Source organism: Bradyrhizobium sp. NBAIM01, from assembly GCF_020194115.1.
Lineage (GTDB): Bacteria > Pseudomonadota > Alphaproteobacteria > Rhizobiales > Xanthobacteraceae > Bradyrhizobium > Bradyrhizobium yuanmingense.
Genome location: NZ_JADYVU010000003.1, coordinates 224,655 through 282,171, shown reverse-complemented (window position 1 = coordinate 282,171; position 57,517 = coordinate 224,655). Strand labels below are relative to the sequence as shown.

At 64.6% G+C, this 57,517-nt stretch carries 50 protein-coding genes (2 of these 50 only partly in view); 34 read left to right on the top strand and 16 right to left on the bottom strand.

Features of this window, described 5'->3' with window-relative positions; translation table 11 throughout:
• A protein-coding gene (locus I6F31_RS12125; protein ID WP_225148267.1) for an ABC transporter substrate-binding protein crosses the window boundary here: on the top strand, positions 1 to 1,184 show its 3' portion. It extends 100 nt beyond the left edge of the window; the window shows 1,184 of its 1,284 coding nt (coding positions 101–1,284); its start codon lies beyond the left edge, outside the window; the stop codon is at positions 1,182 to 1,184.
• Positions 1,185 to 1,345: 161 nt separating this feature from the next.
• A complete protein-coding gene (locus I6F31_RS12120; RefSeq protein WP_225185447.1) occupies positions 1,346 to 2,185 on the top strand; it encodes an ABC transporter ATP-binding protein in 840 nt (279 codons plus the stop codon).
• A 12-nt stretch (positions 2,186 to 2,197) separates the two neighbouring features.
• Here I6F31_RS12120 and I6F31_RS12115 read toward each other — a convergent pair whose 3' ends face one another.
• Positions 2,198 to 3,349 carry an AGE family epimerase/isomerase gene (locus I6F31_RS12115; protein ID WP_225148266.1) on the bottom strand — a complete coding sequence of 384 codons (1,152 nt, stop codon included), beginning with the start codon at positions 3,347 to 3,349 and terminating at the stop codon, positions 2,198 to 2,200.
• A gap of 86 nt (positions 3,350 to 3,435) precedes the next feature.
• On the opposite strand from I6F31_RS12115, the gene I6F31_RS12110 reads away from it, so the two are divergent.
• The 8 genes from I6F31_RS12110 (at position 3,436) to I6F31_RS12075 (ending at position 12,111) form a co-directional block, all read left to right on the top strand.
• The gene (locus I6F31_RS12110; protein ID WP_225148265.1) at positions 3,436 to 4,659 is read left to right on the top strand and encodes an AMP-binding protein; all 1,224 of its coding nucleotides are present in this window, start codon (positions 3,436 to 3,438) and stop codon (positions 4,657 to 4,659) included.
• A gap of 231 nt (positions 4,660 to 4,890) precedes the next feature.
• Positions 4,891 to 6,267, top strand: a complete 1,377-nt coding sequence (locus I6F31_RS12105; protein WP_225148264.1) for a CBS domain-containing protein — start codon at positions 4,891 to 4,893, stop codon at positions 6,265 to 6,267.
• A 22-nt stretch (positions 6,268 to 6,289) separates the two neighbouring features.
• Positions 6,290 to 8,209 (top strand): N-acetylneuraminate synthase family protein, encoded by a 1,920-nt coding sequence (locus I6F31_RS12100; protein WP_225111908.1) that lies wholly within the window; start codon positions 6,290 to 6,292, stop codon positions 8,207 to 8,209.
• Complete coding sequence (locus tag I6F31_RS12095) at positions 8,209 to 8,898, top strand: acylneuraminate cytidylyltransferase family protein (RefSeq protein WP_225148263.1); 690 nt, start codon at positions 8,209 to 8,211, stop codon at positions 8,896 to 8,898. Before I6F31_RS12100 ends, I6F31_RS12095 begins: the two co-directional genes overlap by 1 nt.
• Positions 8,891 to 9,655, top strand: a complete 765-nt coding sequence (locus I6F31_RS12090) for an SDR family oxidoreductase (protein ID WP_225148262.1) — start codon at positions 8,891 to 8,893, stop codon at positions 9,653 to 9,655. The genes I6F31_RS12095 and I6F31_RS12090 overlap by 8 nt, the downstream gene beginning before the upstream one ends.
• Complete coding sequence (locus tag I6F31_RS12085; protein WP_225148261.1) at positions 9,652 to 10,500, top strand: TIM barrel protein; 849 nt, start codon at positions 9,652 to 9,654, stop codon at positions 10,498 to 10,500. The genes I6F31_RS12090 and I6F31_RS12085 overlap by 4 nt, the downstream gene beginning before the upstream one ends.
• Positions 10,497 to 11,258 (top strand): SDR family NAD(P)-dependent oxidoreductase, encoded by a 762-nt coding sequence (locus I6F31_RS12080; protein ID WP_036007395.1) that lies wholly within the window; start codon positions 10,497 to 10,499, stop codon positions 11,256 to 11,258. Before I6F31_RS12085 ends, I6F31_RS12080 begins: the two co-directional genes overlap by 4 nt.
• A gap of 13 nt (positions 11,259 to 11,271) precedes the next feature.
• Positions 11,272 to 12,111, top strand: a complete 840-nt coding sequence (locus I6F31_RS12075) for an SDR family oxidoreductase (protein WP_036007397.1) — start codon at positions 11,272 to 11,274, stop codon at positions 12,109 to 12,111.
• 61 nt (positions 12,112 to 12,172) lie between these two features.
• Here I6F31_RS12075 and I6F31_RS12070 read toward each other — a convergent pair whose 3' ends face one another.
• Complete coding sequence (locus I6F31_RS12070; protein WP_225185446.1) at positions 12,173 to 13,588, bottom strand: DUF6418 domain-containing protein; 1,416 nt, start codon at positions 13,586 to 13,588, stop codon at positions 12,173 to 12,175.
• Between the two features lie 8 nt (positions 13,589 to 13,596).
• The gene (locus I6F31_RS12065; RefSeq protein WP_157784013.1) at positions 13,597 to 14,454 is read right to left on the bottom strand and encodes a hypothetical protein; all 858 of its coding nucleotides are present in this window, start codon (positions 14,452 to 14,454) and stop codon (positions 13,597 to 13,599) included.
• Positions 14,455 to 14,898: 444 nt separating this feature from the next.
• Between I6F31_RS12065 and I6F31_RS12060 the strand changes: the two genes are divergently transcribed.
• The 7 genes from I6F31_RS12060 (at position 14,899) to neuB (ending at position 21,962) form a co-directional block, all read left to right on the top strand.
• Positions 14,899 to 15,783, top strand: coding sequence for a class I SAM-dependent methyltransferase (locus tag I6F31_RS12060; RefSeq protein ID WP_057028706.1), 885 nt, complete (start codon positions 14,899 to 14,901; stop codon positions 15,781 to 15,783).
• A 51-nt stretch (positions 15,784 to 15,834) separates the two neighbouring features.
• Positions 15,835 to 16,155 carry a hypothetical protein gene (locus tag I6F31_RS12055; protein WP_036029851.1) on the top strand — a complete coding sequence of 107 codons (321 nt, stop codon included), beginning with the start codon at positions 15,835 to 15,837 and terminating at the stop codon, positions 16,153 to 16,155.
• Entirely contained in the window at positions 16,149 to 17,351 is a 1,203-nt protein-coding gene (locus I6F31_RS12050; RefSeq protein ID WP_225148258.1) for an HAD-IIIA family hydrolase, read from the top strand. The genes I6F31_RS12055 and I6F31_RS12050 overlap by 7 nt, the downstream gene beginning before the upstream one ends.
• Positions 17,352 to 17,485: 134 nt before the next feature.
• The gene (locus I6F31_RS12045; RefSeq protein ID WP_225148257.1) at positions 17,486 to 18,505 is read left to right on the top strand and encodes an NAD-dependent 4,6-dehydratase LegB; all 1,020 of its coding nucleotides are present in this window, start codon (positions 17,486 to 17,488) and stop codon (positions 18,503 to 18,505) included.
• On the top strand, positions 18,498 to 19,724 hold the full coding sequence (locus tag I6F31_RS12040; protein WP_225185445.1) for a LegC family aminotransferase: 1,227 nt from the start codon (positions 18,498 to 18,500) through the stop codon (positions 19,722 to 19,724). The genes I6F31_RS12045 and I6F31_RS12040 overlap by 8 nt, the downstream gene beginning before the upstream one ends.
• A complete protein-coding gene (gene neuC / locus I6F31_RS12035) occupies positions 19,717 to 20,895 on the top strand; it encodes a UDP-N-acetylglucosamine 2-epimerase (protein ID WP_225148256.1) in 1,179 nt (392 codons plus the stop codon). Before I6F31_RS12040 ends, neuC begins: the two co-directional genes overlap by 8 nt.
• Positions 20,892 to 21,962: an N-acetylneuraminate synthase gene (gene neuB / locus I6F31_RS12030; protein WP_036007413.1), complete on the top strand. Its 1,071-nt coding sequence runs from the start codon at positions 20,892 to 20,894 to the stop codon at positions 21,960 to 21,962. Before neuC ends, neuB begins: the two co-directional genes overlap by 4 nt.
• On the opposite strand, the gene I6F31_RS12025 is transcribed toward neuB, so the two are convergent.
• Complete coding sequence (locus tag I6F31_RS12025; RefSeq protein WP_036029839.1) at positions 21,959 to 22,570, bottom strand: acetyltransferase; 612 nt, start codon at positions 22,568 to 22,570, stop codon at positions 21,959 to 21,961. The two genes, neuB and I6F31_RS12025, sit on opposite strands and share 4 nt — an antisense overlap.
• A gap of 198 nt (positions 22,571 to 22,768) precedes the next feature.
• Between I6F31_RS12025 and I6F31_RS12020 the strand changes: the two genes are divergently transcribed.
• The 11 genes from I6F31_RS12020 (at position 22,769) to I6F31_RS11970 (ending at position 34,311) form a co-directional block, all read left to right on the top strand.
• Complete coding sequence (locus I6F31_RS12020; RefSeq protein WP_036007417.1) at positions 22,769 to 23,818, top strand: nucleotidyltransferase family protein; 1,050 nt, start codon at positions 22,769 to 22,771, stop codon at positions 23,816 to 23,818.
• Positions 23,815 to 24,723, top strand: coding sequence for a Gfo/Idh/MocA family oxidoreductase (locus tag I6F31_RS12015; RefSeq protein WP_225152453.1), 909 nt, complete (start codon positions 23,815 to 23,817; stop codon positions 24,721 to 24,723). The genes I6F31_RS12020 and I6F31_RS12015 overlap by 4 nt, the downstream gene beginning before the upstream one ends.
• Complete coding sequence (locus tag I6F31_RS12010) at positions 24,720 to 25,421, top strand: acylneuraminate cytidylyltransferase family protein (protein WP_225148254.1); 702 nt, start codon at positions 24,720 to 24,722, stop codon at positions 25,419 to 25,421. The genes I6F31_RS12015 and I6F31_RS12010 overlap by 4 nt, the downstream gene beginning before the upstream one ends.
• A gap of 13 nt (positions 25,422 to 25,434) precedes the next feature.
• Positions 25,435 to 26,256 carry an SDR family oxidoreductase gene (locus tag I6F31_RS12005; RefSeq protein WP_225148253.1) on the top strand — a complete coding sequence of 274 codons (822 nt, stop codon included), beginning with the start codon at positions 25,435 to 25,437 and terminating at the stop codon, positions 26,254 to 26,256.
• A 10-nt stretch (positions 26,257 to 26,266) separates the two neighbouring features.
• On the top strand, positions 26,267 to 27,790 hold the full coding sequence (locus I6F31_RS12000) for a hypothetical protein (RefSeq protein ID WP_225185444.1): 1,524 nt from the start codon (positions 26,267 to 26,269) through the stop codon (positions 27,788 to 27,790).
• Entirely contained in the window at positions 27,791 to 28,681 is an 891-nt protein-coding gene (locus I6F31_RS11995; protein WP_057028697.1) for a class I SAM-dependent methyltransferase, read from the top strand.
• Positions 28,678 to 29,610, top strand: a complete 933-nt coding sequence (locus I6F31_RS11990; protein WP_050996163.1) for a hypothetical protein — start codon at positions 28,678 to 28,680, stop codon at positions 29,608 to 29,610. The genes I6F31_RS11995 and I6F31_RS11990 overlap by 4 nt, the downstream gene beginning before the upstream one ends.
• 25 nt (positions 29,611 to 29,635) lie before the next feature.
• A complete protein-coding gene (locus I6F31_RS11985) occupies positions 29,636 to 31,024 on the top strand; it encodes a surface carbohydrate biosynthesis protein (protein ID WP_225185443.1) in 1,389 nt (462 codons plus the stop codon).
• Between the two features lie 4 nt (positions 31,025 to 31,028).
• Positions 31,029 to 32,432: a capsule biosynthesis protein gene (locus I6F31_RS11980; protein ID WP_225185442.1), complete on the top strand. Its 1,404-nt coding sequence runs from the start codon at positions 31,029 to 31,031 to the stop codon at positions 32,430 to 32,432.
• 11 nt (positions 32,433 to 32,443) lie between these two features.
• Complete coding sequence (locus tag I6F31_RS11975; protein WP_036007432.1) at positions 32,444 to 33,193, top strand: glycosyltransferase family 2 protein; 750 nt, start codon at positions 32,444 to 32,446, stop codon at positions 33,191 to 33,193.
• Between the two features lie 155 nt (positions 33,194 to 33,348).
• Positions 33,349 to 34,311 (top strand): UDP-glucuronic acid decarboxylase family protein, encoded by a 963-nt coding sequence (locus tag I6F31_RS11970; RefSeq protein WP_036007439.1) that lies wholly within the window; start codon positions 33,349 to 33,351, stop codon positions 34,309 to 34,311.
• A 119-nt stretch (positions 34,312 to 34,430) separates the two neighbouring features.
• On the opposite strand, the gene I6F31_RS11965 is transcribed toward I6F31_RS11970, so the two are convergent.
• A complete protein-coding gene (locus tag I6F31_RS11965; RefSeq protein ID WP_225185441.1) occupies positions 34,431 to 37,376 on the bottom strand; it encodes a M10 family metallopeptidase C-terminal domain-containing protein in 2,946 nt (981 codons plus the stop codon).
• A gap of 196 nt (positions 37,377 to 37,572) precedes the next feature.
• Here I6F31_RS11965 and I6F31_RS11960 point away from each other — a divergent pair, with 196 nt between their 5' ends.
• Together I6F31_RS11960 and I6F31_RS11955 are read left to right on the top strand one after the other, a co-directional pair.
• Positions 37,573 to 37,875, top strand: a complete 303-nt coding sequence (locus I6F31_RS11960; protein ID WP_225185647.1) for a hypothetical protein — start codon at positions 37,573 to 37,575, stop codon at positions 37,873 to 37,875.
• A gap of 118 nt (positions 37,876 to 37,993) precedes the next feature.
• Positions 37,994 to 39,187, top strand: a complete 1,194-nt coding sequence (locus I6F31_RS11955; protein WP_225152443.1) for a CoA transferase — start codon at positions 37,994 to 37,996, stop codon at positions 39,185 to 39,187.
• A gap of 87 nt (positions 39,188 to 39,274) precedes the next feature.
• Here I6F31_RS11955 and I6F31_RS11950 read toward each other — a convergent pair whose 3' ends face one another.
• The 7 genes from I6F31_RS11950 to I6F31_RS11920 all read right to left on the bottom strand — a co-directional run bounded on the left by I6F31_RS11950 (position 39,275) and on the right by I6F31_RS11920 (position 47,131).
• Entirely contained in the window at positions 39,275 to 40,141 is an 867-nt protein-coding gene (locus I6F31_RS11950) for an outer membrane protein (RefSeq protein ID WP_036007452.1), read from the bottom strand.
• A 169-nt stretch (positions 40,142 to 40,310) separates the two neighbouring features.
• Positions 40,311 to 41,828 (bottom strand): tripartite tricarboxylate transporter permease, encoded by a 1,518-nt coding sequence (locus tag I6F31_RS11945; protein WP_225185440.1) that lies wholly within the window; start codon positions 41,826 to 41,828, stop codon positions 40,311 to 40,313.
• A 15-nt stretch (positions 41,829 to 41,843) separates the two neighbouring features.
• Positions 41,844 to 42,386: a tripartite tricarboxylate transporter TctB family protein gene (locus tag I6F31_RS11940; RefSeq protein WP_225152441.1), complete on the bottom strand. Its 543-nt coding sequence runs from the start codon at positions 42,384 to 42,386 to the stop codon at positions 41,844 to 41,846.
• A 213-nt stretch (positions 42,387 to 42,599) separates the two neighbouring features.
• Positions 42,600 to 43,574: a tripartite tricarboxylate transporter substrate-binding protein gene (locus I6F31_RS11935; RefSeq protein ID WP_225152439.1), complete on the bottom strand. Its 975-nt coding sequence runs from the start codon at positions 43,572 to 43,574 to the stop codon at positions 42,600 to 42,602.
• Between the two features lie 154 nt (positions 43,575 to 43,728).
• Positions 43,729 to 44,526 carry an enoyl-CoA hydratase/isomerase family protein gene (locus I6F31_RS11930; RefSeq protein WP_225152437.1) on the bottom strand — a complete coding sequence of 266 codons (798 nt, stop codon included), beginning with the start codon at positions 44,524 to 44,526 and terminating at the stop codon, positions 43,729 to 43,731.
• Positions 44,527 to 44,581: 55 nt separating this feature from the next.
• Complete coding sequence (locus tag I6F31_RS11925) at positions 44,582 to 45,781, bottom strand: aminotransferase class V-fold PLP-dependent enzyme (RefSeq protein WP_225185439.1); 1,200 nt, start codon at positions 45,779 to 45,781, stop codon at positions 44,582 to 44,584.
• Between the two features lie 147 nt (positions 45,782 to 45,928).
• The gene (locus I6F31_RS11920) at positions 45,929 to 47,131 is read right to left on the bottom strand and encodes an alanine--glyoxylate aminotransferase family protein (RefSeq protein ID WP_225185438.1); all 1,203 of its coding nucleotides are present in this window, start codon (positions 47,129 to 47,131) and stop codon (positions 45,929 to 45,931) included.
• Between the two features lie 133 nt (positions 47,132 to 47,264).
• Here I6F31_RS11920 and I6F31_RS11915 point away from each other — a divergent pair, with 133 nt between their 5' ends.
• From I6F31_RS11915 to I6F31_RS11905, 3 genes are all read left to right on the top strand, one after another.
• Positions 47,265 to 48,011, top strand: a complete 747-nt coding sequence (locus I6F31_RS11915; protein WP_036007520.1) for a GntR family transcriptional regulator — start codon at positions 47,265 to 47,267, stop codon at positions 48,009 to 48,011.
• Between the two features lie 103 nt (positions 48,012 to 48,114).
• Positions 48,115 to 51,090, top strand: coding sequence for an FAD-binding and (Fe-S)-binding domain-containing protein (locus I6F31_RS11910; protein WP_225148171.1), 2,976 nt, complete (start codon positions 48,115 to 48,117; stop codon positions 51,088 to 51,090).
• Positions 51,083 to 51,511, top strand: coding sequence for a heme-binding protein (locus I6F31_RS11905; RefSeq protein ID WP_109143030.1), 429 nt, complete (start codon positions 51,083 to 51,085; stop codon positions 51,509 to 51,511). Before I6F31_RS11910 ends, I6F31_RS11905 begins: the two co-directional genes overlap by 8 nt.
• Before the next feature lie 212 nt (positions 51,512 to 51,723).
• Here the strand turns inward: I6F31_RS11905 and I6F31_RS11900 are convergent, their stop codons facing one another.
• Entirely contained in the window at positions 51,724 to 52,506 is a 783-nt protein-coding gene (locus I6F31_RS11900; RefSeq protein ID WP_036007523.1) for an enoyl-CoA hydratase/isomerase family protein, read from the bottom strand.
• Positions 52,507 to 52,672: 166 nt separating this feature from the next.
• Between I6F31_RS11900 and I6F31_RS11895 the strand changes: the two genes are divergently transcribed.
• On the top strand, positions 52,673 to 54,052 hold the full coding sequence (locus I6F31_RS11895) for a caspase family protein (protein ID WP_225148170.1): 1,380 nt from the start codon (positions 52,673 to 52,675) through the stop codon (positions 54,050 to 54,052).
• Here the strand turns inward: I6F31_RS11895 and I6F31_RS11890 are convergent.
• From I6F31_RS11890 to I6F31_RS11880, 3 genes are all read right to left on the bottom strand, one after another.
• Entirely contained in the window at positions 54,025 to 56,151 is a 2,127-nt protein-coding gene (locus I6F31_RS11890) for a molybdopterin oxidoreductase family protein (protein WP_225175198.1), read from the bottom strand. The genes I6F31_RS11895 and I6F31_RS11890 overlap by 28 nt on opposite strands.
• A gap of 165 nt (positions 56,152 to 56,316) precedes the next feature.
• A complete protein-coding gene (locus I6F31_RS11885; RefSeq protein ID WP_225148168.1) occupies positions 56,317 to 57,123 on the bottom strand; it encodes an SDR family oxidoreductase in 807 nt (268 codons plus the stop codon).
• Between the two features lie 22 nt (positions 57,124 to 57,145).
• Positions 57,146 to 57,517, bottom strand: the 3' end of a protein-coding gene (locus I6F31_RS11880) for a TRAP transporter large permease (protein WP_036043893.1). 921 nt of this gene lie beyond the right edge of the window; only the last 372 of its 1,293 coding nucleotides appear in the window; its start codon lies beyond the right edge, outside the window; it ends in the stop codon at positions 57,146 to 57,148.

Here is a 57,517-nt window from a genome sequence, read left to right as displayed (position 1 = left end):
ACTACTCCGGTGCGACGTCGGACGTTGGCACGCCCTACGGCCAGGCCGTCGCCGACACCTTTGCCTGGATCAACAAGAACGGCGGTATCAGCGGCAAGCAGGTCAACCTCGATACCAACGACTACGGCTATCAGGTGCCGCGCGCGATCGCGCTCTACAAGAAGTGGTCGGCGCCGGATGGCAAGGTTGCAACGATCATGGGCTGGGGTACCGCAGATACCGAAGCGCTGACCGGCTTTGTTGCGCAGGACAAGATTCCCTATATCTCCGCCTCCTACGCGGCGGCGCTGACCGATCCGGAAGGCGTGAGCGGCAAGGCCAAACCCGCGCCCTACAACTTCTTCTACGGCCCGAGCTATTCGGACGCGATGCGGGCATTGGTGACCTGGGCGGCGGAAGACTGGAAGGCCAAGGGCAAGAGCGGTAAGCCGAAATTCGTCCATATGGGCGGCAATCATCCGTACCCGAACGCGCCGAAGGCCGCCGGCGAGGCGATCGCCAATGAGCTCGGCTTCGAAGTGCTGCCGCCGATCGTGTTCGCGCTGACGCCCGGCGATTACTCCGCGCAATGCCTCAGCCTGAAGAGCTCCGGCGCCAACTACGCCTATCTCGGCAACACCGCAGCCTCGAACATCTCCGTGCTCAAGGCCTGCAAGACCGCCGGCGTGGACGTGCAGTTCCTCGGCAATGTCTGGGGCATGGACGAGAACGCCGCCAAGACCGCGGCTGACGCCGCCGACGGCGTCGTCTTCCCGCTACGCACGGCCGTAACCTGGGGCGGCAACGCGCCAGGCATGAAGACGGTGATGGAAATCTCGAAAATATCGGATGCAAGCGGCAAGGCCTATCGACCGGTGCACTATATCGCAGGCGTCTGTAGCGCTCTCTACGCCAGGGAAGCGCTCGACTGGGCCGCCAAGAACGGAGGTGCCACCGGTGAGAACGTCGCCAAGGGCTTCTACCAGAAGAAGGACTGGGTGCCGGCCGGCATGGACGGCGTCTGCAATCCCTCGACCTGGACCAACAAGGACCATCGCGGCACCCTCAAGGTCGATCTCTATCGCACCAAGGTCTCCGGTTCGACCAATGCCGACCTGAACGACCTGATGGCCAACGGCACGATCAAGCTCGAGAAGGTCAAGACCGTCGAGCTGCCGCGCAAGCCGGAATGGCTGGGGTGGTGAGCCCGGCTTTCACCACGCGAACACTGTCATCCCTCGCGTTGTGCGCAATTGCGCACCCGGGCGGGGGATCCAGTACGCTGCGGCTTCTCGATGAATCTCAGGCGCCTCTGGAATACTGGGTCGCCCGGTCAAGCCGGGCGATGACAGCGGAGTTTTGAAGCATGACCGACACCCTCGAAGCATCCCGCGCCAAGCCAACCGCCGTGGAGTCCGCTCCCCTCCTCGCCGTGCGCAACATCGAGGTCGTCTATGACGATGTGATCCTGGTGCTGCGCGGCCTCAGCCTCGACGTGCCCAAGGGCGCGATCGTAGCGCTGCTCGGGGCCAACGGCGCCGGCAAGTCGACGACGCTCAAGGCAATCTCGGGGCTGCTCAAGACCGAGAACGGCGAGGTGACGCGCGGCGAGATCCTGTTCGAGGGCGAGCGGATCAACGGCATCGATCCCGACAAGATCGTCCGCCGCGGCATCTTCCAGGTGATGGAGGGCCGGCGCATCGTCGCCGACATGACCTCGCTCGAGAATCTCAAGCTCGGCGCCTTCACGCGCCGGGACCGCGAGGTCGACGCCGACCTCGACATGGTCTTCAGCTATTTCCCGCGCTTGAAGGAGCGCACCGGCCTTGCCGGTTATCTCTCCGGCGGAGAGCAGCAGATGCTCGCAATCGGCCGCGCGCTGATGGCGCGCCCGAAGATGATCCTGATGGACGAGCCTTCGATGGGCCTCTCGCCGCTGCTGGTGAAAGAGGTGTTCTCGATCATCCAGAAGATCAACCGCGATCTCGGCGTCACCATCCTGCTGGTCGAGCAGAATGCACGCGCTGCGCTCTCCGTGGCGAGCCACGGCTACATCATGGAGCAGGGCAAGGTCGTGCTCGACGGCAGCGCCGACGCATTGCGTGACAATGAGGACGTCAAGGAATTCTACCTCGGCGGCGCCGGCGACCAGCGCAAGAGCTTCAAGAACCTCAAGAGCTTCAAGCGGCGCAAGCGCTGGCTGTGATCCACAAGGAGCCTAGCCGAGCACCTGCTCGGCTTCCGTGACCGCGCAGAGAACATGATAGAACGACGACGCAGGAATGGTGTCGATCAGCGATTTGCCGTCGCGATCGAACTGGTCGTACCAGCCGCCCTTGACGGGATGGCTGAGATAATGCCGTTCGAGCCGCACCAGCGCCGCGCGCGCCTCGTCCGCCGCACCCGCCTCGCCGGATTCGGCCTGCGCGATCCACGCCTTCGCGATCTCGGTTTGCGGCCACAGCCGGCGCGTGCTGCGGCGGATGCTGCCGCTTGCATCGCCCTCGTCGACGAGGCAGCCCGTCGCCTCGTCACGATAGCGCAGCGAGGTCTCCAGCAATTCCGCACGCCGCTGGCTGGTCGGGCATCCCGTGATGCGTTCAAAACTCTTCAGCAGCCAGACCCATTCCGCCTGGTGACCCGGCTCGACGCTGACCGGCTCGATCTTCGACCAGTCCTCCTCGAAATATTCCGACAATACGTGCCTCTGCTTGTCGTAGAGGTTGGCGAGGAACAATGCGAAGAATTCTCCGGCACGGTTCTGGAACGACAGATCGTGGGTCGCCTCGAAGCACGCGATCATCGCCTCGAACAGATGCATATGCGGGTTCTGCCGGCGCGGCAGCGAGACCGGAAGGCCTTCGTGAACGCCGCCATGCGGCGAGCGCAGGTGGCCGTCGAGGAAGGCAAGCAGCGCATCGATCTCGGCGCGGACCTGCGCATCCTGGTCGAGCGCATAGACGCTGGCGAGCGCAAACAGGATGAAGGCGTGGTCATAGGCATCACGCCGGGCATCCAGCACCGAACCGTCCGGCGTCAGCCGGTGCACATAGCCGGGCCGGCCATCGGGCGCCTTCGCTTTGGCCAGCAGGTGCTCCAGCCCCTTCAGCGCAATCGCGCGCCCCTCGGGATACCAGCCCATCTGTGCCGCCTTGGCGTAGCACCAGATCTGGCGGGCCTGCACGAACACGCGCCGGGGCGCGGCGGCATCCGCCGCACCGTCGCGGTGCAGCCGGTCGATGAAGCCGCCCGCAGCGTGATCCCAGCCGACCGTCGACCACAGCGGCAGCGCCTCGTCGATCATACGGCGCTTCAGGCGTGCGACGACGTTCGACGCCTCGTCCGCCGCAATGATTCCTTCGTCCGCCATCGGGTCCCTTTCAAGCCTCGCCACTGGCGGTCTGATAGCCATGCCGGTGGCGGCGCGCAACGGATGCCAACACGGAAAGAACAGCCATGACCGCCCATTACGACGCCCGCGAGACGCGTGAGCAAGCCGCGCGCGAGGCCGACCTGTTCGCCCGCCTGCCGGAGGTGCTGCGAGCCGCGATGGCCGCCCCGGCCTATGCCGAGCGGCTGAAAGGCTTCGATCCCGCCGCCGTGACCTCCAGGGCGGCTCTGGCGGATTTGCCGGTGTTGCGCAAGTCGGAACTGCCCGCCCTGCACAAGGCCTCCGCGCCCTTCGGAGGCTTCGTGGCGGCGGCGCCTGGCTCGTTCGCCCGCCTGTTCACCTCCCCCGGTCCGATCTTCGAGCCGGAAGGGCGACAAGCCGATCCCTGGCGCGGCGCAAGGGCGCTGTTCGCAGCCGGGTTCCGCCCCGACGACATCGTCCTCAATACCTTCAGCTACCATCTCACCCCCGGGGGATTCATCTTCGATGCGTCGGCGCGGGCGCTAGGGTGCGCGGTGATCCCCGCCGGCCCCGGCAACACAGAGCAGCAGTTCGAGCTGATCGAGGCCTACCGGCCGGTCGGCTACAGCGGCACGCCGGACTTCTTGAAGATCCTGCTCGATGCCGCCGCAAGCTCGGGGCGTGACGTTTCCTCGATCAAGCGCGCGCTGGTCTCGGGCGCAGCGTTTCCGCCCTCGCTCCAGGCCGAGATCAAGGGGCGCGGCATCGATGCCTACCAGGCCTTCGGCACCGCCGATCTCGGCCTCATCGCCTTCGAGACCGAGGCCCGCGAAGGCATGGTCGTGAACGAGGACCTGATCCTGGAGATCGTCAAGCCCGGCACTGGCGATCCGGTCGCACCAGGTGACGTCGGCGAGATTGTCGTGACTTCGCTCGACCCGCACCATCCCTGGATCCGGCTCGCGCTCGGCGACCTCACCGCGGCCCTGCCCGGCACGAGCCCGTGCGGGCGCACCAACATGCGCATCAAGGGCTGGATGGGCCGCGCCGACCAGACCACCAAGATCAAGGGCATGTTCGTCCGTCCCGAGCAGATCGCCGAGATCGGCAAGCGCCACGCGGGGCTCGGAAGACTTCGCCTCATCGTCACGCGCCAAGGCGAGACCGACGCCATGACGTTGAGAGCGGAAGCTGCGCCCCCTAGCGACTCGCTACGCGACGACATCGCGGCCAGCTTGCGCGCGATAACGAAGCTCGGAGGAGCCGTCGAGCTGGTCGGTCCCGGCACGCTGCCGAATGACGGCAAGATCATCGTGGACGAGCGCTAACCTCAGCTCGATTTCGACAGCAGGTCATTGCCGGGGCTGAGCACATCCCTCCGCGAATGCGGGAGCGCGGAACGAACTCGCGGCACGACGAAGATGACGAGCGTAGAGCCCGACCTTCGGGCCATGGCTGCGATGCCGCCGGGCGCAGGAACCTTGCATCGTCCGGGCTGCTCCCGTATTACCAGACCACGCTGCGATATGGCCGGAATCGGCCCTTTCTGGACCCCAAACGTGCTTGACCGAACCCTCGTCACGATCGCCGAGACGGAGACCATTGAGGAAGCCTTCCGGCGCCTGAACGCGAACATGCTCGGCATCCTGTTCGCGCAAGACGCGAGTGGGCGAATCGTCGGCGCCGTAACGGACGGCGACATCCGCAGGCGCATGCTCACCGGTATCACGATCCAAGACCGGGTTGTGTCCTGCATCAACCGCAAATTCGTCTGGGCACCGACCGGCGGGCCACGCGAGCAGATCCTCAAGCTGCTCGACCAGCGCGTCCACGTCGTGCCGATCCTCGATGGCGAGGGACGGCTGGTCGACGTGTTCAGCCGCGAACTGTTCAACCTGTCGGAAGAGAGCGAGGTGTTCGCGCGCGCCCGCTCGCCGGTGCGGATCAGCTTCTCCGGCGGCGGCACCGACCTGACGCACTACTTCGTGGCGAATGACGGCGGCGCGGTCATCAGCGCCACGATCAAGATGTACGCTCACGCGACGTTGCGGCGCCGGAGCGATCCCAGCATCCGTATCTACTCGCACGACTTCCGCCGCACGGTCGCGGCCGACAATCTCACCGAGCTCGGAACGGGCGGAGATCTCGCACTGATCAAGTCGGTCGTGCGCCTGATCAAGCCGACTTACGGCTTCGAGCTCGAAGTGTCCGCCGACTTCCCGGTCGGTTCCGGCCTCGGCGGCTCCGCGGTGGTTTCGTCGGCGATCATCGGCTGCTTCAACGAATTTCGCAGCGACCAGTGGGACCGCCACGAGATCGCGGAGATGGCCTTCCAGGCCGAGCGGCTGATGCTCAACATCCCCGGCGGCTGGCAGGATCAGTACGCCACCGTGTTCGGCGGATTCAATCACATGGAATTCTTCTCCGACCAGAACACCATCGTGCCGCTTCGCCTCGATCCCAACATCATCGCCGAGCTCGAGGAGAGCCTGGTGCTCTGCTACGTCGGCTCGGGGCGCGATTCCGGCGCCATTCATCGCGACCAGAAGGCTCAGCACGAGACCAGCGACGCGGTGGCCGCAGCTGCCAAGCAGAAGGAAGTGACGCGCGACATCAGGCGGCATCTGCTGCGCGGTCAACTGCTGGAATGCGGCCGGCTGATCGACGAGGCCTGGCACGCCAAGCGGAAGCTGAGCTCCAAGATCTCGTCGGACGCGATCGACGCGATCTATGATTTTGCCAAGCAGCATGGCGCGGTCGGCGGCAAGTTGCTTGGCGCGGGCGGCGGCGGTTACTTCATGTTCTTCGTCCGCCCGTTCGAGCGCTATCAGCTGATCGCGGCGCTGGAACAGCAGGGGCACAGCTGTTCGCGCATCATGTTCGAGGAGAACGGGCTGCGGACGTGGAAGTCCCGTGTTCCCGCCCAGCTAGCATGACGCATATGAGACGAGAATGTTGATGACATCGCCCAAACAGCCTGCTCCGGTCCGCATCGGCAACCGTCTTCTGGGCGATGGCGAACCCTGCTACGTCATCGCCGAGATCGGCAACAACCATAATGGCGACTTCGACCGCGCCATTGCGCTGGTCGATGCCGCGGTCGCCGCCGGAGCTGATTGCGCCAAATTCCAGATGCGCAAGCTCGACGAGGTCTATCGCGCCTCGAGCCTGTCCGGGAAAGACGACGACCTCGCCGTCGAATATACGCTCGATCTTCTGCGCCGCTTCGAGCTGCCGACCGCACAGCAGAAGAAGATCGCCGAATATTGCGCAGCCAAGGGCATCGAGTACCTCTGCACGCCCTGGGACGCCAAGAGCGTCGCCGTGCTCGAAGGCTTCGGCGTGGAGGCCTACAAGGTCGCGTCCGCCGACCTCACCAATCTGCCGCTGCTCGCCCGCCTCACCGCCACCGGCAAGACGTTGATCGTCTCGACCGGCATGAGCACGACGGACGAGATCAAGGCCGCGGCGAAGTTCCTCGACGACCGGAATGCCAGCTACGTGCTGCTGCATTGCCAGAGCACCTACCCGGCCGCGCTCCACAACATTCATTTGCGTTTCATGGAAACGCTGCGCGAGATCCATCCGGTCGTCGGCTATTCCGGCCACGAGCGCGGCATTGCCGTTTCGACGGCCGCCGTCGCGCTCGGCGCCGTCGTCATCGAACGCCACATCACGCTCGATCGCGAGATGGAAGGTCCCGACCATGCCGCAAGTCTCGAGCCGGAGGAATTCAAGGCACTCGTCTCCGGCATTCGCGAGGTGGAAGCGGCCCGCGGCGAGAAGCTCGCCGAGCGCGCGCTGAGCCAGGGTGAGCTGATCAACCGCGAAAACCTCGCCAAGAGCCTGGTGGCCGCGCGCGACCTGTCGGCCGGCACCGTGATCTCCGAAAGCGACATCGCCGTGAAGAGCCCGGGACAGGGCCTGTCGCCGCTGAAGATGCCGGCGCTGCTCGGCCGCAAGCTGACGCGAACGATGGCGGCCGACGACTATTTCTTCCAGAGCGACCTCAATGAAGGCGCCGCGAAGGCGCGGCGCTACCGCTTCGACCGCCCCTGGGGCGTGCCGGTACGCTATCACGATACCGAACGCTTCTTGGAAATCTGCGAGCCCGACATCATCGAATTCCATCTCAGCTACAGCGACATGGAGCGCGATCCGGCGGCCTATCTGTCGGGCACCTATGATCTCGGTTTCGTGGTGCATGCGCCGGAGCTGTTTGCCGGCTCCAAGCTGATGGACCTCGCAACGCCCGACGAGGCGCTGCGGCGCTACTCGCTGGAGCAGACCCAGGCGGTGATCGACATCACCCGCGGCCTGAAGAAATTCTTCCCCAAGACCAAGCGTCCGCCCATCGTCGCCAATATCGGCGGCTTCACCATGGACGAGCCGCTGCCGCCGGAGGAGAAAGCCGAGCGCTACCGCATCTTTGCGCAGAGCTTGACCGAGCTCGACATGGAGGGTGTCGAGCTGACGCCGCAGACCATGGCGCCGTTTCCCTGGCATTTCGGCGGCCAGCGCCACCAGAACATCTTCATCTTCCCGGAGGAATCGGCCGCGTTCTGCGCCAAGCATGATTTGCGCATGTGCGTCGATATCTCCCACACCAAGCTCGCCGCCAATCATTTCGGCTTCGACTTCGCGCAGGGCCTCGCCCAGCTCGGGCCGCACACCGCGCATCTGCATTTCGGCGACGCCAAGGGCCTCGACGGCGAAGGTCTTCAGATCGGCGAAGGCGAGATCGATTTCGACGAGATCGGACAGGTGTTGCGCAAGCATGCACCGACGGCCTCGTTCATTCCCGAAATATGGCAGGGTCACAAGAACATGGGCGAAGGCTTCTGGACCGCGCTCGAGCGTCTGGAGGGACACATCTGATGGCGCGCAAGACGCTGGCCGTGATCGCCGCGCGCGGCGGCTCCAAGGGCATCCCGCACAAGAACCTGCTCGATCTCTGCGGCAAGCCCCTGATCGCCTGGACGGTCGAACAGGCCCGCGCGGCGCGCGGCGTCGACGTGGTAGCCGTCTCGTCGGACAGCGAGGCGATCCTCGCCGCGGCCGAGACCGCCGGCGCGGTCGGCGTGCGGCGCCCGGACGACATTTCGGGCGACCTCGCCTCCTCCGAATCCGCCTGGCTGCATGCCCTCGATGCGACCGAGGCGCGACTGGGCCGGTTCGAGCGCGTGGTCGCGCTTCAGGCCACATCGCCGATCCGCGAGCCCGGCGACATCGAGAACGCACTTGAGACCTTCGATCGCGACCATCTCGACAGCCTGCTGTCGGTCTGCGAGGTCGAGGACTACTTCAACTGGCGGATCGGCGCGAACGGCCCGGAGCCGATCAATTACGACTATCGCAACCGCCGCATGCGCCAGCAGATCGAGAAGCGCTACCTCGAGAACGGCTCGTTCTACGTCCTGATCCCATCCCTCCTGCGCGAGCAGAACAATCGTCTCGGCGGCAAGATCGGCTTCCACGTCATGGATCGTCACAAGATGTTCCAGATCGACCGCCCCGAGGACGTCAAGCTTTGCGCCGCCATCATGCGCAGTTACGGCTATGCCTGATCTCAGCGCCTTCTCGCTCGCAGGCAAGATCGCGGTTGTCACCGGCGCCTCGCGCGGCATTGGCGCGGCGATCGCGAGCGGCCTCAAGGATGCCGGAGCCACCGTGTTCGGCCTCAGCCGGTCCGGAACCGCGCCGCAGGGCGTCACCGCCATTGCCTGCGACCTCTCCGATGACGGCGCGATCGAAGGCGCATTCCGCAGCATCGCGGCAAAAGGCAATCGGATCGACGCACTCGTGAACGCCGCCGGCATCAGTCTTCCAGCCGAAGGCGGCGAAAGCGAGCTCGCGCGCTTCCGCGCCACGGTCGCAACCGATCTCACCGGCGTCTACGCCACCATCCTCGCCGCCTATCCGCTCCTGAAGAACGCGGGCTCGGCGGCGATCGTCAACGTCACCAGCATCAATTCTGTGCGCGGCTTCCCCGGCAATCCCGGCTACGTCGCGGCAAAGGCGGGGCTTGCCGGGCTGACGCGCGCACTCGCCGCCGACTACGCACCGGACGGCATCCGCGTCAACGCACTTGCGCCGGGCTACGTCGCGACCGAGATGACCGCGAAGAGCTATGCCGACCCCGTCATGCACGAGGATCGGCGCCGCCACACCATGCTCGGCCGCTGGGGGCACCCCGCCGACATGGTGGGTGCCGCCGTCTTTCTCGCGTCGGAAGCCTCCGCCTATGTGACCGGCCAGGAGATCTTTGTCGACGGCGGCTGGATCGCCAAGGGCCTCGCCATCAGTTCGGATAGCACATCGTGACCGCAACGCTCGAACGCATCGGCTTCATGCAGGGACGCCTGTCGGCCCTGGTCGACGGCAAGATCCAGGCGTTCCCGTGGAACGAATGGCGCGAGGAATTTCCCCGCGCCAAGGCGCTCGGCCTGACGCGGATGGAATGGACCATCGACCAGGAGCGGCTGCGCGAGAACCCGCTGATGACCGAGCCGGGACAACAGGAGATTCTGACGCTGGCACGCGAAAATGGCGTGCGCATCCCGAGCCTGACCGGCGATTGCTTCATGCAAGCGCCGTTCTGGAAGGTCGATGCGGTCGTGCGCGATGCCCTCGTCAACGATTTCGATCTCCTGATTGCCGCCTGCAGCCGCATCGGCATCGCGTTCATCGTGGTCCCGCTGGTCGACAACGGCAAGATCGAGCGCGAGAGCGAGAGCGACACGCTCAAGCGGGTGCTGATCGCCCGCCGCGAGCAGCTCATAAGACAGAACGTCAAGATCGTCTTCGAGTCCGATCTGCCGCCGCGCGACCTCGCCCGCTTCATGGAGGCGTTTCCGGCGGAGGTCTTCGGCATCAACTACGACAGCGGCAACAGCGCCTCGCTGGGCTACGACAGCGCCGAGGAGATCGAGGCCTACGCGCCCCGCATTCTCAACGTTCATGTCAAGGACCGCGTGCGCGGCGGCACCACCGTGCCGCTCGGCACCGGCAACGCTGATCTCGCGAAGACGATCCGGCTGATCGAGCGCTCCGGCTATAGGGGACAATACATCCTGCAAACCGCGCGGGCCGGCGACGGCGATCACGCCGGCGCGCTGGCGACATATCGCGACATGACGGTTCGCTGGATCGAGGATGCCGCGCGATGAAGCTCGAGCTGGATGATCGCGTCGCGCTCGTCACCGGCGCCAGCCGCGGCATCGGGCTCGCGATCGCGACGACGCTCGCCGCAGAAGGCGCCAGAGTCGCGCTCGCGGCGCGCGGCGCAGATGCGCTCGATGCCGCGCGGGCTACGGTCGGCGGCAGCACATCGGTTCACGTGGCCGATGTCACCGATCCGGCTGCGGCAGCGAGGCTGCTGAACGAGGTCGAACGGCAGTGGGGGCGCCTCGACATCCTCGTCTGCAACGTCGGCAGCGGCGCTTCCGTGCCGCCCGGGCAGGAGAATGCGGCGGAATGGTCGCGGGTGATGGATCTCAATTTCTTCGCCACGACCAACATGATCGAGGCCGCACGGCCGCTGATGGCGCGCGGCAGCGGCGACCGGTCGATTGTCTGCATCTCCTCGATCGCCGGCATGGCGGCGCTGGGCGCGCCCGTCACCTACTATGCCGCGAAGGCGGCGCTGAACGCCACCGTGCGCGGGCTGGCGCGCCCGCTGGCGCTCGAGGGCATCCGCATCAATGCGGTCGCGCCCGGCAACATCCTCGCCGCCGACGGCACCTGGGCGCGCAAGCTCGCCGAGAACAGGGCCGCGGTCGAGGACATGCTTGTGCGCGAGGTGGCGCTGCGCCGGCTCGGCAAGCCGGAAGAGGTCGCCGACCTCGTCGCATTCCTCGCCTCGCCACGCGCGGCGTTCATTACCGGCAGCGTCATGGTCGCCGACGGCGGCCAATTGCGCGGCTGAACAGGAGCTCCCGATGGCAAGCCCGTCCTCACGCTATGACCTGACCGGCCGCACCGCTCTCGTGACCGGTGCAGGCGGCCTGCTCGGCCGGCAGCATGTCGCCGCGCTCTCCGAGGCCGGCGCGCGCGTCGTCGTCACCGACGTCGGACTTGCGCAGGCCGAAGCCGCCGTTGCCGCACTCAAGCAGAATGCGCCGTCCGCCGACCTGATCGCGCTTGCGATCGACGTCACCACACTCGATTCGGTGCGCGCTGCGCACGAGCAGCTTTCCGGCCGCGGCGTCTCCGTCGACATCCTCGTCAACAACGCGGCCATCGATCCCAAGGTGACCTCCGCACCCGGCGTGATGCATTCCTCCCGCTTCGAGGCGTTTCCGGTACCGCAATGGCAGACCGAGATCGCCGTGGGCCTCACCGGCGCGATGCTGTGCGCGCAGGTGTTCGGCGGCGCGATGGCATCGCGGGGCCGCGGTGTGATCCTCAACATCGCCTCCGATCTCGGCGTGATCGCGCCGGACCAGCGGCTCTATCGCCAACCGCAGGTGACGCGCGAGGAGGAGCAGCCGGTGAAGCCGGTGACCTACTCCGTGATCAAGCACGGCTTGATCGGGCTGACGAAATATCTGGCGACGTACTGGGCCGATCACGGCGTCCGCGTCAACGCGATCTCGCCGGGCGGGGTCTTCAACAACCAGGATCCGGCCTTCGTCGAGCGACTGACGCGCCTGATCCCGATGGGCCGCATGGCCGAGGTCGACGAGTACCGCGCCGCGGTGCAGTTCCTGTGCTCGGATGCCTCGAGCTACATGACCGGGCAGAACCTGGTGATGGATGGCGGTCGAAGCGTGTGGTAGCCGCGGCGCGCCGCTCACGACGAGAGCGACACCGCTCTGCGCTGCTCGCCGGACGTAGCTCCTAAACTTTGGAAACCGCAGAGCGGCGAAACAAGCGAGTTTTGTCGGCGAGCACCCACGGGAGAACGGGACGGCCCAACATCTGCCAACGCTCCTCCAGAATGATCGCGGCGAACAGCGCGGCAATTTTGATCCAATATGTCGGCGTCGCCGCAAAGTTCAGCATGCCCCCGATGTACATGACGTAGAAGCCATACAGCACATAGAACGACAGCATTGCCGTCAGATATCGCCCGGCAACGATTGAGCGGATCATGATCGCGGAAATGAGCGCCGTGAGCCAGCCGGCTCCCAGCAGAAAGAACCAGCTCAAATAGGGACCAAACAGCTCGAAAAAGATTTCAGGAAATCCACCTGCGAATTGAAACCCGCCCGTGATGTGCTCCGTCGTCCGTGGCTCACCGATCGTTTCGGACATCAGGAACTGCGGTGTCGTGTTTCGTCCCGCAACGATGGGACGCGCGAACAGGGCATCGAAGGCACGGCGTGCATCCCAATCTCCGTTGACCAGAACACGCTGATAGGACGCCCATCCTATCTCTGACGGCTGCACGAGAGCGCGCTCCACGAAAGCGCCCCGCGCGGCCTCTCCTTCGTATCCTCTGACCCTGGTCAGATTCCAGTAGAGCGCGAATGCAATCATCGCGACCGTCGCCGCTATGATGCCGGTGCCCGCCAGCACGATGCGGCGATCGGCGATCCGAGGCAGCAAGCTTAACGAACGTCCGCCTGCAAAGCCTCGCGCCTGAACGAGCAAAGCCGCCGAGAACGGTATGATAAAGAATCCACAATATCGGTAGAAGGGCGAGAAGCGCCCGCCTACGAGAAACATGTAGAAGATCATTGCAGCCAGCAAAACCAGAAAGCGATAATCGTATCGCCGCCGTCGCAACCACTCAGCGACGAACATGGTCCCCCACCAGAAGCAGACCATGTCGCCTCGCTCGATCACCAAGCGATGAAGAAAATTGGCCTGCTCGTTGAAGGTCCAACGCTCGATCTTGGCGAACAGTGGAATGACGCCCCCCTGGATCAGAGCGCCGAAAAGCAGGATCAAGAAAAGGACCGACACGTAGAATGTGACGTCCGACAGAGTCAGTTGAGATTGGCTCGGATGCGGCTCGGGAACTGGAGCCGACCGAGCCCAATCATCCAGCGCCTGCGCATTGAAAACCCAGAGGAATGGAAGAAGCGTCAGAAAATAGGCGATCGACTGGAACACAGTCATGACGCCGGGACCAATGAACATCTGAAGCTGGGACGAAAGGATTGGCCCCGAGAGATCGATGTAGAACGAGGAGATCGTCCGCCACACGAAGGTAAACAAAAGAAAGGCGAGGCACAGGAAAATTGTCGATCTGAAGCGCAACAACCAAACGATGAAGAGCAGTATCGAGACACCAGCCAAAAGGGTCATGGCCAGCTCTACCCGACGCGGACCGATCGCTTCAGAAGGAAAGTCAAAAGGCCAATGAAGAGGACGATGCCCAAGCCCGCCAGAATGGCTCTTTGCACGAGATTGACCTCCCTGGGGCCTTCCATCACAGGAGATGATCCATCCTGCAGGCCTGTCATCCTCACGGTGCGCTCGCTATAGGTCAGTAACGCAATGCGCGTTTCGACGTTGAGAATTCCATCAACTGAGCCCCCGGGGCTCGACATCAAGGCCGTGCCATCCGGCCGAGCCGGCGTAACGTATATGTCGCCCTTCTTGAGCGAATCGCTCAGGCGCACCTTTGCATCTTGAAGGCTGTCGCGCACGGAACGCAACAATTCCATTCTGGGTTCAAGCAATTTCTGATGAACGGCTTGGATTGCGGCAACGGCCTGTTGAAGCAGGATCAGCGCCTCCTCCTTCGAGGCGGAACTTGCCTCCAGACGGATGATGGAATCGTCTATGACGATCCCGCGCAACGAAGCTCCGGCGAACGCCCCCCGGCGGTCGTGAAGTGCCTTGCGAGCATCGGCAAGTACGCTGTCTTGGAACTGAATCCCTCCGATCCGTGTCACCAGCTCACGGGCACTCTCTACGCGTTCGACGGTCATCGCAGACCGGCCGAGAAGGCCGTCAAGGCTGGGCATTGTACCAAGTGCAATCGTCGCGCTTGCGGTCCAGGATTCCACCTTTCGGCCGACGTCCAGGGAACCGAGAGCAGCCAACAACATGGCTCCGATGGCGAGCGAAAGAACCCAATGCTTCCGTACTGTTCGGATAGCGACATCGGACCACCTCGCAAGCTGCGGACGAACTGAAGCTTGGGGCGCACGCTCGATCATGGGCATGTACTCTTGTCCCGGACACAATATGAACGGAAAGCTCAATACCGTGAATGGGGCGCCCGGTCGACATCATACTAAGCAATCTATGGTTGATTAATCGGCTCCTGTGCCAAATTCTCGAGGAACCATTGTGGCCCTGGCCGCCCTCGGTCCGTCCTGCCGTCTGATCCACCAAAGGTGACCCGCGACTTTCGTCAGGCTCAAGCCTTGGTCGCCCAAGCGGCCGCTGGACATGAGGGCGCTCTTGCTACCGGAACGAGTGCCGCCATCTCTGTGCTCCAGTCCTTGCATTGGGGCTGCGGCTCCCGTATGACCGAAACTAGCTATGTGAGTTGGTATCTGCATCAAACAGGCAGAACATCGGCCTTTCTTGGACCTACACCGTGCTTCAACCACCGCTCGTCAGCATCACTCCGATCGTGGCCATTCCGGCGAGGAAATGCTGACGTGCGCTGGCAAACAAAGGCGCGGGCGTTCTCCGTATTGTCGAACATTCCCTGGGGCGAAGACCTGCATTACGCCCTGCAGCGCTACGTCACACGACGGCTGCCGCGCCCCGAACGACAGGTCAGGTCCATCTATACGCTTGCGCAGCGGCTGCTGGGCGTCCACGACAGGTACAGCATCCGACCGTTACGGGATTCGACTTTTTACGAGTTCGGCGCCGGGCGGGATCTGATCATTCCTCTCGCCTTCAGTGCACATGGGGCGCGACGTTTCATCACCGTCGACATCGAGCGCTTGGCCAAGCTGGAACTGATCCGCGCCAACGCAGCCGTGATTTCTCGACTGAGCGGGACCGACCACCCCGACTTGAAGTCCGTAGAGGACCTCGAACGTTACTGGCACATCGACTACCGCGCACCGGCCGATGCCCGAACGACAGGCCTGCCAGCCGGTTCGATCGACTGCGCGGTCTCGGTCGAAACGCTCGAGCACATTCCCAAGAGCGACATCGCGGCGATCCTGAAGGAGTTGCGACGCATCATGCGCCCTGACGGGCTTATCCTCATGCAAATCGATTACGGCGATCACTTCAAAGGCTTCGATCCGTCCATCAGCTCATTCAATTTCCTGACCTATTCCGACGAGGATTGGGCGCCCTTCCAGTCTCGCTTCCAATACGTCAATCGTTTGCGCCATAGCGAATATCTGCAGCTGTTCAGAGAGGCCGGGTTTGAACTTCTCAGCGACCAACCAGACCGCCGGCCACCTGAGCAGCAGATCCTGGAACGGTTGGCACCGCGCTTTCGAAATTTCTCTCCGGAGGATCTGTTCACGCTAGGCTCCCTGATCGTTGGCCGCCCGACTGACCTGCCGAAAGGAAATTGAAGATCGCCAATTCTCGGCTGCTGCGACGGGCCCCATCCAAGAGATCTCGCGATGTGGACGATCACATTTGTCCTGACCTTGCTGTTCTTCCTGATCCAGCTCGGCACAGTTGGCTCCGCCAGAACCTACATCCTCTCGGACCCGTATACGATCGGCATCGTCCGGGCGACCAACGGCGCGCCGGCCGCCCATCTGTTCTCCAGTCTGGACACCGTGAACGAAATGATCGCAACAGGTGCAAAATCGGTCGTACGCACGACTCTGCAGCCGGCCGAAGGAGATCAGCGGCTTGCAGATACTTGCAGCCTGATCGCCCCTCTGATGCGCGTCGTGTTGCATCACTCATGCCATCGGAGGGACAAATCATGCTGAGACAAGCCGTCATCCTCGTCGGTGGGCTCGGCACCCGCCTTGGCGAACGCACCAAATCCGTGCCGAAGCCGATGCTCGAGATCGGCGGCCGGCCGTTTCTCGACACGCTGATCGATGAACTCGCCCGCTATCAGGCCTTCGATGAGATCCTGTTGCTTGCCGGCCACAAGGCCGACATCGTCGAGAGCCACTACGCCGGAGCGGCGCGGGGCCGGGCAAAGATCGTCGTGTCGCGCGAAACCGAGCCGCTCGGTACCGGCGGCGCGCTCGTGAACGCGCGCGATCTGCTGCACGACCGTTTCCTGCTGCTCAACGGCGACTCGCTGTTCGACTTCAACCTGCTTGATCTGATCGCGCGTGCGCGGGACGGTCGGATTCACATGGCATTGCGCGACGGCGTCGTCGGGGACCGCTACGGGCGCGTCGCGCTCGAGGGCAGCGTGGTGCGCGATTTCATCGCCCCGGGTGCGGGCGCCACGGGGCCGGTCAATGCCGGGATCTACGTCGTCAAGAAGTCCGTTCTCGCCGATATCGCGAAGCTTCCCGCCTCCCTCGAACAGGACGTGTTTCCCGGCCTTGCCGCGCGCGGCGAGCTGCGCGGCACCGCCTATCGCGGCTATTTCATCGACATCGGCATCCCCGACGATTTCGCGCGCGCCGACCGCGAGCTGCGCGAGAAGCTGCGGCGTCCCGCCGTGTTCTTCGACCGTGACGGCGTGCTCAACCATGATTCCGGCTACACATTCGAGACGCACAAGCTCGAATGGATCGACGGGGCACGCGAGGCCGTGAAGGCCGTCAACGACGCCGGCCATTTCGCCTTCGTCATCACCAATCAATCCGGCGTCGCGCGCGGCTATTACGAGGAGCATCACGTCGTCACTCTGCACCGCTGGATGGCGGACCAGATGGCACTCGTCGGCGCGCATATCGACGCCTTCGAATATTGCCCCGATCATCCCGAGGGAACCGTGGCCCGCTATTGCCGCGTCAGCGACCGTCGCAAGCCGGCGCCGGGCATGATCGCCGACCTGGCGCAGCGTTTCCCCATCGACATGGCGCGCAGCATGGTGATCGGCGACAAGCCGAGCGACCTCGAGGCCGCGCAGGCTGCCGGACTTCCCGGCCATTTGTTCCAGGGCGGCAATCTCGAGTCGTTCGTAAGAGCGCGCCTGAACGCGGCCGGCAACACTTAGATGGCGCGTCAAAAACTGCTGCATTCCCGGGCATTTGTCAGCTTTCGCACCGCTGCTATGTTGCGCGCGACCGCCAGTATGCTATAGCGCCATCTTGTTGCGAAGACTGGCTTAATCGCCTTTTGGGGTCCGGCATGGCAGATCTGAGGGACGCCCGCGTCCTCGTTACCGGCAGCGATGGCTTCATCGGTTCGCATGTCGTCGAGGAGCTGGTGAAAGCCGGGGCCTGCGTCAAGGCGATCGTCTATTACAACTCCTTCAACTCGTGGGGCTGGCTGGACACCGTTCCTGCCGACATCATGAAGTGCGTGGAGGTGGTCGCCGGCGACATCCGCGATCCGCATTTCATGATCGCAGCCGCAAGCGGCTGCACCGACGTGCTGCACCTGGCGGCGCTGATCGCGATTCCCTTCTCCTATGTCGCGCCCGATTCCTATGTCGAGACCAATGTGCGCGGCACCGTGAACGTGCTCCAGGCCGCGCGCATGGCCGGCGTGCGGCGCTTCGTGCAGACCTCGACCAGCGAGGTCTATGGCACGGCGCAGACCGTTCCGATCAAGGAGGGCCATCCGCTGGTCGGCCAGTCGCCCTACTCGGCCTCGAAGATCGCCTCCGATCAGATGGCGCTATCGTTCCACGCCTCGTTCGACCTGCCGGTCGTGGTGATCAGGCCGTTCAACACCTATGGACCGCGGCAATCGGCGCGCGCGGTGATCCCTACCATCATCAGCCAGATCGCGACCGGCAAGCGCAGGATCCGTCTCGGCGCCGTCAGCCCGACCCGTGACTTCTCCTTCGTCACCGACACCGCGCGCGGCCTGATCGCAGGACTCACCGCTCCGGCCGAGCAGACCGTCGGCCAGACCATCAATCTCGGCAGCGGCTTCGAGATCTCGGTCGGCGCCACCGCGCAGATGATCGCCGACGTGATGGGGACCACGATCGAGATCGAGACCGACGAGGCGCGGCTGCGCCCCGCCAATAGCGAGGTCGAGCGCCTCTGGGCCGACAATTCCAAGGCGCGCCAGCAGCTCGGCTGGGCCCCGGAATTCGGTGGGATCGAAGGCATGCGCCAGGGCATCGTGAAGACGGTGAACTGGTTCACCAATCCCGTAAATCTCGGCCGCTACAAGGCGGACGTCTACAATGTCTGAGGCAATTGTGGGAACGGCCGCGACCAGATCCGACCTCTCTACGCGCACCTTCGATCCGAAGGCCGTGGTCGATGCCGTCCGGCGCGCCGCAGGCACGCCCAACGGCATCCTCGGCCTGCACGAGCCGGTGTTTGCCGGCAACGAGGTCGCCTATCTCGAAGAATGCATCAAGAGCACTTTCGTCTCCTCGGTCGGCCCGTTCGTCGACCGCTTCGAGCGGATGCTGGAGGAGGTGACGGGCGCCAAACGCGCGGTCGCCGTCGTCAACGGCACGGCGGCATTGCACGCCTGCTTCCGCCTCGCCGGCGTCGAGCCTGGCGACGAGGTCATCTCGCCGGCGCTGACCTTCATCGCGACCACGAACGCGATCGCCTATTGCGGGGCGGTGCCGCATTTCGTCGACAGCTCCTTCGCCACGCTCGGCATGGACCCGCGCGCCCTCGCCGCGCGGCTCGAGAGGATTGCCGAGCGAACGCCAAAGGGCGCGGTCAATCGCGAGACCGGACACCGCATAGCTGCGATCTCGCCGATGCACACGTTCGGGCATCCCGTCGAGCTCGACGAGATCGCCGCGATCGCCCGCGACTGGGGCATCGCACTGGTGGAGGACGCCGCGGAATCCTTGGGCTCGACCTACAAGGGTCACACCGTCGGATCGCAGGCGCGGCTCGCGGCGCTGAGTTTCAACGGCAACAAGATCGTCACCACAGGCGGCGGCGGCGCCATCCTCACCAACGACGAGGAGCTCGGACGCCGCGCCAAGCATCTCACCACCACCGCGAAGCTGCCGCACAAATGGGCCTTCGTGCACGACGAGATCGGCTTCAACTACCGCCTGCCCAACCTGAATGCCGCGCTCGGCTGCGCCCAGCTCGAGCAGCTCGACGGTTTCCTGGCAAGCAAGCGCCGGCTGGCTGCGGCCTATGAGCGCGTCTTTGCGGACGTTCCTGGCGTGAGCTTCTCGCGCGAGCCCGAGGGCACCACGAGCAATTACTGGCTGAACGCGATCCTGCTCGACGAGGCCCATGCCGGACGGCGGGACGACCTGCTGACGGCGCTGAACGAAGCCGGCTTCGGCGCGCGACCGGCCTGGACCCTGATGCACCGCCTGCCGATGTTCTCGGACAGCCCGCGCGGCGATCTCGCCACCGCCGAGTCGATCGAGCGCCGCCTGATCAACCTGCCGAGCAGCGCCAGCATCAGAGCCCGCGATGAATAGCGGCACGCGAAAGATCTGCTTCGTCACCGGCAGCCGGGCCGATTTCGGGCTGCTGGTCTGGCCGATGCGCGCGATCCGCGAGACGTCAGGCTTGAGGCTCCAGCTCATCGCCACCGGTATGCATCTCGCGCCCGAGTTCGGCTACACCTTCAACGCCATCCGCGACGAGGGCTTCGAGGTCGACGAGCGCGTCGAGACGCTGCTTGCCAGCGACACCGGCGCGGGCGTTGCAAAATCGGTCGGGCTCGGCGTGATCGGCTTTGCCGACGCGTTCACGCGGCTGCAACCGGATCTCGTCGTCGTGCTCGGCGACCGCTTCGAGATGTTTGCGGCCGCCCAGGCCGCGATGTTCATGCGGCTGCCGATGGCGCATCTGTTCGGCGGCGACGTCACCGAAGGCGCGGTCGACGAATCCGTCCGCCACGCCATCAGCAAGATGTCGCATCTGCATTTCACCAGCAATCAGGACTCGACGCGGCGCTTGATGCAGCTTGGCGAGCACCCAACCCGTGTCCACACCATCGGCTCGGTCGGCATCGACGCCATCAAGCATCTCGATCTGATGAACCGCGACGACATCGGCAACGCGATCGGGATGCCGCTCGGCGAGCGCAATGCGCTCGTGACGTTCCATCCGGTGACGGTCGAGGCCGGACGCTCGGCGGCCGAGCTGGATGAGCTGTTCGCGGCGCTGTCGAGGCTCGATCCCGGCTTTCGCCTCATCTTCACGCTCGCCAATGCCGATGCCGAAGGGCGCGCGCTGAACGACCGGACCAAGGCCTTCGCGGCCGGCCGGCCGAACACGATCGCGGTCGCGTCGCTCGGGCAGCTCCGCTATCTCAGCCTGATGAGCCAGGTGGACGTCGTGATCGGCAATTCGTCGAGCGGCATCCTCGAAGCGCCGTCATTCGGTGTTCCGACGGTGGATATCGGCGACCGTCAGAAGGGGCGCGAGCGCGCCGACTCGGTATTTCACGCCACGCCCGAGCGCGGCGCGATCGCCGCGGCGATCTCGCAAGCGCTTGAGCGGGGCCGCAAGGACACCGTCAATCCCTATGGCGACGGCGATTCCAGCCGGCGCTTTGCCGACATCATCGCGGCCATCCCGGATTTCGGCCAGCTCCTGAAGAAGGGCTTCTACGAAGCTCCCGCAAACGGAGCGCGGCCATGACGAGACACACGCTGATCATCGCGGAGGCCGGCGTCAATCACGACGGCAGCCTGGACAAGGCACTGGCCCTCGTCGATGCTGCGGCCGATGCCGGTGCCGACATCGTCAAGTTCCAGACCTTCAATGCAAAGGCGCTGGCGGGCGGAGCGGCGAAGAAGGCCGGCTACCAGCAGCGCACGACGGACGCCGCCGAGAGCCAGCTCGCCATGCTGGAACGTCTCGAGCTGCCGCAGGCTGCACATCACACACTGATCGCGCGCGCCGAGGAGCGCGGTATCGAGTTCCTGTCGACACCCTTCGACGACGCTTCACTCGCCTTTCTGCTGTCGCTCGAACTGCCGCGCATCAAGATCGGATCGGGCGATCTCACCAATGCCCCGCTGCTGCACGCTGCAGCGAGGGCCGGTGCGACGCTGATCCTCTCGACCGGCATGGCGACGCTCAGCGAGATCGAGGAAGCCCTCGGCGTATTGGCGCACGGCTACGCGCAGCGCAACGATGCTGCGGGCCTCGCATCTTTCCGCGCGGCGTGGCGCGATCCGGCAGCGCGCGCCGCGCTGGCGCGGCACGTCAGCCTGCTCCATTGCACGACCGAATATCCCTGCCCCATCGCCGATGTGAACCTCGCTGCGATGGCGACGATGCGGTCGGCGTTCCAGCTTCCGGTCGGCTATTCCGATCACACTGACGGTTTCGAGGTTTCGGTCGCCGCGGTCGCGCTCGGCGCGGCGGTCATCGAGAAGCACCTGACGCTGGATCGCAGCGCGCCCGGTCCCGACCACGCGGCCTCGCTCGAACCTGATGATTTCAAGCGGATGGTCGGCGCCATCCGCAATGTTGAGGCCGCGCTCGGCGACGGCGTTAAGGCACCGAGGGAGTCCGAGGTCGGCAATGTGCCGGTCGCGCGCAAGAGCATCGTGGCGGCACGCGCACTGAAGGCCGGCGAGATCATCGGCCCGGCCGACATCACCGCCAAGCGGCCGGGCACGGGGCGGTCGCCGATCGAGTACTGGTCCCTGATCGGGACCGCGGCACCGCGGGCGCTCGAGCCGGATGATCCGGTCTAGCGGCGAGGCTTGGCAGGAACCCCGCGCAGCACCGAGCCGGACGGCCATGAGCCGGTGACGACAGAGCCCATCGCGACCAGCGTATCGTTGCCGATGGAAATGTGATCGCGGACACGGCTGCCGAGCCCGACGAAGCAATTGTCGCCGATCTCGGCGCCACCGCCGACCACCGTTCCCGGCGAGAGATGGGTGTAGTGTCCAATGCGCACGTCGTGCTCGACGACCGCGCCCGAATTGATGATGCAGTGATGGCCGATCATGCTTCGCGCATTGACGATCGCGCCCGGCATGATGACGCAGCCCAGACCGATCGTTGCCGACGGCGAGACGAACGCGCGCGGATGGATCACCGACGCCCAGCGCGTCAGCTGCAGCCGGCCGATCATCTGCCGGCGCGCGGGCCCCGCCTGCATCGTTCCGACCCCGACCACGAAGGCGGCATCGGGATAGTTCGGCGCAACATCATCGGTTCCGAGATAGCGCGCATCGCCCAACGTTCCCGGCTGGCGATCGAGGAAACCGATGACGTTGAACTGGCCCGACAGAAGCGCTGCCTCGTAGACCATGAAGGCATGTTCGCCGCCGCCGATGATGATCAGATCGTCCATCGCGATTCCCCTGAGCTGCACCGATCTTAGCGGCCGGGCCCGGGCGCTTCAAACCGACCGATTGCGCCTGAAAACGCTTGAATTAACAAGGACAAGCCCGGGTCCCCTGACGGGGTTGACGCCGCCTCTCGCAGCCGCGATATAGCAGGCTCAGCCGTGGGCTGCCCACAAATCCGGCGTGTACGAGGCAGAATTGCCATGAAATCCTGGCGCAAGGCCATCGTCGGTACCCAGGCCAGTGTGGGCGAGGCCATTGCCGCGATCGAGAGCGGAAGCATCCAGATTGCGCTGGTGCTCGACGACCAGAACCGGCTGCTCGGCGTGGTCACCGACGGCGACGTCAGACGCGGACTGCTGCGCGGCATCGCCCTCACCGGGCTTGCGACCGACATCATGAACCGGACGCCGGTGTCGGCCCCTGCGACCTTGCCCCGTGAGGATCGCCTGCATTTGATGCGGCAGAGGTCGATCAAGCAGCTCCCGCTCGTCGACGAGGGCGGCCATCTCGTCGTGGTCGAGACGCTCGATGAGCTGCTCGAGCCGCGCCAGTATCAGAATCCGGTGCTGATCATGGCCGGCGGCCTCGGCGAGCGCCTGGGTGCGCTGACGCGCGACGTTCCGAAGCCGATGCTCAATGTCGGCGGCCGCCCGCTGCTCGAGACGATCGTCCGCAACGTCGTCCAGCAAGGCTTCGGCAACATCTTCATTTCGGTGAACTACAAGGCCCAGACGATCAAGGATTACTTTGCCGATGGCGTCGCCTTTGGCGCCAACATCCAGTACGTGCACGAGACCGAGCGCCTCGGCACTGCCGGTGCGCTCGGGCTGTTTGCAACACCGCCGGATCTGCCGATGATCGTCACCAACGGCGACATCCTCACCACGATCAACTACGGAGCGCTTCTCGACTTCCACAACGGAGCGCCGGCAGAAGCGACGATGGCTGTCCGCGAGCACAAGGTGCACGTCCCCTATGGGGTGGTGTCCACCACGGACGGATTTCTCCAGACCATTCGCGAGAAGCCGACCGAGAGCTGGTTCGTCAGTGCGGGCATCTATGTGATCGGCAGGTCGGTCTTCCGCCACGTCACGCGGGGCGTCAGCATCGATATGCCGACCGTGCTCGAGCGCGTGATCGCCGACAAGGGACGCGTCGCGGTCTATCCAATTCGCGAGTACTGGCTCGACATCGGCCGGCTGGAGGATTTCGAGCAGGCGCATGCGGAGTTTCACGAGGTCTTCCCGTGATCTCGACAACAGCCGTCGTGGTTGGCCTCGGCTCGATCGGCACAAGGCATGCGCGCGTCCTGCGCGAGCTCGGCCTTCGGGTCGCAACGGTCAGCCGGCGCGAAGGTGGCGACTACGGTTCGATCGCGCAGGCCGTTGCGGCGGCGCATCCGGACTACGTGGTGATTGCCACCGAGACGGCGCGCCATGCGGACAATCTGCAAGAGCTGGCGCAAACCGGCTTCCGTGGCAATGTCCTCGTCGAAAAGCCGCTTTTCGCAACGCCGGCACCGGCCCCGAAATATCCGTTTGCCCATGTCAGCGTCGGATACAATCTGCGCTTTCACCCAGTGATGACGGCGCTGGCGGACATGCTGCGCGGACGCGACGTGATCACGGTCGGCGCCTATGTCGGCCAGGACATCAGGGACTGGCGACCGGACCGCGATCACCGCACAACCGCCTCCGCCACGGCTGATGCCGGGGGCGGCGTGCTGCGGGATCTCAGCCACGAGCTGGACTATCTGCTCTGGCTGTTCGGGCCATGGCATCGCGTCGCTGCGCTTGGCGGCGCCTCCGGTGCGCGCGACATCGACGTCGACGACCACCTTGACCTGCTGCTCGATATGCAGCGGGCGCCGTCCGTCCACGTCCACATGGACTATCTCGACCGTCAGGGCGTCCGCCGCATTCGCGTCAATGTCGAGGACGACACCATCGAGGCCGATCTCGTCGGCGGCCGCCTCGCCGTCAACGGCAAGGCAAGGGAGATTCCCAGCGAGCGCGACCAGACCTACCGCGACATGCATGTCGCCGCGATGCAAGGCGCCAGTCCGGCCTGCTCCCTGCCGGAGGCCCTCGGCGTCATGCATCTGATCGACGCCAGCGAGCGCGCGTTGCGCAGCAAGACCTGGGTGTCGCCATGAGCCTTGTCTGTACCATCTGCGCGCGAGGCGGCTCGAAAGGTGTCGTCGGCAAGAACGCGCGCGATCTCCTGGGTAGGCCCGTGCTCGCGTGGAGCATCGAGCAGGCGCGCGAGACCGGCCTGTTCGACGCGATCGCCTTCAGCAGCGATTCGGACGCCTTGCTCGATGCGGCGGTGAAGGCCGGCGCCGATATCGCGGTCAAACGCCCCGACGAGATGGCGACCGACACCGCGCCGAAGCTGCCGGCGATCCGGCACTGCCTCGAGCAGGCCATAGCGCAAATGGGTCGGACGCCGGAAATTTTCGTCGATCTCGACGTCACTTCCCCGCTCAGGCTGGCCTCGGACATCACCGGTGCAGTGGCGTTGCTGCGCGAGAGCGGCGCGCGCAATGTCATCACCGGTGCGCCGGCGCGGCGCTCGCCGTATTTCAACCTCGTCGAGCAGCGCACCGACGGCAGCGTCGGCCTCTCGAAATCCGCCAATCCGCCGATCACCCGACGGCAGGATGCCCCGCGCTGCTTCGACATGAACGCGTCGATCTATGTCTGGCGCGTCGCACCGTTCCTGGAGCACCCCGCGGTGTTCTATCCGGATACGCGCCTGTTCGAGATGCCGGAAGAGCGTTCGATCGACATCGATTCGGATCTCGATTTTGCGCTGGTGGAACTGTTGCTCCGCCAACGAGTGCCGGCCTGAGGAGGCGCAAGCGATGACCACGAGCTTCAAGGCTCTGTTCGATCTGACCGGGCGTACGGCCGTCGTCACCGGCGGCTGCGGCATTCTCGGACGTCGATTTGCCGAGGGGCTTGCCGAGTTCGGCGCCAATGTCGCGATCGTGGATCTCGATCAGGCCGCGACCGACGCCGCGGCGGCCGAGGTCGCCTCACGCCATGCCGTCCGGGCCAGGGGCTACGGTTGCGACATCACCAATCCCGATGCGGTGCGCAAGACGGCCGATGCGATCGAATCCGACCTTGGCGCGGTCTCGATCCTGCTCAACAACGCCGCCAGCAAGACCCGCGATGTGGACGCCTTCTTCGCTCCGGTCGAGGCGTTCTCGCAGGATACCTGGCGCGAGATCATGTCGGTCAATCTCGACGGCATGTTCACCGTCGCGCAAGTGTTCGGCGGCCGGATGGCGGAGCGCGGCTACGGCGCCATCGTGCAGACCGCCTCGATCTACGGCCTGATGGCGCCCGACCAGCGCATCTACGAGGGCTCCGAATATCTCGGCCGCGCCATCAACACGCCGGCCGTCTATACGGCGTCCAAAGCCGGGGTCATCGGCCTGACCAAGCACCTTGCGACTTATTGGGCGGCGAAGGGTGTTCGGGTCAACACGCTGACCCCGGGCGGGGTGGAGAGCGGCCAGAACGAGACCTTCAAGGCGCGCTACGGTGCTCGCGTCCCGCTTGGCCGCATGGCGCGGGCGGATGAGATGGTGGGGACCATGCTGTTCCTGGTGTCCGACGCGGCCTCCTACGTGACGGGGCAGAACATCGCCGTCGATGGCGGATTGAGCGCCTGGTAACGAAACACCAATGATCAAGCGCCTGATCCAGAACACGGTGATTTCGGCGTTTGCCTTCGGCGTGGCCGCCTTGCTGGGCCTCGCAGTCATTCCGCTGATCATCGGAACCTGGGGCGTGACAGAGTTCGGTCTCATCGTCATTTCGCGGCTTCTGCTTCCCAGCGGCATGATGGCGGTGCTGGACCTCGGCCTGTCCGAAGTCGCCACCCAGGTCGTCGCGCGCGCGCGCGAGCACCGTAACTGGACCCAGGCCAGCCGCCAGATCGCCTTCCTGGGCGCGGCCTCCATCGCTCTTGCCTTGATCCTCAGCGCCGCGATCTGGCTCGCGACGCCGCTGTTCGTCATCGCGATGAAAGTTGACGCCGCACACCTCGATACGTTCGCCCGCATCATGCATTACACGGCCCTCGCGAATCTGATCTTCGTTCCGGCGCTGGTGTGGGAAGGCATTGTCAAAGGCTTCGAGCGCTACAACCTGCTCCGCGCCGCCGAGGTCACGTCGACGGCGGCCTATGTCGGCCTGACATTCGCAGCATCGTGGGCGGCGGCAGGCTTCGAGGTGGTCGCCTACATCTATCTCGCCACCCTGGTGGCCCGCGCCGTCGTCATCGGTATTGCCGCCTTCGTCGCCCTGCGGCACAAGCACGTGCGATTGCTGCCCTGGACCCGGGACATCCGAAAGGACATTCTGCATCGTTGCCTGCTGCTGCTGCAAGGCAAGCTGATGGGCGGCATTTCCGGACCGTTTCAACCGTTCCTGATCGGATTGCTGTTCGGCCCCAGGGCCGTCGGCACCTACGACGCGCTGGTACGATTGTCGCGGCTCTCCAAGGTTGTGGTCAGTCTCCTGACTTCCGCTCTGCTTCCGGTTGCCAGTCGGCTCGACGAGCGCGGCAGCGCCGCGTCGTTCCAGCGCCTCGGCGACCTCGGCGTCGTCATGATGCCGATGTTCGTCGTACCGCCGCTCGCCAGCACCGCTATCCTTTCGCCTCAAATCATGGAGGTCTGGATCGGCCCGCTTCTTGCGCCCTACGCGTTCTGGATGGGCCTCAGCTTCCTGGTTCCGATCTGCGCGCAATATGTGGCAACCGGCAGCCTGATCTTCCTGACGCGGCCCGAGGTGCAGGCCAAGCTCAACCGGCTGGTGGCCGTTCAGCTTCTGATCTGGGCGGCGATCTCCGCCGCGACACTGCATTTGTTCGCGGAACGCGCCCTGATACTTGGCCAGGTCATCGGCAGTATCGCCGTGCTTCCCTTGCAGTTGAGAGAGTTGCGCAGTGCACTCGAGCTCGATCGCAATCAGTTCGCGAAGATCATCGGAACCCAGTTCGCAATCCTCCTCCTGGCAAGCGTTTTTCTAGCAACAATTGCAGGTTACATTCGGTTCGACAGCGTGCTAAAGCTCGCGCTCGGTTCCATGGTTTTCTGTCTGGTGACCTGGGTGCTCCAATACTTCCTGGTGCTGGAGAAGCGGCACCGGAGTGTATTTCCCGCCGTCGGGCAATTGATGGGACTGACATCCAAAAGCAGTTGAATGAACATCCACGCGACAGATACGAAAGCGGTCACTCCAGGGTTCGCTCCGGCGTCTTTGTCGGACAAGGCCATGAGCTATGCTATCGACGCAGCAAGGAGCATTGGCCGTCTTGCCTTGCGCCGCGTGAAGCGCACGGCCGACATCGTCGATTCCGAGTATAATCTGACGCATTGGCAGCGGATGCTGTCAGAAAAGAAATGGACCAAGGCTGCCAACGTCGACGAGTTCCTGATACAGAAGAACCCCGCGCTGGGTCTTCGCAAGGTGGACAATCAGATTTGCAGGACCGCGGCTGACGACTACTATCGCTATCGCGCCAGAGCCCTCGCCGACCTGCTGGCACGGCATACTGGTGGCGCCACGGAGGTCATCGAACTCGGCGCGGGCTGCGGCATCAATCTGCTGTCGCTTCACCTCAGTCATCCCGACTGGAGGCTCCGCGGGTTCGACATCGCGCCGAACGGCATTGCTGCGGGCCGGGAGATCGCAGCACATTTTGGCCTTTCGGACCGGATATCGCTCGACAAAATCGACCTGACCGACAGCAACGACCCGAACTATCCCGCCATCAAGGATCAGGTCGTCTTCACGTACTTCTGCATCGAGCAGATCCCTTATGACGTGCGCAAGGTGGTGGACAACATCATTGCTGCGAGGCCAAAGCGCGTCATCAACATCGAGCCGACGACGGAGCTACTGAATCTCTCGAGCCCCCGAGATATCGTCAGCTTCCTCTACATCCGTTCGGTCGACTACCAGACGCAGCTGTTCTCGACGCTCGACGATTACGAGCGGCAGGGCCGCCTCCGCGTCCTGGCGCGCGAACGAATGCCGTTCGCGCCGACGATCCACAATGATGGTTTTTTGTATTGCTGGGAGCCCACATGACAGCCATCGACACGACGACTGATCGGCCCGCCCCGAGCAAGCCAAAGGTCAGCCAATTCCGTCGCCTCCTGTGGCATGTCAATCGCACTGATCTTGGATGGGCGATAAAGGCAGCTCTGACCACCTTGCAGTTGCCAGCGCGCGCCAAACGCATCGAGCTCCTCAATCGGCTTCCCTCGAAGCCCGAATGGTCCGAGGCGAGCCGCAAGCTGGCGGCGGACGGGTATGTCGACGTGTCCGAGCTCGTGGACCGCAGCCTCGCTGAAGCGGTCGCTGCGGTGGGCGAGGCCAAGGTGAGCCGGCTGAACGAACTTACCGGCAAGCAGCAGCTCGGGCATAAGTCCTTCTGGGTCAGTCTGCTGGACGAAGACCTCGTCAACGGCGCATTCGCGACCGACCATCCTTTCGTGCGCTACGCCCTACAACCGGCTGCACTGCGCATCATCGGCGACTTCATGCACGATCTGCCACAATTGTCGGACGTATTGCTGACGCTGTCGCAACCCACTCCGAACCAAGCACTGAGTTACTCTCAGCTGTGGCATCTGGATCACGACGACAAGCGCGTGTGCAAGCTCTTCATCTATCTCACCGATGTAAGGGACACGGCCGACGGTCCGTTCACGTTCATCCCGGCCGGCCCGTCGAGGCCTTTCCGCAACACGCTGAAGAGCCACATGAGCGACGCACAGGTGTTCGCCAAGACCGGTCCTGACGCGGTCAAGGAAATGATCGCGCCGCGCCTGTCTTCCTTCATTGTGAACACGGCCCGCTGCCTGCATATGGGAAGCCGAATTCAGTCGGATCACAACCGCCTCCTCTACACGGCAACCTACATCCAACAGCCGCGCATCTTCCCCGAGCCGCCGCCGCGCTTCCGAGCGGCCGGCGCGCTGACGGAGCTCGAGCGCGCAGTAATGCGGCTCTGACGCGGATCTGCCGGGAGCTCACATCTTGCGCATAGGCCTGGTGGTCGATCACCCCAAGCGTGACCTGCCTGGGGCAGTCATGCTCGCTTATCAACTCGCGCGGCGCGGCGTCTCCGTCATGCTGGTGCCGATGTACGAGCAGGCCGTCGACGTTCCGCGGCTCGGGCTGGACGCACTGGTCGTCAACTACGCACGTGCCGTCAATCTCGACCTGATGCGCAGCTTCGCCAAGGCGGGCCTCGCGCTTTACGTGCTCGATACCGAGGGCGGCGTGCTCGCCGAGAAAGGCGGCAATTCGCCACCGGCGATGGCGGCCCACATCAAGGGCAGCGGCTACGCGGACATCCTGACGGGCTATTTCTTCTGGGGCAGCCAGCTGCACGACGCCTTTCTCGCCGCCGAAACGATGAAGCCGGAGCAGCTTCACCTTACCGGATGCCCGCGCTTCGACTTTGCAGCCCCACGCTGGCGCACGCTGCTCGACGGCGAGCCGCGCGGCTACCTGCTCGTCAACGCCAACTTTCCGCTGGTCAATTCACGCTTCACCGGCAGGCCGGGCGGCGAGCGCGAAGCGATGGTGCGGGCCGGCTGGGACGGCACCTATGTCGATCGCTTCATCGCGGACCTGAAGCAGGTCTTCGCGAGCTATCTCGGCGAGATCGACCGGCTTGCCGCAGCGCGCCCCGACCGCAACATTCTCGTGCGACCGCACCCCTTCGAGAGCGAAGACGTCTACCGCAGCGCGCTCTCGCGCCACGCCAACGTCCTGATCGACGGCACCGGCAGCGTGCTCGACCGCATCCGCAATGCGGCCGCCGTCATTCATCTCAATTGTGGAACGGCCGTGGAATCGGTCCTGCTCGGCAAGCTCCCGCTCCAGCTCGAATACCTGAACACGCCAACGACCGCCGGCCATGCCGCGCTGCCCGCACGCGTGAGCCGGCCGGTCGCCTCGTTCGACGAGCTGCTTAGCGCCATCGACCATATCGAGCGCGAGACCGAGGCCTTCGATTTCGCCCGCGTTCACGCCGCCGATATCGAGGCATTCTTTCACCTGAACGACGGGCAAGCCGCCGAACGCGTCGCCGACGTCCTGACGCGCGCGCTGAACGCGCGCCGGCCCTACGTATCGCTGCTTGCCACCATGAAGGGCACGCGCGACAAGCCGAGCATCGGCCAGATCATCAAGGGCGCCGCCAGCGCGGCGCTCGGCTCGGCCGTCACCGAGCGGCTGCGCAGCCAGTTCAATCCGGCCCGTCGCGACAAGCGGATCGCACCGTCCATCGTCCAGCCTCTGCTTCAGCGCATCGCCGCGCACGATCAGGCGAGCCCGTCGCAATATACGGCAAGGCGCGCACATTGCGCGATGACGGGCTTGCCGCTCGCGAGCATTGCGATCGAACACGCCCAATAGAGCCATGACAGCATCTGCGAAGACCATTCTCATCACCACGCTTGCCGAATACCAGACGCGGTTCTGGATTCCGGTGGCGCAACGCTTGCGCGCGACAGGCCATGACGTGGAGCTGCTTGCCTTCGACGATCGCAGTGCCGAGATGTCCGTAGCCGAGGGCGTGCCGGTCACAAACATGTATCGCGAAGGCCTCAAGGCCGGCCCCTCGCCCGACGATCGCGGCGCCTTCGATACGCGCGTCGCATCTTACGGGTTGGACGGAACGAACTTCCTGTTCAGCCATGAGCGCTTCACCTTCGGGATCCGCGATAGCGCCGCCTTGCGCCGCCGCTTCATGATCTACGCCAACGCGATGGAGACGGTGCTCGACCGGCTGGAGCGGCAAGGCAAGCACGCGGAGCTGGTGCAGGAGCTCGGCGGCTTTCTCTCGGTGATCGCGAGCTTCTACGCCGCAAGGCGCCGCAACATCCGCAACTGGTTCATCGAGCCGTCGTTCTTTCGCGGCCGCATGTATTTCACGCCCGACACGCTCGGCGCGCCCGACGTGATGCCGACGCCGGCGGACACGGTTTCATCCGAGGTCCGCGCCTATCTCGACGACACGCTGACGCAGCGCGCGATCGTCATTCCCAAGAAGGACCAGCATCATTATTCGGCGGCCTTCAAGAAGGTCGTCAATTTGCGCAACGCCAATCGTCTCGTCGAAAAGCTCTGGGACCAGTTCGCGCTCGGCAAGCACCAGGAATTCGGGCACAATCTGCGTCACGCTCAGGTGCATGCCGCGATGGCGCTTAACGCGACGCGGTTGCGCAAGCTCTACCAGCCGCTTCCCCAAACGCCCTTCGTCTACTATCCGTTCCACGTTCCGGCAGATATGGCGCTGACGCTTCGCTCGCCGGACTATCTCGACCAGGTCGCGACCGTCGACTTCCTGCTGCGCACGATCCCGGATTCGCATGTGCTGGTGGTGAAGGAGCATCCTGCCCAGATCGGGGCAATCTCGGCCGCCCGCCTGTTCGAGCTCGCGCACCGGTTCGACAATTTCGTGCTGTTGCCGCCGCAGACCAACAATTACACGGTGCTCGATCGCGCCGCTGCCGTCGTCTCCGTCAACAGCAAGTCGGGCGCCGAAGCGCTACTGCTCGGCAAGCCGGTGGTGGTGATGGGCGACGCATTCTACCGCTCCTGTCCGCTGGTCTATGCGGTCGATCGTCTGGCCGACGTACCCGCACGGTTGCGCGCGGCGCTCGCCGCCGGGCCGTTCGATCCCGCCAAGGGCGCGCCCTATTTCGAGTCGGCCTGGCGACGGTCTTATCCGGGCGAGCTCTATGTCAGCGACACCAAGCTGCTCGACACCTTTGCGGCCTCCTTGCGTACCGCAATCGCCGCGCCTGACCGCGCGAACTGAACGGACCCGTCATGCCGCTCGTTTCGATCATCACTCCATCCTGGAACGTCGAAGGCCTGATCGAGGAGACGATCCGCTCGGTGCAGAGCCAGACATTCACAGATTGGGAGCTCTTGATCGCCGACGACTGCTCGACGGACAAGACCCCGCAAATCATCGCCGGCATCGGCGAGCGCGATCCGCGCGTCAAGCTGATCCGGCAGGCGAAGAATGGCGGCCCGGCGCTGGCGCGACAGGCCGCGATCGACCAGGCGAAGGGCCGCTATCTCGCCTTCCTCGACAGCGACGATCTGTGGCTGCCCGAGAAGCTCGAGCGGCAGCTCGCCTTCGCAAAGGCAAAGCAGGCCGCACTCAGCTACACCGCCTTTCGCCGCATCAACGACACCAACACGGTGACTGGCCGGCTGATCGAGGTGCCGGCCTCGCTCGCCTATGGGCAGCTCCTGAAGAACACTGCGATCGCGACGCTGACCGCGATGGTCGACCGCGAGATCGCAGGTCCCGTCGCTATGAAGAACGAGGGCTACGACGATTTCTGCCTGTGGCTCTCGATCCTCAAGCGCGGCCATACCGCACACGGCCTCAACGAGGATCTGGCCCGTTACCGGGTCAGAGGCTCCTCGGTCTCCAGTCGTCCGCTGCGCTCGGCCAAATGGGTCTGGCAAATCTATCGCAACGTCGAGCAGCTCTCCTTGCCCCGGTCCGCCTGGTGCTTTGCCCATTGGGGGGCGCGGGCCTGGCTGAAACGGCGGGAATTCTAGAGGTATGGCGGGACCCGGCTGGAAAGAAATGCCAAAACAACCCATGCACAGTAGGGGTGCTATAACACCTCCATCCAAACCCATTTCGCTATTGGCGAGTCCGGCCGTTGCCGATACCACTCAGCCTGCTCCCCGCGGACAATCTGGAACCGATCATGCCGTTTGAAAACTACAGGAACAGCCGCATCCTCGTGACCGGGGGCGCCGGGTTCATCGGTTCGCACCTCTGCGAGCGGCTGCTGGATGCCGGCGCCGAGGTGGTGTCCGCGGACAATTATTTCACCGGCAGCCGACGCAACATCGCCCATCTGATCGCAAATCCGCTGTTCGAGGCGGTCCGGCACGACGTCACCTTCCCGCTCTACATCGAGGTCGATGCGATCTTCAACCTGGCCTGTCCGGCCTCACCGATCCACTACCAGCGCGATCCCGTGCAGACCACCAAGACCTCGGTGCACGGCGCCATCAACATGCTGGGACTCGCCAAGCGCCTCAAGGCGCGCATCTTCCAGGCTTCGACCAGCGAGGTCTATGGCGATCCGCTGATCCACCCGCAGACCGAGGATTACTGGGGCAACGTCAACCCGATCGGCATCCGTTCCTGCTACGACGAGGGCAAGCGCTGCGCCGAAACGCTGTTCTTCGACTACTGGCGCCAGCACAGCCTGCCGATCAAGGTCGCGCGCATCTTCAACACCTACGGCCCGCGCATGCAGCCAAATGACGGTCGCGTGGTCTCGTCCTTCATCGTCCAGGCGCTGAAGGGCGAGCCGATCAGCGTGTTCGGCGACGGCGGCCAGACCCGCTCGTTCTGCTATGTCGACGATCTCGTCGAGGCCATCATGCGGTTGATGGTGACTGGGGAAGACGTCACCGGCCCGATCAATCTCGGCAACAATTCCGAGTTCACGATTCGCGAGCTCGCCGAAAAGGTCATCGAGCTCACCGGCTCGCGCTCCAAGCTCGAGTTCAAGCCGCTGCCGCAGGACGACCCGCGTCAGCGCCAGCCCGACCTCGCCAAGGCGAAGGCCGTGCTGAACTGGGAGCCGAAGGTTGCGCTCGAAGACGGGCTGAAGGAGACGATCGCTTACTTCAAGCACTCGCTCGAAATCGCCTGATCCCGCTCGCGGGCCATTCCCGTCACTGCGGATAGCTGCAATTTAGTCGCCAGGATGGGACATCGGCGAACCAAGACAGAGATGTTTGCCGGAGAAGCCTCACGGAAACGACATCGCCTTCAGGTCAGCTGGAAATCGAAATCGTGACGGGCCTGGAGAAAGTCGGCCAGAATGTCGATTGCAGCCGTACCGTGACTGTCCGCCGGTGAAGTCCACTGATCCGACGCGGTCCACGGATCGGCTGGTGCCGGGATAAAGTCCGGCGGCTCGGATGGAGCAGTCAGCGACGCCCCGCTTTGGGTGAAATCGAACGCGAAACCATCGCCGGATGTCGGCGCAGCGCCCACCGTGCCGTCGCCGTTGAGGTCCTGCTGGAGCGTCGGCTCCAACGCTTTCAGAGACGGATCGGACCCGAGCACTTCCGGAGCCGCGGCAAGGGTGGTCAGGAAGTTGCCGTTCGCGTCCGTGCTCCAGACGGAATAATGGGCGTTCGCCGAGTTCTTCCAGACCACGTCGTAGCCACCGCCCGACACCTTCTCGGCGCCGATCACCGACCAGGTGCCCCAGTTCGCTGTGATCACCGCAGAGCCTGCATACTTCAAGGTCGGCCCGGTACCCGTCGCGATGCTCTCGAGATGGTAGTTGCCGGTAGATGAAACAACGCGCGTCGATCCAAACGCCTCGATCGTGGTGCTGACGGCAGCAGCGACGCCGATCGTCCCGTCACCGTTCAGATCTTGCTGCAGCGTCGGCTCCAGCGTCATCAGCGATGGATCGGTTCCCAGCATTTGGGGGGCCGAACCCAGCGTGGTCAGGAAGTTGCCGTTGCTGTCCGTGCTCCAGACGGAATATTGCCCGCCTGCCGAATCCTTCCAGACCACGTCATAGCTGCCGCCCGACACCTGCTCGGCGCCGATCACCGACCAGGTGCCCCAGTTCGCTGCGATTACCGCAGAGCCGGCATATTTCAAGGTCGGCCCCGTACCCGTGGCGATGCTCTCGAGATGGTAGTTGCCGCCGGATGAAACCAGACGCGTCGATCCAAGCGCCTCGATTGTGGCGGTGACGGCAGCAGGGACGCCGATCAGACCGTCACCATTCAGATCTTGCTGCAGCGACGGCTCGAGTGTCTTCAGGGACGGATCGGTTCCCGACATTTGGGGGGCCGAACCCAGCGTGGTCAGGAAGTTGCCGTTGCTGTCCGTGCTCCACACGGAATATTGCCCGCTCGCTGAATCCTTCCAGACCACGTCATAGCCGCCGCCCGACACCTGCTCGGCGCCGATCACCGACCAGGTGCCCCAGTTCGCTGCGATCACCGCAGCGCCCGCATATTTCAAGGTCGGCCCCGTACCCGTCGCGATGCTCTCGAGATGGTAGTTGCCGCCGGATGAAACGAGGCGCGTCGATCCAAGCGCCTCGATCGTGACGGCAACAGGGAAGCCGATCAGACCGTCACCGTTCAGATCTTGCTGCAGCGTCGGCTCGAGCGCCTTCAGGGATGGATCGGTACCCAGCATTTGGGAGGCCGAACCCAGCGTGGTCACGAAGTTGCCGTTGCTGTCCGTGCTCCACACGGAGTATTGCCCGGTGGCCCCTTCCTTCCAGACCACGTCATAGCCGCCGCCTGACACCTTCTCGGCGCCGATCACGGACCAGGTACCCCAATTCGCTGCGATCACCGCAGAGCCCGCATATTTCAAGGTCGGTCCGGTACCCGTCGCGATGTTCTCGAGATGATAGTTGCCGCCGGAGAGAACGAGACGCGTCGATCCAAGCGCCTCGATCGTGGTTGTCACCAAGCCGGAACTTGCGAAGGTACCATCGGTGAATTGGAAGTACTCCACACCCACGGCAGTGTCGGTGCCGTCGGGCAAGCCGGAACGTTGATCGACGATCGTGAATGTCTGCGTCGCCACGTCGTACGAAATCAGGTAGTTGGCCCGGCTGCCCGAATATACCGCCGTGTCCGTGCCGGTGCCGCCATTGATACTATCGTTGCCCGCACCGCCCGTGATGGTGTCGTTGCCGCCGGCGCCGTTCAGCGTGTTGGCGACGACGTTGCCGATGATCGCGTCGTTGCCGGACCCGCCGATGGAGTTGTCGATGTAGGAGCGCGCGTCGCCGTTGTAGAGATAGGCGTTGTAGACGTTGCCCGATGCATAATGGCCATTGCCGAGATAGGCCAGCTGCACGGAGGAGAACACCGACGAGGCGCCGGGATTGAGGTTGATGCTCAGGTTGGTCGTGTAGTTGGACAGGTCGTAGGTATCGACGCCGCCGCCGTCCCAGACGGTCTCGTAGATGCGATTGGCCGAGCCGCCGACGCCGCCGCCCGGCGCGAGCTGCCCGACGCCATTGATGAACTGCTGCCCCGTGGTCGGATTCCAGGTGTAGACGGTGTTGCTGCTCTGCGTCGTGTAATCGGCGCCGTACATCGTCTGGAGCGCGAGGATATCGTTCGCCATGTAGGTCTGCGAATATCCGTAGGCTTCGTTGGTGTAGCCGCCCGTGGTCGAAGCGCCGACATAGCTGCGATAGCTCATGACGGTGTATTCGCTGCTGTCATGCGCGCTCGGCACCGCAACGTTACCGGGGCCGCCGGCCTCCTGGCTGTGCTTGAGGCCGATCGCGTGTCCGAGCTCGTGCAGCGCAGTGGTGAAGTAGTAATTGCCGAGCTTGGCCAGCGAGAAATTGTATTGAGTCCCGAACCAGATGTCGCCGCCGGGTGCATAATTGCCGGGATAGTAGGCGTAGGCGGTCGGATTGGCGGCCGACGACTGCGCGATCATGAGGTCGGCGCCGTTGGTGCCCGCATATTGGATGTTGGCGTTGGTGTAGCTCAGGATCAATCCGACGGCGTAGTTGATCGCCGCCTGGATCTGCGTGGGCACCGAGGCAAAGCCCGAGGTGGTTGGCTCGCCGCTGCCGCCGGAATAAGGATTCGAATAGTCGCTCGGCGCGTCAGGAAAGCTGTAGGTGATCGTGCCCGACCATTTGACGCCGGACAGCAGGCCGTCAATCTCGGCATTGTTGGTGGCACTGACATAAACGGCGGTGGCCAATGGACTCTCCAAGCAACGCGTCGTGTGATTCGCCGCGGGGGCACATGATTCTAGCTAGAGAGTTAAACGTTTGGTTTAAATGGGGCAGCGGCGTTTGCGCTGCTCCCATAAGGCCGTGTTAGCCATTAAATCCCGTAGTCATACGGAACGGCAGCATAGAGTTTCGTTCCCGGAACACCGTGATTTGCAGGGTTTCATGAAACGACGCACACTCCCGGCCAGCCTGTTTGGCGCCTTGATTGCGCTTGCTGGACTGTCCCATCAACCTCTCGGAGGACTGCCCGTGATGGTGGAGAAGGCCAAGGCAGACGACAGCAGCAAGGCAGGGCGCGCGCCCTCCATGCCGATGGCGCGAGATCCTGCCGCTGCGGTGGCAGAGGAATATGAAGCTGCCCGCCGGAAGGGAACGCGGGAGGCCCTTGAACTCTTCATTGCGCGCCATGGCGATGATCCCCTTGCCGCGCAGGCGCGGGCCGAATTGAAGCGCCTGTCGCGCTGATCTCGCAGACAGCGCCTCAGGCAAGGCATTTCAGCAGGCGGCATCGGCGCCGGCCCGGCTTGTCGCGTGATCTCTGGGCACTATGGTAGGCGCCCAATCTGTCCCGGAGCCTTTCACGATGCCCTTCCCGCATGCCTCGGAAGCCCTGTCGCGCTTCACCGTGCTCGATCTGACCCGTGTCCGCTCCGGGCCGACCTGCGTGCGGCAGCTCGCCGACTGGGGCGCCAACGTCGTCAAGATCGACGCGCTGACCGAGGATGCCGGCGGCGAGCAGCCGGGCGGGCCGCGGCGCGGTTCCGACTTTCAGAATTTGCACCGCAACAAGCGGGCAATGACGCTGAACCTGAAGGACGAGCGCGGGCTCGCGGTGTTCAAGCGCCTCGCCGTCAAGGCCGACGTCGTGGTCGAGAATTTCCGGCCCGACGTGAAGAAGAAGCTCGGCATCGACTACGACAGCCTCGCCGCGATCAACCCGCGCATCGTCTATGGCAGCATCTCCGGCTTCGGCCAGGACGGCCCCTACCACAAGCGGCCGGGCTTCGATCAGATCGCGCAAGGCATGGGCGGGCTGATGTCGATCACCGGCGCGCCGGGCGAAGGCCCGATGCGGGTCGGCATCCCCGTCGCCGACCTCAGTGCCGGTCTGTTTTGCGCGATGGGCATCCTCACCGCCCTGCTCGAGCGCGAGGTCTCGGGCAAGGGCCAGTGGGTGCAGACCTCGCTGCTGCAGGCCCAGATCTTCATGCTCGACTTCCAGGCCGCGCGCTGGCTGATGGAGAAGGAGGTCGCCAAGCAGGCCGGCAACAACCATCCGACCAGCATTCCGACCGGCGTGTTCAAGACCTCCGACGGCTACATCAACATCGCCACCACGGGCGGGCGGATCTGGGAGCGCTGTGCGCAGGCGATCGGCGCGCCGGAGCTCTACACTCATCCCGACTATGCGACGGCTCCCGCCCGCTCCAGGAATCGCGATGCGCTCAACGCCGAGATCGAGAAGCGCACCGTGACGAAGTCGACCGAGACCTGGGTCCGCGAACTCAACGAGGCCGGCGTGCCCTGCGGGCCGATCTACGCCATCGACCAGATGTTCGAGGACGCGCAGGTCAGGCATCTCGGCATTGCGCAGGACGTGCCGAACGATGAAGGCCGGGATATCCGCCTGGTCGGCCAGCCCGTGACGCTGTCGCGCACGCCGAGCAGGATGGTGGCGCGGCCGCCGGAATTCGGCGAGCAGACCGACGAAGTGCTGAAGGAGTTCGGCTTCGGCGCGGACGAGATCGCAGGGCTCAGAGACGCGAAGGTGGTGTGAATCTCGCGCGCCCCGTCTGCAACGACAAAGCCCGGCGCGAGCCGGGCTTTGCTTCTTATTGACGCCTTCTTGATCTCAGTACTTCGCTTAGTACTTCGCGACCACCGGGCCACCAAATTGATAGTTGATGCCGGCGCGCAGGATGTGGTCGGTGAAGCGGGAGGAAGCACTGGCCGCAATCGTGGGCAACGGCGCCAGCGAGAACGGACCTGACGAGAACCGGCCGAGATCCACATAGAGATATTCGAGCTTGGCGCTCCAGTTCTGAGTGATCTTGCCTTCCACACCCGCACCCACGGTCCAGCCGACGCGGGTATCCGACGAAGAGCTGGTCGAGGCGACCGCGACACCAGCCGGCGTGAAGCCGGAGATGGTGCCCGTGGTCTTGATCTCGCCGAAGGCCACGCCGCCGGTGCCATAGAACAGCACTTTCGGTGTCGCCAGAAAGCCGACGCGGCCGCGCACCGTGCCGAACCATTGCAGATGCTGGTCGAGCGTCAGAGTGGTGCCGACAGCAGCGCCGGGGGGCAGAAAGGTCAGGCCCGGAAGACAGGCGCCGCCTGCAATGCTGGTGGGGGCGCAGTTGAAGCCGGCGCGGCCCTTCTCGTCCGACCAATTCAGGTCGCCCTCGATGCCGAACACCCAATTCGTGCTCTGCCAGTTGTAGCCGGCCTGGCCACCGGCGACGGCACCGTTCATGTCGAACGAGGCGCTGGTGACGGATCCGGCCGGCGGCACGATCACCGCACCGGTCGCCGTGTTGGTGTAGGTGACGTCGGTGCGCGAACGGCCCCAGCTGTAGCCGCCGTTGGCGCCGACATAGAAGCCCGTCCAGCTCCAGACCGGATCGACCATAGGCGCCTTGACATACGGCTTTGCCGCGAGATCGGCGGCCAGCGCGCCCGTGGCAAACAGCGACATCGCAGCCGCCATTCCAATCACTATCCGCTTCATGGAGAATTCCCCCTTGCACGATCTTGTGATCGAAATATACGCGCATCCTCACCCAAGAGCTGTGCCGCCGCGGCAACATTCGGAAACAATCGGAGGTCGCGCTGGCATCCCGACTAGAAAGCTACCTTCGACATAAGCTATTGATTTCATAGAATATTTCTCCACCATCCTAAGGCGATGTCGCCCTGGTCCCATGCGTCAACCCGACACGGGCGAGGAGATTGTCGATCACCGGCCAGAACAGCAGCAGAATCGCCAGGGTCGTGATCGAGCCGACCAGGCCGTTCGACCAGAACACCTTCAGGGTGCCGCCGGAGCCGATCATCGACAGGCGGAAGGCATCCTCGGCACGGTTGCCGAGCACGAGCGCCAGGGTGAACGGCGCCAGCGGAATGCCGATCTTCTTGAAGACGTAACCGACCACGCCGAAGCCCAGCATCAGCCAGATGTCGAACATCGCGTTCTGGATGGCATAGGCGCCGATCGCGCAGGACACCACGATCATCGGCGCCACCGCCGCGAACGGCACGCGCAGGATCGAGGCGAAGATCGGCACCGTCGTCAGCACCAGCACGAGGCCGACGACGTTGCCGAGATACATCGAGGCGATCAGGCCCCAGACGAAATCCTTGTGCTCGACGAACAGCAGCGGCCCCGGATTGAGACCCCACACCATCAGCCCGCCGAGCAGAATCGCGGCCGTGCCCGAGCCGGGAATGCCGAGCGCCAGCATCGGCAGCAGCGCCGAGGTGCCGGAGGCATGCGCCGCCGTCTCCGGCGCGAACACGCCTTCGATGCGGCCCTTGCTGAAGCCCTCGGGCTCCTTGGCGAAGCGCTTTGCCAGATTGTAGCCCATGAAGGAGGCCGCGATCGCACCGCCAGGGGTGATGCCGAGCCAGCAACCGATGAAAGAGGAGCGCAGCAGCGTCACCCAGTATTTCGGCAGATCCTTCCAGACGCCGAGCACGACGCGCAGCGAGATGCTAGCCGCATGCCCGCGCAGCGCAAGGCGCTCCTCCATCGTCAGCAGGATCTCGCTGATGCCGAACAGGCCGATGACGGCGACCAGGAAGTTGATGCCGCGCAAGAGCTCCGGCGAGCCGAAGGTCATGCGCAGACTGCCGGACACCGTATCCATGCCGATGCCGGCCAGCAGCAGGCCCAGCGACATCGAGATGACGGTCTTGTGCTTGGCTTCGCGCCCGAGGCCGACGAAGGAGCAGAAGGTGAGGAGATACACCGCGAAGAACTCGGGCGGGCCGAATTTCAGCGCAAAGGACGAGATCATCGGCGCGAGGAAGGTGATCAGGAGCACCGCGACCAGCGAGCCGACGAAGGAGGAGGTGAACGCCGCAGTCAGCGCCTCCGCCGCCCTGCCCTGCTGCGCCATCGGATAGCCGTCGAACGTGGTCGCGACCGACCAGGCTTCGCCCGGGATGTTGAACAGGATCGAGGTGATGGCACCGCCGAACAAGGCGCCCCAATAGATGCAGGACAGCATCACGATGGCCGAGGTCGGGTCCATCGTGAAGGTCAGCGGCAACAGGATCGCAACGCCGTTGGGGCCGCCGAGCCCGGGCAGCACGCCGACGAAGATGCCGAGCACCAGCCCGACCATCATCAGCACGAGCGTCTTCCACGTCAGCAGGACGGCAAAGCCGTGGAGCAGGAGACCGAGAGCTTCCATCGCGCGCGGCTCCGCCTAGCGGCCGAGGGCCGCTTCGAGCGGCCCCTTCGGCATGATGACGTCGAACGCGACATCGAAGGTAATGAACATGATGGCCGTGAACGCAAACGCAGTGAGCAGCGACTTCCACAGCGCGATCCGGCCGACCAGCCGCATGAAGCCCGCGATCAGGAGAAAGCTCGCGACATACAGGCCGAGGAACTGCGTCGCCAGACAGAACAGCGACGTCGGCACGAACACCGCCAGCACGCGCCGGCCTTGCGCACGCGTGACGAAGGTTCCGGGCGAGACGCGCCGCGCCAGCAGCGCGGCGATCAGACCGTAGAGGCTGCCGCCGGCGAGAATGACGGACAGATAGAATGGGAAATAGCCGGGCTCCGGCCCGGTCGCATCCCAGGACGCGCCGGTGCGCCAATTGTCGTAGCCGAGCGTGACCGCGAGCGCGAGCAGCAGCAGGCAGACGACGATCTCGATCGTGCCGGAAGAGACGACGGAAGGGGAATCGTCTTCGGGCGCGGTGGGATCCTCGACGACGATTTCGATATCGGTTTGGGACATGGGCTCAGATGCGAGGCTGGAGATTGTGCATCTCTCCCCGTGCTTACGGGGAGAGGCAGAGGCCGAATCTGTGGCCGTTTTCTAGAACGCCGAAGCGAAGCTTTGGCTACGGCAAAGCGCCGGGTGAGAGGCTCTCTCCACGAGCTCAACTCGTGGAGAGAGCCCCTCACCCTGCCCTCTCCCCGTCAGAACAGGGCGAGGGAGAAGAGAGAGCTACTTCGCGACGAAGCCGGCTTCCGTCATCAGCGACTTGTTCAGCGCATCGTCCTCCTCGAGGAACTGCACCATGTCCTTGCCGGAGAGGAAGATCGGCTTCAAGGCCTGCTTCTCCATGTAGTCCTTGTACTCCGCGGTCTGCGTCACCTTGTGGAACAGATCGACGTAGAACGCCTGCTGCTCCGGCGTGACCTTGCCGGGCAGGAACATCGCGCGCAGCATCAGATATTGCACGTCGACGCCCTCCTCCTTGCAGGTCGGGATGTCGGCCCAGGACTGGGTGTCGGTCACCTTGGTCGTATAGGCAATGCGCTCCCTGTCGAACACGCAGAGCGGACGCACCTGGCCGGCGCGCCAGACCTCGAGATTTTCGGATGGGTTGTTGACGTTGGCTTCGGTGTGGTTGCCGACCAGCTGGGTCGCGGCCTCGCCGCCGGATTTGTAGGGCAGATAGGAGAATTTCGCGCCGGTCTTCTGCTCCAGGAACACGGTGAGCACGTGGTCCTCGCGCTTGGAGCCGGTGCCGCCCATCTTGAACGGCGCGCTCGCAGCCTTGGCGGCCGCGACGAAGTCCTTCAACGTCTTGGGGCCCGCGCTGTTGTCCCACAGCACGAACTGGTCGAGCGCCACCACGGAGACCGGCGTCAGCTCGCGCCAGTTGAACGGGATCTTCGCCGACAGCGGCAGCATGTAGATCAGCGAATAGGCGATCAGCACCTTGTTGGGGTCGCCCTCGCTGGACTTCATGTACATCAGCGCTTCCGCGCCGGAGGCGCCGCCCTTGAGCGAGACCACCATCGGCTGCTTCATCAGATTGTTCTTCTGGATCGCGGCCTGCATCATCCGGGCCATCTGGTCGGAGGCACCACCCGCGCCCGCCGCCACCACGATCTCCACCGGTTTCGTCGGCTCCCAGGCCGCAACGGCCGGCGTGCTCAACAACAGCGCCGTCGCAGCGCCGAGGGCTTTCACTGGAATTCGCACGAGTTTCGTCCCCTGATGTTTTTGAGTTGTAGTTGCGGAAAATTCTATCCCTGCATAGTGCGGATTAATCCTGTAGAGTTCAAGCAGACGGGCAATTGCGCGCATATGACTTTCGACTGACGGAGCCGAAAGCCCGTGAGACTTATTTGCCCTTCCAGACCGGCGCCCGCTTGTTGAGGAAGGCGTCCATGCCCTCGCGGAAATCCTCGCTCATATAGGCTTTCAGGATCAGGTCCTCGCCTTCCTCGCGCGAGAGCGTGCGGCGGATGCGGCGCACCGCTTCCTTGGTCGCTTCCAGCGTCAGCGGCGCGTGGCTGGCGACGAGCTTTGCAGTCTCGTCGGCACGGCGCTGCAGCGTCTCGACGTCAGGCACGACCTCGTTGAGCAGGCCGAGCGCCAGCGCCTCCGGCGCGTCGACCAGGCGCGCCTTGAAGATCATGTCCTTGGTGCGGGCGGGACCGACCAGCGCGACGACGCGGCTGATGTTCGACATCGACAGGCAGTTGCCGAGCGTGCGCGCAATCGGAAAGCCCATCCGCGTCGTCTCGGTGCCGATGCGAAGATCGCAGCAGGCCGCGATCCCCGCGCCGCCGCCGGTGCAGGCGCCGGCGATCGCCGCGATCACCGGCACGCGGCACTGCTCGAGCGTGCCGAGCACGCGATCGATGCGCGCCTCGTAGTCGAGCGCATCCTGCGCGGTCTTGAAGGCACGGAATTGCGAGATGTCCGTGCCGGAGGCGAACGCCTTGTCGCCCGCGCCGGTCAGGATCAGCGCCTTGATCGAACGGTCGACGTTGATCTCCTGGCATATCTCCGCCATGCGGTCATACATGGCGAAGGTCATGGCGTTGCGCGCCTGCGGGCGGTTGAAGGTGATCCGCGCGATGCCGTCCGTGACGGAGTAGAGCAGGTCTTCGTTGGCAGTCGTCGGTGCGTTCATCGCGCGCTCACTTTCTTCACTACAGTTCAGTCAGGCCGCCCCGGCAACCTGAGCCTTAGGCGACTTGAACCTTGGTCATCGGCACCACGTCGCGTCCCTTCAGCACATCCATCGCCGCGAGCACGCCGCCGCTCCGGTGCGGGATCTTTGCGAGGTCGAGGCCCATCTCGACGCCTGCAAGCGTGCCCATCAGCATCAGATCGTTGAAGTGGCCGATATGACCGATGCGGAACACCTTGCCCTTGACCTTGTTCAGGCCGGTGCCGAGCGACATGTCGAAGTTTTCCAGCACGACCTTGCGGAAGGCGTCGGCATCAAAGCCCTCGGGCACGCGAACGCCGGTCAGCGCCGGAGAATGCGCGGCGGGATCGGCACACTGCGTCTCGAGGCCCCAGACCTTGACCGCAGCCCGCGTCGCGGCGCTGTGGCGCTTGTGGCGGGTCCAGACGTTCTCCAGCCCCTCCTCCTCCAGCATCTTCACCGCTTCGCGCAGGCCGTAGAGCAGGTTCGTTGCGGGCGTGTAGGGGAAGGTGCCGAGCTTGTTGAAGCTGATGACCTCCTGCCAGTCCCAGTATGAGCGCATGCCGGGGTTGGCCTTGGCGGCCGCGAGCGCTTTCTCCGAGACCGCGTTGAAGCCGAGGCCCGGCGGCAGCATCAGGCCCTTCTGCGAGCCGGCGACCGAAACGTCGATGCCCCAGGCGTCGTGCTCATATTCCATCGAGCCGAGGCCGGAGATGGTGTCGACCATCAGCAGCGCCGGATGTTTGGTGCGGTCGAGGATCTTGCGCACCTCCAGCGGCGGCGTCACGCAGCCGGTCGAGGTCTCGTTGTGCACGACGCAGACCGCCTTGATGGCGTGCTGCTTGTCGGCGGCAAGACGCTTCTCGATCTCGGCAAGATCGGCGCCATGGCGCCAGTCGCTCGGGATGAAGTCGACATCGAGCTTGAACTTGTCGGCGATGCCGCGCCACAGCACGGCGAACTGGCCGGTCTCGCACATCAAGACCTTGTCACCGGGCGCGAACACGTTGACCATCGCCGCTTCCCAGGCGCCGGTACCGGACGAGGGGAAGATGATCACGGGCTGCTTGGTGCGGAATACGCGCTGCATCGCGGCAAGCACGGCAAAACCGAGCTCGGCGAACTCCGGACCGCGATGGTCCAAAGTCGGCATATCCATCGCCCGCAGCACCCGATCGGGCACGTTGGTCGGTCCTGGAATCTGTAAGAAATGCCTTCCAGTATGCACGGTCATCGGCGTCCTTCCCGGTCTTGCCTTGGTTTGGTGGGCGCCGAATAGCACCATTTGACCGGCTTGTCCTCTCCTCCAAAGGGCCCCTCGCGCATAGCGGGCCGGCCTGCCCTCGGCCGCTCCGTCGCGACCATCTTCGCGGGCCGACCTTTACGTGCCGACGATCTTCAGATGCGGCGCGGCATTGCCCTGAGGGCGCTGCTCCAGCAGCTTCATCGCGACGTCCACGCCGCCGGCGCGGTGCGGCACGCCGGCCACCGACAGACCCATCTCGATGCCGGTGAGCGCGCCGAGCAGCGTCAGCGCGTTGCATTCGCCGAGATGGCCGATGCGGAAGACCTTGCCGGCGACCTTCGACAGGCCCGAGCCGAGCGACATGTTGTAATTGTCGAGCACGACTTTCCGGAACTGATCGGCATCATGCCCCGGAGGCATCAGCACGGCCGTGAGCACCGGCGAGAACTCCGAAGGCTCCTGGCACAGCACTTCGAGACCCCAATGGTTGACCGCGGCCCGCGTCGCGGCCGCCAAGCGCTGATGCCGCGCAAAAACATTGTCGAGCCCCTCCTCGAGCAGCATCGCGATCGCCTCGCGCAAGCCGTAGAGCAGATTGGTCGCGGGCGTATAGGGGAAGAAGCCCTTGGCGTTGGGCTTGAGCATCTCCTCCCAGTCGAAATAGGAGCGCGGCATCTTGTTGGTTCTGGACGCAGCCAAGGCCTTGTCCGAAATCGCGTTGAAGCCGAGACCGGGCGGCAGCATGAAACCCTTCTGCGAGCAGCTGACGCTGACATCGACCTTCCACTCGTCGTGACGATAGTCGACCGAGCCGAGCGAGGAGATGGTGTCGACCATCAAGAGCGCCGGATGCGAGGCGCGGTCGATCGCGGCGCGGATCTCGGCGATGCGGCTGGTCGCGCCGGTCGAGGTCTCGTTGTGCACGACCATCACCGCCTTGATGGTGCGCGCGGCGTCTTCGGAGAGCCTGGCCTCGATCACCGTGGGATCGGCGCCGCGGCGCCAGTCGCCCGGGACGAAATCAACCTCGATGCCGAAGCGCCCGGCCATCTGCCGCCACATCGTGGCGAAGTGGCCGGTTTCGACCATCAGCACCTTGTCGCCCGGCGACAGCGTGTTGACGATCGCGGCTTCCCAGGCGCCGGTCCCCGACGAGGGGAAGATCACGACCGGCCCCCTGGTCTGGAAGATCTGCTGGCTGCCTTCGAGCACGGTGCGGCCGAACTCGCCGAATTCGGCGCTGCGATGGTCGATGACAGGCATGTCCATCGCGCGCAGGACGCGCTCGGGGACCGGGCTCGGGCCCGGAATCTGTAGGAAATGGCGTCCCTGAGGCATGCAAAGCTCCCTTTCGGCGGGTTATGGCCGGCTCTGCCGGCTATTTTGCATTCATTTTTTGTCCCTTCAATCGAAATCTGGTATTCGATTGCGAGCGTCGACGCGATCAACCGGGCAAACTACTGTGCTGCAAATGAAATCCACGATTCCCGACACCGGGGTTCCGATCACCCCGTCCCCCGGCAATGGCGATCGCCAGGAAAACCGTCACGAGGCCTCGCTGCATGGCGAGATCCTGCTGCGGCTGCGCGATTACGTGGTCGAAGGCAATATTCCCGAAGGCGCGCGCGTTCCCGAGCGGCAACTCTGCGAGATGCTCGGCATCTCCCGCACGCCGTTGCGCGAGGCGCTCAAGGTGCTCGCCGCCGAGGGCCTGATCGAGCTACTGCCCAACCGCGGCGCTCGGGTGCGCCAGCTCAGCCAGCGCGATCTCGAGGAACTGTTCGACGTCATGGCAGGCCTGGAAAGCCTGGCAGGGCGCCTCGCCTGCGAAGCCATAACGGATGCGGAAATCACGGCGATCGAGCAGCTGCACTACGAGATGTACGGCCATTACCTGCATCGCGACATGCACGGCTATTTCCAGGCCAACCAGCGCATCCACGAGAGCATCGTCGATGCCGCGCGCAACGATACGCTGAAGAGTGCCTACGCCAATTTCGCCGGCCGGATCCGACGCGTCCGCTACTCCGCCAATTTCGCCCGCAAGCGGCAGCGCTGGGCGGAAGCCATGCGCGAGCACGAGGCCATCCTCGATGCGCTGCGCCGCCGCGCCGGGAGCGAGCTCAGCGACATCCTGTTCCAGCATCTGCGCAACAAACGGACGGCAGCGATCGAGCACCTGACCGAGCCCCAAGAGGGCGCGCCGGCATCGCCTTAAAGGCGCCAAGCTTGCTCATTTTGCATTCACAATATAGTCGGTCAGGAACCACAATGAATATCCCAGCAAGGCTGAGCCTCGCCGGGTCAGTCCGGGATCAGGGATGACGAACGCCTCCTCGCTCGAACGGCGCCTGCGGTCGGAATTGACCGGCGACGTGCTGTTCGACGGCTTCAGCCGCGGCCGCTACGCCACCGACGCCTCGTTCTACCAGATCATGCCGGCTGGCGTGGTGGTCCCCAAGACCATGGACGAGGCCTTGCGGGCGCTGGCGATTGCGCGCGACGAGGGGCTGAAGGTCACCCCGCGCGGCGGCGGCACCTCGCAATGCGGCCAGACCGTCAATGACGGCCTCGTGGTCGATCTCTCCAAGCACCTCAACCGGATCCTGTCGCTCGATGTCGAAGGCCGCACCTGCGTAGTCGAGCCCGGCATCGTGCTCGACGACCTCAACCGTCAGCTTAGGAAGCACGGCTTGTGGTTTCCTGTCGACGTCTCCACGGCCTCCCGCGCCACCATCGGCGGCATGGCCGGCAACAATTCCTGCGGCGGCCGCTCGCTGCGCTACGGCACCATGCGCGACAACACGCTGTCGATGGAGGCCTCGCTCGCCGACGGCACGCTGAGCCGTTTTGGCGAGGTCGCGCGCGATCTCTCCGACCTCGAGGCCGGCGACAGCACCCGCGCCCTGTTCCGCGACATGCTCGACCTTGGCACCCGCGAGGCCGACGAGATCGCCGCGCGCTTCCCAAAGGTGCAGCGGCGCGTCGGCGGCTATAATCTTGATGCGCTGGTGCCGCGCAATGCACCGAACAACATGGCGCATCTGTTGGTCGGCTCCGAAGGCACCCTCGCCTTCACCACCAAGGTCGAGCTGAAGCTTTGGCCCGTGATCCGCAACAAGGCGCTCGGCGTCTGCCATTTCGGCAGCTTCTACGAGGCGATGGATGCGGCCCAGCACCTCGTCAAGCTCAAGCCGATTGCGGTCGAGTTGGTCGACCGCACCATGATCGCGCTCGGCCGCGACATTGCGATGTTCGCACCCGTCATCTCCGCGGCGATCAAGGGCGATCCGGACGCCGTGCTGGTGGTCGAATTCGCCGAAGAGGACCAAGCCGACAACCTCGTGCGCCTCAAGCAGCTCGGTGAGCTGATGGCGGATCTCGGCTTCGGCTGGAACAACGACACGCGCAAATGGGGCGGCGTGGTCGAGATCACCGAACCCGCGCTGCAGAGCGGCATCGCCGATTTCCGCGCGGCCGGCCTCAACGTGATGATGTCGATGAAGCAGGAGGGCAAGCCGGTCTCCTTCGTCGAAGACTGCGCGGTGCCGCTGCCGCACCTCGCCGACTACACCGCGCGGCTGAACGAAGTCTTCGCCAAGCACGGCACCAGCGGCACGATGTACGCGCACGCCTCCGAAGGCTGCCTGCATGTGCGCCCCGTTCTGAACCTGAAGCTGGAGAAGGACGTCAAGGCGATGCGCGCCATCGCCGAAGAGGCCTTCGCCCTGGTGCGCGAGTACAAGGGCTCGCATTCCGGCGAGCACGGCGACGGGCTGGTGCGCTCCGAATTCCACGAGGCCATGTTCGGCGAGCGCCTCGTCGCCGACTTCAGGGAGGTGAAGCAGCGCTTCGATCCTGCCGGCCTGCTCAATCCCGGCAAGATCGTCGATGCGCCCAGGATGGACGACCGCTCGCTGTTCCGCTTCAAGCCCGACTATCGGGTCGGCGAGCTGAAGACGAAGCTCGACTGGTCGGCTTATCCCGGCGCCGGCGGCGGTTTCCAGGGCGCGGTCGAGATGTGCAACAACAACGGCGCCTGCCGCAAGCTCGAGGGCGGTGTGATGTGCCCGTCCTATCGCGCCACGCGCGACGAGAAGGACGTTACCCGCGGCCGCGCCAATACGCTGCGGCTTGCGATCTCCGGCCAGCTCGGCCCGGATGCGCTCTCTTCCGACGAGATGATGGAGACGCTCAAACTCTGCGTCTCCTGCAAGGCCTGCCGCCATGAATGCCCGACCGGCGTCGACATGGCCAAGATGAAGATCGAGGTGCTCGCGGCGCGCGCCGCCAGCCGCGGCCTGACGCTGCGCGACCGGCTGGTTGCATATCTGCCGCGCTATGCCGGCCTTGCTTCGCGCTTGGCACCGCTGGCTAATTTGCGCAACGGCAGCCCGCTGCTGCGAAAGCTGTTCGAGCGCTTCGCCGGCATCAGCGCGCGCCGGGCCCTCCCCGCCTTTCGCCGCGATGTGTTCGTGCCGCCGTCCGAAAGCGTCGGGCCTACGGACGGTCGCGAGGTCGTGCTGTTCACTGATACCTTCAACCGCATCTATGAGCGCGAGAATCTCGACGCCGCGCTGCGCGTGCTCACGGCCGGCGGCTATCGCGTGCATCTGCCAAAACTTGCGAGCGGCAACCGTCCGCTGTGCTGCGGCCGCACATTCCTGTCAGCCGGGCTCGTCGACGAAGCCAAGGTCGAGCTCGACCGGCTGGTCTCGGCTTTCGCGCCATACGCGGCGCGCGGCGTGCCGATCGTCGGCCTCGAGCCGAGCTGCCTCCTGACGCTGCGCGACGAGCTCGCTTCACTGCGCAAGGACGACGAAGCCAAGGCGGTGGGCGCCCACGCGCTGACGTTCGAGGAGTTTCTGGCGCGCGAGGCAGAGGCCGGAAGGCTGCAACTGCCGCTCGGCATCGTCGCGGACAAGGCCGTGGTGCACGGCCATTGCCATCAAAAATCCTTCGGCGCCTTCAAGCCTGTCGAGCAGGTGCTGCGCCTCATCCCAGGCCTTGAGGTTAAGACCATCGAGTCGAGCTGCTGCGGCATGGCCGGCGCCTTCGGCTATGGCGCGGACACGTATGATGCCTCGATCGAGATGGCCGAGCTGTCACTGCTGCCGGCCGTGCGGAAGGCTGACCGGAATACGCTCGTCGTCGCCGACGGCACCTCATGCCGGCACCAGATCCACGACGGCGCCCAGCGCGAAGCACTTCACGTCGCCCGCGTGCTGGCCATGAGCCTCGATCGCGCCAAATCCAACGCCACCTCTCCAGCTGCAAAGGAAACCAGCCATGGCTGATCTCACCCTCGACACCGCCCGAAAAATCCTCGAAGCCGCCTTCGCGAAAGCCGGCGAGCTCAAGCTGAAGCCGCTGGTCGTCACCATCCTGGACGCGCGCGGCGTGCTCAAGCTCGCGGCGGCGCAGGACGGAACCAGCCTGATGCGCGCCGAGATCGCGCATGGCAAGGCCTATGGCGCGCTCGCCATGGGCATGGGCTCGCGTGCTCTGTTCCAGCGCGCGCAGGAGCAGGCCTATTTCGTCGATGCCGTGAACACGATCGCGAAGGGCGCGCTGGTACCGGTCCCCGGCGGCGTGCTGATCATGGATGGCACCACCCTGCTCGGCGCGGTCGGCGTCTCCGGCGATACGTCCGACAATGACGAAGCCTGCGCGGTGGCGGGGATTCAGGCGGCGGGACTGAAGGCGAACGCGGGGTGAGATTGTCATTCCGGGGCGCGCCCCTTGGCGCGAGCCCGGAATCCATTTCTCCGCATCACTTGCTGCACGATGGATTCCGGGCTCGCGCTACGCGCGCCCCGGAATGACGGCGGAGGATGCGGCTACATTCTCGTTCGTGCCGCCCTGGGTCCCGGCTCTGCGCAGCGACGCCGACGCGTTGCGGCGCGTCCGAGATGCGAGAGCGGATCCCCTCACCTCCCCGTCCAGACCGGCTTCCGCTTCTCGCTGAACGCTTTCAACCCTTCCTTGGCGTCCTCGGTCATCGCGAGCAGTGCGATCTGGCTTTCGGTATAGGCGATGCTCTCGTCGAACGACATCGAGGCGATCGCGCGCATGGCGTATTTGCCGCGGCGGATCGCGGTCGGGGATTTGTCGACGATGCGGGCGATCAGCCAGTCAACCTTGGCATCTAACTCGGCGGCCGGCACGATGTAGTTGAGCAGGCCAGCGGCCTGCGCGGCCCTGGCGTCGAACGGCTCGCCCGTGAGCGCCCATTCGTTGACGAGACGGGGCGGAGCGATGCGCTGCAGCAGGCTCAGCACCTGCATCGGGAACACGCCGACCTTCACCTCCGGCAGGCCGAAGACGACGTGATCGGCCGCAACCGCCATGTCGGTCATGCACAGAAGGCCCATGCCGCCGGCCATGCAGACGCCACTGAGGCGCGCAATCGCCGGCTTCGTGGCGTTCTGTGACAAACGTAACAGATCGGCATAGTCGACATTTGGTTTGGAATGATCCATCGCGAAAGCCGCGCCGGAATTCTGCAAGTCGGCGCCCGCGCAGAACGCCTTGTCGCCCGCGCCCGTCAGCACGATGACGCGGACGTCCTTGTCCTCATGCGCGTCGCGATAGGCTCTTGTGATCCCGGCGATGACCTCGCCGTTCAGCGCGTTGCGTTTCTCCGGCCGGTTGATGGTGATCCAGAACGCCTGCCCGCGCTTCTCGGTGATGACGGCTGTGGTGTCGGTCATGACATGCTCGCTCGCTTGGTCCCGTTTTGCAGCCATTTGCGGCAGGACCGGCGGCGCGCGCAAGGGCAATCTGCAGGGTCGCCTCACCATAGCGTGTGGGCGCAACTTCGCTTCGCGATTGAACTGGGGCTTGCGCGCGCTATCCTGACCGGAGATTTGATCACCGATGAGCCATTTCATGCGCGCCGCATTGATGTTGTTGCTGGCAGGATTGGTCGTGCTGAGCGGCGGCGCCGCATGCCATGCGGCCGACGCCGCGAAGATCGCGCTGGTGATCGGCAACGCGAAATATCCCGACAATGAGTTCGTCCTGAGCGAGGTCGCCAACGATGCCCAGGACGTCGCCGAGGAATTGAAGCGCGGCGGCTTCGTCGTCGACAGGCAGAGCAATCTCACCGGCGATGCCATGCGGCAGGTGCTGGGCCGCTTCTACGACCGCATCGAGCGCGGCGCGGTGGCGCTGATCTTCTTCGACGGCTTTGCCATCCAGTCCAACCGTCAGACCTATCTGCTGCCGGTCGACGCCCAGATCTGGACCGAGCCGGACGTCTCGCGCGACGGCTTCGGCCTCGACGCCATCCTCGCCGAGATGAACACGCGCGGTGCCGCCATCAAGATCGCGCTGATCGACGCTTCCCGCCGCAACCCGTTCGAGCGGCGCTTCCGCCGCCATTCGGCCGGTCTGGCACCGGCGATCGCACCGAGCAATACGCTGGTGCTCTACTCCGCTGCGCTCGGCGCGGTCACGGCGACCGGCAAGACCGATCGCAGCCTCTTTGTCGCCGAGCTGCTGCGCGAAATGCGCGCGCCGAACATCAGCGCCGAGCAGGCCCTGACCAACACCAAGAATGGCGTCGTTGCCGCCACCAACCGCGAGCAAGTGCCCTGGCTGTCCTCCTCGCTGACGACGGAGTTCTCGTTCGCAAGCCCGGCGACGCGGCCGCGGGACGACGCGGCCAAGCCACAGGTGCAGACACCCGAGCCGCAAAAGCCGGTCTGCGAGGTACCGCAGGCGGAGCCCGCCCCGAATGCGGACGAACTGGCACGAGATCCCGTCATCGCCGATCTCAGCCGCAAGATCACCGCCAACGCCAACGATGTCACCTCGCGCTACAAACGCGGCCAGGTCTACGCGATCAAGCGCGCCTATGCGCTCGCGATACAGGATTTCGACGCGGTGCTCCGCCGCGCGCCCAAGGACGCGGAAGCCCTAAACAACCGCTGCTGGAGCCGGGCTGCGACGGGCGACCCGCAAGGCGCGCTCGCCGACTGCAATCTGGCGCTCCAGATCAACCCGGGCTTGAGCGATGCACTCGACAGCCGCGGGCTCGTCAACCTCAAGCTCGGGCGCAATGCCGAGGCGATCAAGGATTATACCGACGCGATCCAGCGCAACCCGCGCTCCTCGTCCTCGCTGTTCGGCCGCGGCATCGCTGCGCGCAGAAGCGGCGGCGACGGCGCCACCGATATCGCGCAGGCGAGGTCGATGAACCCGAACATTGCAAAGGAATTCGCGGGCTACGGCGTCACGGAGTGCACGCCTTGAGCTGAGGCCGCCTTCCTGATCCAGACTTTATTATCGTGGAACGCCGCGCCGCCGATCGGCGCGATCGTATCTGCGCCCGTCAACGTGTTGATGCCGCGGCCGCCGATATGATTGCTGTTGGGATGAACGGATTCGGCGATCAGGACACCGCGCCGCACGCCCTCGAACAGCGTCGCGGTCAGCGTGGTCTCGCCGCGGCCGTTGCCGAGCGTCACCGCATCGCCATCGGCGATGCCGAGCGCGGCGGCGTCGAGCGCGTGGATCATCACGCTGGCCCGGCCCTCACGCGCCTGCGAGGACGGCGTCTCGTTGAAAGTGGTGTTGAGGAAGCTGCGCGAGGGGCTGGTCGCAAGCCGGAACGGATGGGCCCGGTCGGCGTGCTCGATCACTGCCCAATGATCCGGCAGACCAGGCATCTTGTCGTAGTCGCCCATGGTGACGCCGAACGGCGGATGCGCCCAGTCGGCTTTGAAATGGAACTTGCCGTCGGCGTGGGCGAAGCCGTCGAGATAATGCGAGGTGCGGAAATCCGGCTGCAGGTCGCGCCAGATGTCGGCTTCAAGGCCGGCGATGTCGCCGTGATTGCTCAGCCTCAAGGTCGCGTCGATCAATTCGCGCGGGCTCATCTCGAAGCCCGGATGCCTGGCGCCCAGCCGCGGCGCCAGCGCCTGCAACACCTCGTGGTTGGAGCGGCATTCGCCCGGCGGGTCGATCAGCTTCGGCCCGACCGAGATGTGCTGATGGCCGCCGCCATAATAGAGGTCGTCATGCTCCATGAACATGGTCGCCGGCAGCACGATGTCGGCCATCTGCGCCGTCTCGGTCATGAACTGCTCGTGCACCGCCACGAACAGATCCTCGCGCGCAAAGCCCTGCCGGACCAGCGCCTGCTCCGGCGCCACCGTCATCGGATTGGTGTTCTGGATCAGCAACGCCTTGACCGGGCCCTTGCCCTGCAGAGCTTCGGCATCGCCGGTGAGGATACGTCCGATCTGCGACTGGTCGAGCGCGCGGGTGGTCTTGTCGATCGCGTCGTGGCCTTCGATGATGGATTCGTTGAAGTGCCACAGCGCGTAATTGTTGAAGAAGGCGCCGCCGCCTTCATACTGCCAAGCGCCGGTCACCGCGGGAATGCACAGCGCCGCATGCATCTGCGTCGCGCCGTTGCGCGAGCGGGTGAAGCCATAGCCGAGACGGAAGAAGGTCCGCTTGATCTCGCCGACGGCCTTGGCGAAAGCCTCGATCTCCGACACCGGAACGCCGCAAATCGCCGAGGCCCATTCCGGCGTGCGCGACTTCAGATGCGCCTCGAGCTCGGCGGGGCAATCGGTATACTTGTCCATGTAGGCTCGGTCGGCGTAGCCGTCGCGGAACAGGACGTGCATGACGCCGCAGGCGAAGGCGCCGTCGGTGCCGGGCCGCAGGATGATCCTGATGTCGGCCTGCTTCATGGTCTCGTTGTCGTAGATGTCGACCGCCGCGATCTTCGCGCCGCGCTCCTTGCGGGCGCGCGAGGCGTGCGTCATCACGTTGACCTGAGTGTTGACGGGATTGGTGCCCCAGATCACGACGAGATCGGACAGCGCCATCTCGCGCGGGTCGACGCCGGCGATCTTGCCGGTGCCGATTGCAAAGCCGATGCGCGCAACATTGGCACAGATGGTCTGGTAGAAGCGCGAATATTTCTTCACATGCGTGAGACGGTTGAGCCCGTCGCGCATCACGAGCCCCATCGTCCCCGCGTAGTAATAGGGCCAGATCGATTCCGCACCGAAGTCGCGCTCGGCCGCATTGAATCGGTGCCCGATCTCGTCCAGCGCCTCGTCCCAGGAGATCCGCGCGAACTGACCTGAACCCTTGGGGCCGGTGCGGCGCAGCGGATAGATCAGCCGCTCGGGATGATGGATGCGCTCGGCATAGCGGGCGACCTTGGCGCAGACGACGCCGGCGGTGTAGGTCTGCTTCTTCGAACCGCGGACGCGGCCGATGCTGCGGCCTTCGACCACCTCGACATCGAGGGCGCAGGCCGAGGGGCAATCATGCGGACAGGTCGAATGGCGGATCTCGATCTTCGCGTTGATCTTGGCGTGCTGGTTCATGTCCCACTTCGTAACACCAAAATACCGGCCAGCCGAGCGCATTTATCCGGCAAGCCCCATGCGATTTGCTCAAGCCGCGCGCGCCGGAGCTTCCTGCTGCGGTTGCGAAGGAGGCCTGCCAGTGAGCCGCGCGACGTGCAAGCGCAACCCGAGCTACATCCTTTGCTATTTGTGCAACTGGGTAAGACCGGTCGGCGGGCCGTCGACGGCGGTCCAGCCGCCGTCGACGAACAGCGTGCTGCCGCTGACATAGCTTGCGGCATCCGAGGCGAGATAGGCGACGGCGGTCGCGACCTCGTCGGCGCTGCTCCAGCGGTTGAACACGGTGTGGCCGGCGTAGAGATTGTAGATGTCGGGGCGCTGCTTGAAAGGGCCGGTCAGCGCGGTCTCGGCGATGCTCGGGGCGATCGCATTGACGCGCACGCCGGCGTGCCCGACCTCGGAGGCAAAGCCCTTCACCAGCAGGCCGATCGCCGCCTTGGTCGAGCCGTAGATGCCGAGGCCGGGCTCGATGGTCACCGCGCGAACCGAGGAGCAGGCGATGATGCTGCCGCCCTTCTGCGCAACCATGATGCGGCCGAAGGCCTGGAAGAAAAAGACCGTGCCCTTGACGTTGAGGGTGAGGACGCGGTCGAGATCCTCCTCGGTGTAGTCGAGGATGGTCTTGCGGATGTTGAGACCAGGCGTCGTCACGGCGATGTCGAGCCGCGGAAACTTCTGCATCACGGTTTGGGCCAGCGCATTGACATCCGCGGCGCTTGCGGCGTCGCAGCCAGCTGCTTGCGCCCAGCCGCCCTTGTCGCGAATGCCGACGGCCGTCGCCTCCGCTGCGTCGAGCGCACGATCGGCGCAGACAACCCGGGCACCGAGACCCGCAAGCGCTTCGGCCGACGATTTGCCGATGCCGGATGCGGCGCCGAGCACGAGCGCGGTCTTGCCGGTGAGATCGAAGAGCTTGCGATAGTCCGTCACTGGCGATGTCTCCCTGGTGCTGCTAGCCCTTGTAGCCCATCAAGAGGCGCGGCAGCCACAACGAGAATGCAGGGACATAGGTCACGAACATCAGTGCTGCGATGAGCGCAGCATAGAACGGCAGGATGGTACGCATCACCGCGCCGACCGAGATGCCGCCGATGGCGCAGCCGACGAATTGCGTCGTTCCGACCGGCGGCGTGTTGAGCCCGAGGGCGCAATTGATCAGCATCAGCATGCCGAACTGCACCGGGTCCATGCCCGCCTTCATCGCGATCGGCAGGAAGATCGGGGTGCAGATCAGGATCGTTGCCGCCATGTCCATGAACGTGCCGAGCACGAACAGGATGATGTTGATGAGCAGGAAGATCACCCAGGGCTGCGTCGACAACTT

What these genes read in the sequence shown, in the direction of transcription:
- I6F31_RS12120 (WP_225185447.1), top strand. Translation starts at nt 1,346, where the DNA reads ATGACCGACACCCTCGAAGCATCCCGCGCCAAGCCAACCGCCGTGGAG.
- I6F31_RS11980 (WP_225185442.1), top strand. Translation starts at nt 31,029, where the DNA reads ATGACAGCATCTGCGAAGACCATTCTCATCACCACGCTTGCCGAATAC.
- I6F31_RS11900 (WP_036007523.1), bottom strand. Translation starts at nt 52,506, where the DNA reads ATGACCGACACCACAGCCGTCATCACCGAGAAGCGCGGGCAGGCGTTC.
- I6F31_RS11990 (WP_050996163.1), top strand. Translation starts at nt 28,678, where the DNA reads ATGACAGCCATCGACACGACGACTGATCGGCCCGCCCCGAGCAAGCCA.
- I6F31_RS12005 (WP_225148253.1), top strand. Translation starts at nt 25,435, where the DNA reads ATGACCACGAGCTTCAAGGCTCTGTTCGATCTGACCGGGCGTACGGCC.
- I6F31_RS11920 (WP_225185438.1), bottom strand. Translation starts at nt 47,131, where the DNA reads ATGCCTCAGGGACGCCATTTCCTACAGATTCCGGGCCCGAGCCCGGTC.
- I6F31_RS11890 (WP_225175198.1), bottom strand. Translation starts at nt 56,151, where the DNA reads ATGAACCAGCACGCCAAGATCAACGCGAAGATCGAGATCCGCCATTCG.
- I6F31_RS12000 (WP_225185444.1), top strand. Translation starts at nt 26,267, where the DNA reads ATGATCAAGCGCCTGATCCAGAACACGGTGATTTCGGCGTTTGCCTTC.
- I6F31_RS12090 (WP_225148262.1), top strand. Translation starts at nt 8,891, where the DNA reads ATGCCTGATCTCAGCGCCTTCTCGCTCGCAGGCAAGATCGCGGTTGTC.
- I6F31_RS11905 (WP_109143030.1), top strand. Translation starts at nt 51,083, where the DNA reads ATGGCTGATCTCACCCTCGACACCGCCCGAAAAATCCTCGAAGCCGCC.
- I6F31_RS11970 (WP_036007439.1), top strand. Translation starts at nt 33,349, where the DNA reads ATGCCGTTTGAAAACTACAGGAACAGCCGCATCCTCGTGACCGGGGGC.
- I6F31_RS12080 (WP_036007395.1), top strand. Translation starts at nt 10,497, where the DNA reads ATGAAGCTCGAGCTGGATGATCGCGTCGCGCTCGTCACCGGCGCCAGC.
- I6F31_RS12055 (WP_036029851.1), top strand. Translation starts at nt 15,835, where the DNA reads ATGTGGACGATCACATTTGTCCTGACCTTGCTGTTCTTCCTGATCCAG.
- I6F31_RS12020 (WP_036007417.1), top strand. Translation starts at nt 22,769, where the DNA reads ATGAAATCCTGGCGCAAGGCCATCGTCGGTACCCAGGCCAGTGTGGGC.
- I6F31_RS12100 (WP_225111908.1), top strand. Translation starts at nt 6,290, where the DNA reads ATGACATCGCCCAAACAGCCTGCTCCGGTCCGCATCGGCAACCGTCTT.
- I6F31_RS11950 (WP_036007452.1), bottom strand. Translation starts at nt 40,141, where the DNA reads ATGAAGCGGATAGTGATTGGAATGGCGGCTGCGATGTCGCTGTTTGCC.
- I6F31_RS11915 (WP_036007520.1), top strand. Translation starts at nt 47,265, where the DNA reads ATGAAATCCACGATTCCCGACACCGGGGTTCCGATCACCCCGTCCCCC.
- I6F31_RS12040 (WP_225185445.1), top strand. Translation starts at nt 18,498, where the DNA reads ATGTCTGAGGCAATTGTGGGAACGGCCGCGACCAGATCCGACCTCTCT.
- I6F31_RS12115 (WP_225148266.1), bottom strand. Translation starts at nt 3,349, where the DNA reads ATGGCGGACGAAGGAATCATTGCGGCGGACGAGGCGTCGAACGTCGTC.
- I6F31_RS11910 (WP_225148171.1), top strand. Translation starts at nt 48,115, where the DNA reads ATGACGAACGCCTCCTCGCTCGAACGGCGCCTGCGGTCGGAATTGACC.
- I6F31_RS11925 (WP_225185439.1), bottom strand. Translation starts at nt 45,781, where the DNA reads ATGACCGTGCATACTGGAAGGCATTTCTTACAGATTCCAGGACCGACC.
- I6F31_RS12050 (WP_225148258.1), top strand. Translation starts at nt 16,149, where the DNA reads ATGCTGAGACAAGCCGTCATCCTCGTCGGTGGGCTCGGCACCCGCCTT.
- I6F31_RS12065 (WP_157784013.1), bottom strand. Translation starts at nt 14,454, where the DNA reads ATGCCCATGATCGAGCGTGCGCCCCAAGCTTCAGTTCGTCCGCAGCTT.
- I6F31_RS12010 (WP_225148254.1), top strand. Translation starts at nt 24,720, where the DNA reads ATGAGCCTTGTCTGTACCATCTGCGCGCGAGGCGGCTCGAAAGGTGTC.
- I6F31_RS11930 (WP_225152437.1), bottom strand. Translation starts at nt 44,526, where the DNA reads ATGAACGCACCGACGACTGCCAACGAAGACCTGCTCTACTCCGTCACG.
- I6F31_RS12095 (WP_225148263.1), top strand. Translation starts at nt 8,209, where the DNA reads ATGGCGCGCAAGACGCTGGCCGTGATCGCCGCGCGCGGCGGCTCCAAG.
- I6F31_RS11975 (WP_036007432.1), top strand. Translation starts at nt 32,444, where the DNA reads ATGCCGCTCGTTTCGATCATCACTCCATCCTGGAACGTCGAAGGCCTG.
- I6F31_RS11945 (WP_225185440.1), bottom strand. Translation starts at nt 41,828, where the DNA reads ATGGAAGCTCTCGGTCTCCTGCTCCACGGCTTTGCCGTCCTGCTGACG.
- I6F31_RS12110 (WP_225148265.1), top strand. Translation starts at nt 3,436, where the DNA reads ATGACCGCCCATTACGACGCCCGCGAGACGCGTGAGCAAGCCGCGCGC.
- I6F31_RS11895 (WP_225148170.1), top strand. Translation starts at nt 52,673, where the DNA reads ATGAGCCATTTCATGCGCGCCGCATTGATGTTGTTGCTGGCAGGATTG.
- I6F31_RS12070 (WP_225185446.1), bottom strand. Translation starts at nt 13,588, where the DNA reads ATGACCCTTTTGGCTGGTGTCTCGATACTGCTCTTCATCGTTTGGTTG.
- I6F31_RS11995 (WP_057028697.1), top strand. Translation starts at nt 27,791, where the DNA reads ATGAACATCCACGCGACAGATACGAAAGCGGTCACTCCAGGGTTCGCT.
- I6F31_RS11955 (WP_225152443.1), top strand. Translation starts at nt 37,994, where the DNA reads ATGCCCTTCCCGCATGCCTCGGAAGCCCTGTCGCGCTTCACCGTGCTC.
- I6F31_RS12025 (WP_036029839.1), bottom strand. Translation starts at nt 22,570, where the DNA reads ATGGACGATCTGATCATCATCGGCGGCGGCGAACATGCCTTCATGGTC.
- I6F31_RS11960 (WP_225185647.1), top strand. Translation starts at nt 37,573, where the DNA reads ATGAAACGACGCACACTCCCGGCCAGCCTGTTTGGCGCCTTGATTGCG.
- neuB (WP_036007413.1), top strand. Translation starts at nt 20,892, where the DNA reads ATGACGAGACACACGCTGATCATCGCGGAGGCCGGCGTCAATCACGAC.
- neuC (WP_225148256.1), top strand. Translation starts at nt 19,717, where the DNA reads ATGAATAGCGGCACGCGAAAGATCTGCTTCGTCACCGGCAGCCGGGCC.
- I6F31_RS12045 (WP_225148257.1), top strand. Translation starts at nt 17,486, where the DNA reads ATGGCAGATCTGAGGGACGCCCGCGTCCTCGTTACCGGCAGCGATGGC.
- I6F31_RS11940 (WP_225152441.1), bottom strand. Translation starts at nt 42,386, where the DNA reads ATGTCCCAAACCGATATCGAAATCGTCGTCGAGGATCCCACCGCGCCC.
- I6F31_RS12075 (WP_036007397.1), top strand. Translation starts at nt 11,272, where the DNA reads ATGGCAAGCCCGTCCTCACGCTATGACCTGACCGGCCGCACCGCTCTC.